The 57,671-nt window shown below is 65.2% G+C and carries 53 protein-coding genes and 2 pseudogenes; 37 read left to right on the top strand and 18 right to left on the bottom strand.

What is annotated here, in order from left to right; genetic code table 11:
* Positions 1 to 259: 259 nt before the first annotated feature.
* The 5 genes from ACFTWF_RS40235 (at position 260) to ACFTWF_RS40215 (ending at position 4,512) form a co-directional block, all read left to right on the top strand.
* A complete protein-coding gene (locus ACFTWF_RS40235) occupies positions 260 to 973 on the top strand; it encodes an SDR family NAD(P)-dependent oxidoreductase (RefSeq protein WP_378466659.1) in 714 nt (237 codons plus the stop codon).
* Positions 974 to 992: 19 nt separating this feature from the next.
* A complete protein-coding gene (locus tag ACFTWF_RS40230; protein ID WP_378466658.1) occupies positions 993 to 1,364 on the top strand; it encodes a YybH family protein in 372 nt (123 codons plus the stop codon).
* Positions 1,365 to 1,446: 82 nt separating this feature from the next.
* Positions 1,447 to 2,067 (top strand): muconolactone Delta-isomerase family protein, encoded by a 621-nt coding sequence (locus tag ACFTWF_RS40225; protein ID WP_378466657.1) that lies wholly within the window; start codon positions 1,447 to 1,449, stop codon positions 2,065 to 2,067.
* A 1,024-nt stretch (positions 2,068 to 3,091) separates the two neighbouring features.
* Positions 3,092 to 3,727 (top strand): VOC family protein, encoded by a 636-nt coding sequence (locus ACFTWF_RS40220; protein ID WP_378466656.1) that lies wholly within the window; start codon positions 3,092 to 3,094, stop codon positions 3,725 to 3,727.
* 65 nt (positions 3,728 to 3,792) lie between these two features.
* Complete coding sequence (locus ACFTWF_RS40215; protein WP_378466655.1) at positions 3,793 to 4,512, top strand: VOC family protein; 720 nt, start codon at positions 3,793 to 3,795, stop codon at positions 4,510 to 4,512.
* Between the two features lie 100 nt (positions 4,513 to 4,612).
* Here the strand turns inward: ACFTWF_RS40215 and ACFTWF_RS40210 are convergent, their stop codons facing one another.
* The 6 genes from ACFTWF_RS40210 to ACFTWF_RS40185 all read right to left on the bottom strand — a co-directional run bounded on the left by ACFTWF_RS40210 (position 4,613) and on the right by ACFTWF_RS40185 (position 11,085).
* Entirely contained in the window at positions 4,613 to 5,785 is a 1,173-nt protein-coding gene (locus ACFTWF_RS40210; protein WP_378466654.1) for a mandelate racemase/muconate lactonizing enzyme family protein, read from the bottom strand.
* Between the two features lie 5 nt (positions 5,786 to 5,790).
* On the bottom strand, positions 5,791 to 6,735 hold the full coding sequence (locus ACFTWF_RS40205) for an aldose 1-epimerase family protein (protein ID WP_378466653.1): 945 nt from the start codon (positions 6,733 to 6,735) through the stop codon (positions 5,791 to 5,793).
* The gene (locus tag ACFTWF_RS40200) at positions 6,735 to 8,249 is read right to left on the bottom strand and encodes an aldehyde dehydrogenase (NADP(+)) (RefSeq protein WP_378466652.1); all 1,515 of its coding nucleotides are present in this window, start codon (positions 8,247 to 8,249) and stop codon (positions 6,735 to 6,737) included. The genes ACFTWF_RS40205 and ACFTWF_RS40200 overlap by 1 nt, the downstream gene beginning before the upstream one ends.
* Positions 8,246 to 9,310, bottom strand: a complete 1,065-nt coding sequence (locus tag ACFTWF_RS40195) for a nuclear transport factor 2 family protein (protein ID WP_378466651.1) — start codon at positions 9,308 to 9,310, stop codon at positions 8,246 to 8,248. Before ACFTWF_RS40195 ends, ACFTWF_RS40200 begins: the two co-directional genes overlap by 4 nt.
* Positions 9,307 to 10,080, bottom strand: coding sequence for a hypothetical protein (locus tag ACFTWF_RS40190; RefSeq protein ID WP_378466650.1), 774 nt, complete (start codon positions 10,078 to 10,080; stop codon positions 9,307 to 9,309). Before ACFTWF_RS40190 ends, ACFTWF_RS40195 begins: the two co-directional genes overlap by 4 nt.
* Positions 10,081 to 10,176: 96 nt before the next feature.
* On the bottom strand, positions 10,177 to 11,085 hold the full coding sequence (locus ACFTWF_RS40185) for an SDR family NAD(P)-dependent oxidoreductase (protein WP_378466649.1): 909 nt from the start codon (positions 11,083 to 11,085) through the stop codon (positions 10,177 to 10,179).
* 291 nt (positions 11,086 to 11,376) lie between these two features.
* Between ACFTWF_RS40185 and ACFTWF_RS40180 the strand changes: the two genes are divergently transcribed.
* The 3 genes from ACFTWF_RS40180 to ACFTWF_RS40170 are packed head-to-tail and all read left to right on the top strand — an operon-like array spanning position 11,377 to position 14,440.
* Positions 11,377 to 12,732, top strand: a complete 1,356-nt coding sequence (locus ACFTWF_RS40180) for an MFS transporter (RefSeq protein ID WP_378466648.1) — start codon at positions 11,377 to 11,379, stop codon at positions 12,730 to 12,732.
* Entirely contained in the window at positions 12,729 to 13,592 is an 864-nt protein-coding gene (locus tag ACFTWF_RS40175; protein ID WP_378466647.1) for a fumarylacetoacetate hydrolase family protein, read from the top strand. Before ACFTWF_RS40180 ends, ACFTWF_RS40175 begins: the two co-directional genes overlap by 4 nt.
* Positions 13,593 to 13,630: 38 nt before the next feature.
* A complete protein-coding gene (locus tag ACFTWF_RS40170) occupies positions 13,631 to 14,440 on the top strand; it encodes an IclR family transcriptional regulator (RefSeq protein ID WP_378466646.1) in 810 nt (269 codons plus the stop codon).
* Between the two features lies 1 nt (position 14,441).
* Here ACFTWF_RS40170 and ACFTWF_RS40165 read toward each other — a convergent pair whose 3' ends face one another.
* Complete coding sequence (locus tag ACFTWF_RS40165) at positions 14,442 to 14,591, bottom strand: hypothetical protein (protein ID WP_378466645.1); 150 nt, start codon at positions 14,589 to 14,591, stop codon at positions 14,442 to 14,444.
* A gap of 31 nt (positions 14,592 to 14,622) precedes the next feature.
* Positions 14,623 to 15,528 carry a LysR family transcriptional regulator gene (locus ACFTWF_RS40160; protein WP_378466644.1) on the bottom strand — a complete coding sequence of 302 codons (906 nt, stop codon included), beginning with the start codon at positions 15,526 to 15,528 and terminating at the stop codon, positions 14,623 to 14,625.
* A gap of 183 nt (positions 15,529 to 15,711) precedes the next feature.
* On the opposite strand from ACFTWF_RS40160, the gene ACFTWF_RS40155 reads away from it, so the two are divergent.
* From ACFTWF_RS40155 to ACFTWF_RS40145, 3 genes are all read left to right on the top strand, one after another.
* Positions 15,712 to 16,815 (top strand): tartrate dehydrogenase, encoded by a 1,104-nt coding sequence (locus ACFTWF_RS40155; RefSeq protein WP_378466643.1) that lies wholly within the window; start codon positions 15,712 to 15,714, stop codon positions 16,813 to 16,815.
* 207 nt (positions 16,816 to 17,022) lie between these two features.
* Positions 17,023 to 18,351: a 2-hydroxycarboxylate transporter family protein gene (locus ACFTWF_RS40150; protein ID WP_378466642.1), complete on the top strand. Its 1,329-nt coding sequence runs from the start codon at positions 17,023 to 17,025 to the stop codon at positions 18,349 to 18,351.
* Positions 18,352 to 18,967: 616 nt separating this feature from the next.
* The gene (locus ACFTWF_RS40145; RefSeq protein WP_378466641.1) at positions 18,968 to 19,909 is read left to right on the top strand and encodes a phospholipase D family protein; all 942 of its coding nucleotides are present in this window, start codon (positions 18,968 to 18,970) and stop codon (positions 19,907 to 19,909) included.
* A gap of 117 nt (positions 19,910 to 20,026) precedes the next feature.
* On the opposite strand, the gene ACFTWF_RS40140 is transcribed toward ACFTWF_RS40145, so the two are convergent.
* The 4 genes from ACFTWF_RS40140 to ACFTWF_RS40125 all read right to left on the bottom strand — a co-directional run bounded on the left by ACFTWF_RS40140 (position 20,027) and on the right by ACFTWF_RS40125 (position 23,327).
* The gene (locus tag ACFTWF_RS40140; RefSeq protein ID WP_378466640.1) at positions 20,027 to 20,506 is read right to left on the bottom strand and encodes a hypothetical protein; all 480 of its coding nucleotides are present in this window, start codon (positions 20,504 to 20,506) and stop codon (positions 20,027 to 20,029) included.
* Positions 20,507 to 21,355: 849 nt separating this feature from the next.
* The gene (locus tag ACFTWF_RS40135) at positions 21,356 to 21,988 is read right to left on the bottom strand and encodes an ROK family protein (protein ID WP_378466639.1); all 633 of its coding nucleotides are present in this window, start codon (positions 21,986 to 21,988) and stop codon (positions 21,356 to 21,358) included.
* Positions 21,940 to 22,389, bottom strand: a complete 450-nt coding sequence (locus ACFTWF_RS40130; protein ID WP_378466638.1) for a hypothetical protein — start codon at positions 22,387 to 22,389, stop codon at positions 21,940 to 21,942. Before ACFTWF_RS40130 ends, ACFTWF_RS40135 begins: the two co-directional genes overlap by 49 nt.
* A 5-nt stretch (positions 22,390 to 22,394) precedes the next feature.
* Positions 22,395 to 23,327, bottom strand: a complete 933-nt coding sequence (locus tag ACFTWF_RS40125; RefSeq protein ID WP_378466637.1) for a LysR substrate-binding domain-containing protein — start codon at positions 23,325 to 23,327, stop codon at positions 22,395 to 22,397.
* Between the two features lie 437 nt (positions 23,328 to 23,764).
* Between ACFTWF_RS40125 and ACFTWF_RS40120 the strand changes: the two genes are divergently transcribed.
* The 10 genes and pseudogenes from ACFTWF_RS40120 to ACFTWF_RS40075 all read left to right on the top strand — a co-directional run bounded on the left by ACFTWF_RS40120 (position 23,765) and on the right by ACFTWF_RS40075 (position 35,373).
* Positions 23,765 to 25,195: an APC family permease gene (locus ACFTWF_RS40120; protein ID WP_378466636.1), complete on the top strand. Its 1,431-nt coding sequence runs from the start codon at positions 23,765 to 23,767 to the stop codon at positions 25,193 to 25,195.
* 548 nt (positions 25,196 to 25,743) lie between these two features.
* Entirely contained in the window at positions 25,744 to 26,550 is an 807-nt protein-coding gene (locus ACFTWF_RS40115; RefSeq protein WP_378466635.1) for an SDR family oxidoreductase, read from the top strand.
* Between the two features lie 134 nt (positions 26,551 to 26,684).
* Positions 26,685 to 27,806 (top strand): ATP-NAD kinase family protein, encoded by a 1,122-nt coding sequence (locus ACFTWF_RS40110; protein ID WP_378466634.1) that lies wholly within the window; start codon positions 26,685 to 26,687, stop codon positions 27,804 to 27,806.
* Positions 27,807 to 27,847: 41 nt separating this feature from the next.
* On the top strand, positions 27,848 to 29,251 hold the full coding sequence (gcvPA, locus tag ACFTWF_RS40105; protein ID WP_378466633.1) for an aminomethyl-transferring glycine dehydrogenase subunit GcvPA: 1,404 nt from the start codon (positions 27,848 to 27,850) through the stop codon (positions 29,249 to 29,251).
* On the top strand, positions 29,248 to 30,804 hold the full coding sequence (gene gcvPB / locus ACFTWF_RS40100) for an aminomethyl-transferring glycine dehydrogenase subunit GcvPB (RefSeq protein WP_378466632.1): 1,557 nt from the start codon (positions 29,248 to 29,250) through the stop codon (positions 30,802 to 30,804). The genes gcvPA and gcvPB overlap by 4 nt, the downstream gene beginning before the upstream one ends.
* Before the next feature lie 158 nt (positions 30,805 to 30,962).
* Positions 30,963 to 32,582, top strand: a complete 1,620-nt coding sequence (locus tag ACFTWF_RS40095) for an AMP-binding protein (RefSeq protein WP_378466631.1) — start codon at positions 30,963 to 30,965, stop codon at positions 32,580 to 32,582.
* A 126-nt stretch (positions 32,583 to 32,708) separates the two neighbouring features.
* Positions 32,709 to 34,016, top strand: a complete 1,308-nt coding sequence (locus ACFTWF_RS40090) for an ArgE/DapE family deacylase (protein ID WP_378466630.1) — start codon at positions 32,709 to 32,711, stop codon at positions 34,014 to 34,016.
* 323 nt (positions 34,017 to 34,339) lie between these two features.
* Positions 34,340 to 34,501, top strand: a pseudogene (locus ACFTWF_RS40085) (hypothetical protein); the annotation flags it as partial.
* A gap of 203 nt (positions 34,502 to 34,704) precedes the next feature.
* A pseudogene (locus tag ACFTWF_RS40080) lies at positions 34,705 to 35,062 on the top strand (type II toxin-antitoxin system RelE/ParE family toxin).
* Positions 35,063 to 35,067: 5 nt separating this feature from the next.
* Positions 35,068 to 35,373 (top strand): helix-turn-helix domain-containing protein, encoded by a 306-nt coding sequence (locus ACFTWF_RS40075; protein ID WP_378466671.1) that lies wholly within the window; start codon positions 35,068 to 35,070, stop codon positions 35,371 to 35,373.
* Between the two features lie 46 nt (positions 35,374 to 35,419).
* On the opposite strand, the gene ACFTWF_RS40070 is transcribed toward ACFTWF_RS40075, so the two are convergent.
* Positions 35,420 to 35,869 carry a hypothetical protein gene (locus ACFTWF_RS40070; RefSeq protein ID WP_378466629.1) on the bottom strand — a complete coding sequence of 150 codons (450 nt, stop codon included), beginning with the start codon at positions 35,867 to 35,869 and terminating at the stop codon, positions 35,420 to 35,422.
* A gap of 1,675 nt (positions 35,870 to 37,544) precedes the next feature.
* Between ACFTWF_RS40070 and ACFTWF_RS40065 the strand changes: the two genes are divergently transcribed.
* The 5 genes from ACFTWF_RS40065 (at position 37,545) to ACFTWF_RS40045 (ending at position 39,605) form a co-directional block, all read left to right on the top strand.
* Positions 37,545 to 37,919, top strand: coding sequence for a hypothetical protein (locus tag ACFTWF_RS40065; RefSeq protein ID WP_378466628.1), 375 nt, complete (start codon positions 37,545 to 37,547; stop codon positions 37,917 to 37,919).
* Complete coding sequence (locus ACFTWF_RS40060; protein WP_378466627.1) at positions 37,916 to 38,497, top strand: AAA family ATPase; 582 nt, start codon at positions 37,916 to 37,918, stop codon at positions 38,495 to 38,497. The genes ACFTWF_RS40065 and ACFTWF_RS40060 overlap by 4 nt, the downstream gene beginning before the upstream one ends.
* 72 nt (positions 38,498 to 38,569) lie before the next feature.
* Positions 38,570 to 38,779, top strand: coding sequence for an AAA family ATPase (locus tag ACFTWF_RS40055; protein WP_378466670.1), 210 nt, complete (start codon positions 38,570 to 38,572; stop codon positions 38,777 to 38,779).
* 20 nt (positions 38,780 to 38,799) lie between these two features.
* Positions 38,800 to 39,021, top strand: a complete 222-nt coding sequence (locus tag ACFTWF_RS40050; protein WP_378466626.1) for an ATP-binding protein — start codon at positions 38,800 to 38,802, stop codon at positions 39,019 to 39,021.
* A gap of 29 nt (positions 39,022 to 39,050) precedes the next feature.
* Positions 39,051 to 39,605 (top strand): recombinase family protein, encoded by a 555-nt coding sequence (locus tag ACFTWF_RS40045; RefSeq protein ID WP_378466625.1) that lies wholly within the window; start codon positions 39,051 to 39,053, stop codon positions 39,603 to 39,605.
* Positions 39,606 to 39,823: 218 nt separating this feature from the next.
* On the opposite strand, the gene ACFTWF_RS40040 is transcribed toward ACFTWF_RS40045, so the two are convergent.
* Positions 39,824 to 40,291, bottom strand: coding sequence for a MarR family winged helix-turn-helix transcriptional regulator (locus ACFTWF_RS40040; protein ID WP_378466624.1), 468 nt, complete (start codon positions 40,289 to 40,291; stop codon positions 39,824 to 39,826).
* Positions 40,292 to 40,409: 118 nt separating this feature from the next.
* Between ACFTWF_RS40040 and ACFTWF_RS40035 the strand changes: the two genes are divergently transcribed.
* From ACFTWF_RS40035 to ACFTWF_RS40005, 7 genes are all read left to right on the top strand, one after another.
* On the top strand, positions 40,410 to 41,261 hold the full coding sequence (locus ACFTWF_RS40035) for a p-hydroxycinnamoyl CoA hydratase/lyase (protein ID WP_378466623.1): 852 nt from the start codon (positions 40,410 to 40,412) through the stop codon (positions 41,259 to 41,261).
* Positions 41,262 to 41,265: 4 nt separating this feature from the next.
* Positions 41,266 to 42,741 carry an aldehyde dehydrogenase gene (locus tag ACFTWF_RS40030; protein ID WP_378466622.1) on the top strand — a complete coding sequence of 492 codons (1,476 nt, stop codon included), beginning with the start codon at positions 41,266 to 41,268 and terminating at the stop codon, positions 42,739 to 42,741.
* A gap of 14 nt (positions 42,742 to 42,755) precedes the next feature.
* Positions 42,756 to 44,306 (top strand): class I adenylate-forming enzyme family protein, encoded by a 1,551-nt coding sequence (locus ACFTWF_RS40025; RefSeq protein WP_378466621.1) that lies wholly within the window; start codon positions 42,756 to 42,758, stop codon positions 44,304 to 44,306.
* Between the two features lie 112 nt (positions 44,307 to 44,418).
* Positions 44,419 to 45,645: an FAD-dependent monooxygenase gene (locus tag ACFTWF_RS40020; protein ID WP_378466620.1), complete on the top strand. Its 1,227-nt coding sequence runs from the start codon at positions 44,419 to 44,421 to the stop codon at positions 45,643 to 45,645.
* Positions 45,639 to 46,712: a maleylacetate reductase gene (locus ACFTWF_RS40015; protein ID WP_378466619.1), complete on the top strand. Its 1,074-nt coding sequence runs from the start codon at positions 45,639 to 45,641 to the stop codon at positions 46,710 to 46,712. The genes ACFTWF_RS40020 and ACFTWF_RS40015 overlap by 7 nt, the downstream gene beginning before the upstream one ends.
* Positions 46,709 to 47,644 carry an intradiol ring-cleavage dioxygenase gene (locus ACFTWF_RS40010; protein ID WP_378466618.1) on the top strand — a complete coding sequence of 312 codons (936 nt, stop codon included), beginning with the start codon at positions 46,709 to 46,711 and terminating at the stop codon, positions 47,642 to 47,644. Before ACFTWF_RS40015 ends, ACFTWF_RS40010 begins: the two co-directional genes overlap by 4 nt.
* A gap of 83 nt (positions 47,645 to 47,727) precedes the next feature.
* Entirely contained in the window at positions 47,728 to 49,542 is a 1,815-nt protein-coding gene (locus tag ACFTWF_RS40005) for an acyl-CoA dehydrogenase (RefSeq protein ID WP_378466617.1), read from the top strand.
* Positions 49,543 to 49,779: 237 nt separating this feature from the next.
* Here ACFTWF_RS40005 and ACFTWF_RS40000 read toward each other — a convergent pair whose 3' ends face one another.
* Entirely contained in the window at positions 49,780 to 50,556 is a 777-nt protein-coding gene (locus ACFTWF_RS40000) for an IclR family transcriptional regulator (protein ID WP_378466616.1), read from the bottom strand.
* 169 nt (positions 50,557 to 50,725) lie between these two features.
* On the opposite strand from ACFTWF_RS40000, the gene ACFTWF_RS39995 reads away from it, so the two are divergent.
* From ACFTWF_RS39995 to ACFTWF_RS39980, 4 genes are all read left to right on the top strand, one after another.
* Positions 50,726 to 51,841 carry an alcohol dehydrogenase catalytic domain-containing protein gene (locus tag ACFTWF_RS39995; RefSeq protein ID WP_378466615.1) on the top strand — a complete coding sequence of 372 codons (1,116 nt, stop codon included), beginning with the start codon at positions 50,726 to 50,728 and terminating at the stop codon, positions 51,839 to 51,841.
* A gap of 5 nt (positions 51,842 to 51,846) precedes the next feature.
* A complete protein-coding gene (locus ACFTWF_RS39990; RefSeq protein ID WP_378466614.1) occupies positions 51,847 to 52,497 on the top strand; it encodes a cysteine hydrolase in 651 nt (216 codons plus the stop codon).
* A gap of 485 nt (positions 52,498 to 52,982) precedes the next feature.
* Complete coding sequence (locus ACFTWF_RS39985) at positions 52,983 to 53,144, top strand: hypothetical protein (RefSeq protein ID WP_378466613.1); 162 nt, start codon at positions 52,983 to 52,985, stop codon at positions 53,142 to 53,144.
* Between the two features lie 518 nt (positions 53,145 to 53,662).
* A complete protein-coding gene (locus tag ACFTWF_RS39980; RefSeq protein WP_378466612.1) occupies positions 53,663 to 54,775 on the top strand; it encodes an MBL fold metallo-hydrolase in 1,113 nt (370 codons plus the stop codon).
* A gap of 336 nt (positions 54,776 to 55,111) precedes the next feature.
* Here ACFTWF_RS39980 and ACFTWF_RS39975 read toward each other — a convergent pair whose 3' ends face one another.
* The 3 genes from ACFTWF_RS39975 to ACFTWF_RS39965 form a co-directional block, all read right to left on the bottom strand.
* The gene (locus tag ACFTWF_RS39975; protein ID WP_378466611.1) at positions 55,112 to 55,921 is read right to left on the bottom strand and encodes a GvpL/GvpF family gas vesicle protein; all 810 of its coding nucleotides are present in this window, start codon (positions 55,919 to 55,921) and stop codon (positions 55,112 to 55,114) included.
* Entirely contained in the window at positions 55,921 to 56,304 is a 384-nt protein-coding gene (gene gvpJ, locus ACFTWF_RS39970; RefSeq protein ID WP_378466610.1) for a gas vesicle protein GvpJ, read from the bottom strand. The genes ACFTWF_RS39975 and gvpJ overlap by 1 nt, the downstream gene beginning before the upstream one ends.
* A partial coding sequence (locus tag ACFTWF_RS39965; RefSeq protein WP_378466609.1) for an SRPBCC family protein occupies positions 56,301 to 57,671 on the bottom strand: 1,371 nt, incomplete at its 5' end. The genes ACFTWF_RS39965 and gvpJ, both read right to left, overlap by 4 nt.

The raw sequence follows: 57,671 nt of genomic DNA, 5'->3' as shown, positions 1-57,671 counted from the left end.
CGAATGTCTCCGTGGCCGGGTGGGAGTGGGGTTCTGTCCCGGCCTGGCACCGGGAACGCGCGGGTGACGACCGCACACCGTTAACTGGAGGCTCGGGAGGGCGCGTCCCGGGAGGGAGTGCCAGGTTGTGGCGTGAGGACCCACTTCGGCGCATCATCGATTCGGCAACAAAATCCGGTGCGTCGAATTCGTATGACCGGGATTTCGGTCATCGATCCTCGAGTGAACCCATCCCGATCTCGAAAGCGAGCGTTCGACCATGAGCATCACCAAGAAGGTCGTCATCGTCACCGGCGCGTCCCAGGGCATCGGCGCGGCCCTGGTCGTCGGCTATCGCACGCTCGGCTACGCCGTCGTCGCGACCTCCCGCTCCATCGGCGCATCCGAGGACCCCGAGATACTGACCGTGCCGGGCGATCTGTCCCAGCCGGGCACCGGCGCCGGCATCGTCGAGCAGGCACTGGCCAGGTTCGGCCGAATCGACACACTGGTCAACAACGCGGGAATCTTCGTGGGAAAGCCGTTCACCGATTACACCGACGACGATTACGACGCCATGACCGGGGTGAACCTGCGCGGCTTCTTCGACATCTCCCGCAGCGCCGTCGCCGCGATGCTCGCCCAGGGCGGCGGCGGCCATCTGGTGAACGTCTCCACCACCCTCGTCGAGCACGCCAACTCGCAGGTGCCCTCGGCGCTCGCATCGCTGACCAAGGGCGGACTGAACGCGGTCACCAAGTCGCTGGCAATCGAGTACGCGGCCCGGGGTATCCGGGTCAACGCGGTCGCGCTCGGTGTCATCCGCACCCCGATGCACCCGGACGACACTTACGAGTCGCTCGCCGCCCTGCACCCGGTCGGTCGGCTGGGCGAGATCGACGAGGTCGTCGACGCGATCCTCTACCTCGAGCGCGCCGGGTTCGTCACCGGCGAGATCCTGCACGTCGACGGCGGCCAGAGCGCCGGACACTGAGAGCGGAGGCGGACATCTCATGAACAGCAGAGTTGCCGACGACGAGATCCTGCGCGGGGTGCTCGACCGGTGGAAGGACGCTGTCGACGCCCACGATCCCCAGCGCGTCGCCGCGCAGTTCACCGCGGACGCAATTTTCCAGGGCCTGCATCCCTACACCGTCGGACGCCAAGGTGTCGTCGACTACTACGACTCCCAGCCGGCGGGGATGACCGCCGCGTACCGGATCCTCGAAACCCGTCGACACGCCGACGACCTGGTACTCGGCTACCTGAGCGTCGATTTCTCCTTCGTAGACCGGCCGACACTGACCGTATTTCTCAGCGTGCTGGTGAGGCATTCGCCCGGCGGCGATCGGATCCTCCACTACCAGGTATCCCGGCTTCCCTGACCACTGCAGCCGACAGTGACTGACCAACCGCAATCGGCGCATCGCGGCATTGGCAACCGCGTTCGCTGGGAGGAGAGCGCCCATGGACTACCTCGTCACCATGACCACCCATGTCCCTGATGGAACTTCGGAAGAAGCCGTTCAGGACATCCGCAACCGTGAGGCCGCACATTCCCGTGAACTCGCCGCACAGGGGCACCTACTACGCCTGTGGCGTCCGCCGCTGAAAGCAGGCGAATGGCGCACACTGGGCCTGTTCGCCGCCGACGACGGAAACGGGCTCGAGGAAGTTCTCGCCTCGATGCCGCTGCGGGTGTGGCGCACCGACGACGTCACGCCGCTCTCGCCGCATCCGAACGACCCCGCCGGACACGTCGACAAGCCCGGTCCGTTCGCGCCGGATGCCGCAGGCAGCGAATTCCTGATCACGTTCACGGTCACCGTACCGGTTGGCACAGCCGGCGAGACCGTCGACGACGCGACCGCGCGCGAAGCCGACCGTGCGCGCGAGCTGGCCGCGCAGGGTCACTTGCTGCGGCTCTGGATGCTGCCCGGCCAGGGCCACGCGCTGGGTCTGTGGTGGGCCCACGACGGCGACGAGATGCACGCGCTCCTCGCGTCGTTGCCGATGGCTCCGTGGATGAGCGTGCAGACGACGCCGCTCACCCGGCACCCCAGCGACCCAGCGTTCACCAGCAGTTGACGAGACCGCAGAGGTCAACGAGCGGTCGGTCACACGGTCTGCCGCACCGGATGGTTGACAGCATGTAGAGAGGTGAGGACAACGTCGGGTGAGCAGCCTCCCGTCTGTGCACTGTTCATCGACGCCATCTCGAGGTGGAGGGCCGGTATCGAAATAGTCTCTGCTGTCCTCGGCAGCGATGCCGGAGGTCTGGTCGCGGCCACCGCAATGTGACTGTCGGACCATTAAACAGCATCGCCGAACGGCCGGATGGACGCGCCGCTCGGGGAGATTGTGCGGTGATGGACGAGGATGCCGAGGTCCATCGAGGCCTTGTGCTGTCGTGTCTGGTGCTGCGTCCACCCTTGCCTGTCCGCGGCGACTGTAGAAACATTTCCGTAGGCGGACGCGGCCGGCAAATTGCCCTCGCGTCGGTGCCAGGACAGTGAGGTGCCCTTCCTGACCGTGCCGGCGACAGGGCCGGTTCGTATCCGACGCTGCGGCGTCGGTCAGGGCTGAAACGGTGCAGCACGCGACGCTGCTCTCTGGGGTCGCCCCCTTCCTGCCGGCGACCCGCGAGGACCGAGGAGGACGGCGTGAGAACTCTGCTCGCAGAGCATCCCGGCGGTCCGCGGCCCGATTTTGCCAATCGGAAGACTCATGACCAGCGAAACCACCCCAATTTCATCCAACGCGAACCGGAGCTCGCCGGACACCATCGTCCGGCGGCCGCGCCGGTATCGGACGAAAAACAGCTCGACGCGCCCGCGCCGAAGGCGACGAGGTCACCCTCACCAGTCGCAATCCCGACCGGCTCGCGCAAGCTGCGACAGAAATCAGCACCCCACACACCGCGCACCTCGCCGCCAACGACACGGCCTTCCGCGGCCAGGTCTTCCAGGACCTGCCCACCTATCGACCGCGCGTTGGAAACAGCCGACATCGACAGTAGCCAGCAATTCGTCTCCTGATGACGCGCGACAAACGTGAAGTGGCTCGAAGGTCCCACCCGACCGATTCCGAAACACAACCCGAGAGGTAAGCCATGAGCGCCAACGAAGTTCATACCGACGAGGCGACCGGAAGCACGCACGTCGCGTCGGTCGACATGAAGCTGGAGGTGGTGGTCCTTCCCGTCGCGGATGTCGACCGCGCCACCAAGTTCTACACCAGCCTCGGTTGGCGACAAGACGTCACACCACCCGGCTCCGGTGTCGTCCAGTTCACCCCGCCAGGCGCTGCCGCCTCGATCCACTTCGGCGCCGACCTCACGACGGCCGCAACCGGTTCCGCCAAGGGATACCTCATCGTCTCCGACATCGAAGCCGCCCGCGACCAATTGGCCGCGGTCGGCATCGAGGTGACCGTTTTCCACCGAGGTCCGAACGGCCCGGTCGCCGGACCGGACCCGGACCGAGGCAGCTACAACTCCCTCGCCTCGTTCAGCGACCCCGACGGCAACACCTGGCTACTGCAAGAGGTCACCACCCGACTCCCCGGGCGCGTCGACACCACCATCACTTCGTTCGGTTCTGCCCGCGACCTGGCGACCGCGCTGCGGCGCGCGGCGGCCGCCCACGGCAAACACGAAGAACGCACCGGCGAAGAAGACCCCAACTGGCCGCAGTGGTACGCCGAATACATGGTCGCCGAGCAGTCCGGGGCACAGCCGCCTACGTAAGGCGAGTGTGCCGTGAAACGATATGAAATCCCCGAACATCGCAACATCAGCGTCGTAAGCGGAATATGAGTCCCAGCCGGGGAAGGTGCCAAATGGCCGAAATCACGCCGCCCGCCGAAGGAATTGTGCTGGCCCACTTAGCGCTCTCGTCGCTTCTACACCGAAGTACTCGGCGGCAGGGTGGTGTTCTCCGGAGAGCCGATCTATGTCGCACTAGCCAACAGCTGAATCGTCATCAATGTCGGCGGAGGCCCGACCGACGACAAGCCCACGTCACCCTGGAGACGCCACGCGATCCCGAGCGGGTCAGCAGCTTCCTCAACATCCGGGTCGCAGACATCCAGGCCGTGTACGCCGAATGGAGCGCCCGGGGTGCTCAATTCCTGACGCCGCCGAAGCAGCACGAGTACGAGATCCGATGCTATATACGCGATCCCGACGGGTACCTGATCGAGGTGGGGCAAACCACCGACCCTGAGGGGGACTGGTCGCCGTGCCACTTCCGGGCGGCGGCGCACCCTCCGACGCGGACTGGCAGAACGCGATCGCCGAGCACGAGAACGCACGAGCAACCCGGCGTCATCCCAAACTGCCTGGCACGTAGGAGACCACGGCGACCACGGACGGAATCGAGAGCCACCAACTTGCCCGGCCACCGGGTACGCGGCGTCGATCGGCAGCGCTCCGATATGAGCAGGCGGCAACCGATCGGCACGAGATCTGCGCCGCGTCGCCGCCACTGGACAGGTTTGCCCCGTCAGCATCCTGAGATGATGTGGAAGTAACGGCTTTCCCGTGCGGCCACCGCTGACTGTGCGCGGCCGCGGTGGGGTGCCAGGCCGCGCCGGCGGCGGTCGGCGCGGCACGGGTGAGCCGACTTCTCGGTCAGCGCATGTCGATGGACAGGGGTTCGATGGCGAGGCGGCGGACGGCGGATTCGTCGACGGTGATACCCAGGCCGGGACCGTCGGGCACCGCGACCACACCATCCTGCAGTCTGATCGGTTCGGTGAGAACGGCTTCCCGAAGTGGGTTGAACCCTCGGTCGAATTCGAGGTATTGGGGTGTGCCGGTGCCTTCGCCGAACGGCGAGTCGGGCAGGGTCGACAGCAACTGCAGGCACGCGGCCTCGGCGACGCCGGTGCCCCAGCAGTGCGGGGAGACGCGCCGGTTCCAGGCGAACGCCATCTGGGTGATCAGTTTCGCCTCGGTGAATCCGCCGCACTTGGTGACGTCGGGTTGGACGATGTCCATGCGTCCCTCGGCGATCGGGTCGCGGAACCCGTAGCGGGTGTAGAGCGATTCGCCGGCCGCGATGGGGATTCCGATCGCCTGGAGGCGGTCCCAGCCGTCGCGCTGGTAGGGCGGCAGCGGCTCTTCGGCCCAGCCGGGCTCGAGGTCGACCAGCGCCCGCAATGATCGGAGCACGACGTCGGTGGTGGCGTTGGCGTTGTAGTCGACCATCAGCTGCCCATCGGGGCCGAGGACGTCGAGGGTGATCTCGCTGCGTTTCCGGTCTGCGCGGACACCGGTGCCGATCTTGATCTTCGCGGCGGTGAATCCCTCGTCGGCAGCGCCCTGGATCTGGGTACGGAATTCGTCGAGGTCACCGTCGGCGGTGACGTACCCGATGGACGCGTAGGCGGGGACCGCGGTGCGGGCGACGCCCCCGAGCAGGTGGCCGACACCGACGCCGAAGCCTCGCGCCTGCGCGTCCCACAGGGCGATGTCGATGCCGGACAGGGCGGCGACGTGCAATCCGCCCGTCGACAGGTGGTACGAGTGCGCGATGACTCGCTGCGCGAAGAGTTCCTTCGCGTCGATCGGCATACCGAGGAGGGCGCGGCCGAACTGTCGCAGGTACGGGGAGAGAAGTTCGGGGACGCCGTAGCATTCTCCCCAGCCTTCGATGCCGTCGGAGGTTGTGATCTTCACCAGGGTGCAGACCCGGGAGGACACCAGCCCTTTCGCGGTGCCGTATCCCCCGCCGGGCAGTGTGTGCTCGAGTGCGAAGGATTCGACCCGGGTGACGACGGGCCGGTCCGTGGCAGGTCTCATAACTCTTATCGCTTTCCGTCGTGAGCAGCCGTGGTGAACGGTGCGTTCTGATGTGTGGCCGGTGCGCCGGATCCGCTGCGGGTGAGCGAGATCCGCATTCCGAACTGGCGTTCCCGGCCGGGCGGCAGGACGAGTTGGGCGGGTTTTTCGGAGTAGTCGGCGGCGAAGCCCGCCGGTGACGGCAGCCCGAACCACGGTTCGATGCAGATCAGGTCGGTGTCCTCGGGCGGTGACCAGATCGCCAGTTGCTCGAATCCGTGCCAGCCGACGGTGACACCGACGCCGTCGCCGGATTCGTAGCGCAACGAGGTGCTCGACAACCGGTCCAGGATCACTGCACCATCGTCGAACAGCTCGTGCCGGAGCGGCAGGGTCGCTTCCTCGACGGGGGTGGGCTGCGCGTCGACGCGGAGTAGCACGTTCTCGACCCGGCGGATCGGTGCGACTTCGTTGGCGCTGAACCGAATGTGGTAGTCCTCCTTGGTCGCTCCGGGACGGAGCGGCCACCGGAATGCCGGGTGCACCCCGATCGAAGCCGGCAGGGCGGTGTCGCGGCTCGGGTTGCCGAGACGATAGGTCACCGCGAGGTCGTCGCCGGCCAGGTCGTAGCCGATATCGAGCACGAACTCGAACGGGAAGTGGTGTGCGGTGCGGATCGAGTCGGTGAGCCTAAAATGCGCTGAGGTCGGGGTGACCGCGACCCTGGTGAACTCTTCGTCCCGCGCGAAGCCGTGCTGCGGCATCGGGTACCGCATCCCGTGGTGGATGAGGGTGTCGTCCACCATCCGGCCGATCACCGGAAACAGCACCGGCGCGTGGCGAGGCCACTGGGGCCCGGCCTGCCAGAGCGTTTCGCGGTGTTCGGCGTCCTCGAGGGAGCACAGCTCCGCCCCGCGGGAGGTCACGACCGCCGTGATGCGGCCGTTGTCGAGCAGGGTGCGGTCGGCCATCAGGACACCGGAACGACCAGGCGGCCGTCGACTCGCCTGGGGATCGTCCCGTGGGACTCGGTCAGCTCTGCGGGCAGTACGTGTTCGGGGGCGTTCTGCCAGGTGACCGGGCGCAGGAAGCGGCGGATGGCGGTGGTGCCGACCGAGGTGTGCAGGGTGTTCGTCGCCGGCCACGGGCCGCCGTGCGTCTGCGCCCACGACACCAGGACACCCGTCGGGTAGCCGTTGTAGACCACCCTGCCGGCCTTCGCGCGCAGGATGGCGGTCAGCTCGGACAGCCGACCGGTCTCGTCGTCCTCGGCGTGCACGGTGCCGGTCAGTGACGAGGGCAGCGCGGCGAGGGCGGTGTGGAGTTCGGCGTCGCTGTCGTATCGGGCGATGATCGTCAGCGGTCCGAAGCATTCCTCGGTGACCTGGGCGGTCAGATCCCGCGCGTCGACCCCGAGCAGCAGAGGCGTGACCGCGAAGCCTTCACCGGCGGGCTCGCCGCCGCGGGCCAGTACCGCCACCGCACCCGAACCTTCGGCGCGGCTGCTGATTTCGCCGAAGGAGGTGAAGATTCGTTCGTTGAGCAGGACCGGCGCACCGGTGCCGCCGACCGTCTCGGCCGCGGCCGCCACGACCCGGTCACCGGCGGCGCCGGTGGGGACGAACACCAGGCCGGGTTTGGTGCAGAGCTGGCCGGCGGAGACGGTGAACGACTCGGCCAGACCGGCGCCGATGGTCTCACCTCGGGCCGCTGCGGCGCCGGGAGTGACGATGACCGGGTTGAGGCTGGACAGCTCGCCGTAGAACGGGATCGGCTCGTCGCGCCGTCCGATGATGTCGAGCAGGGCCTGCCCACCGGTCAGGGATCCGGTGAATCCGACGGCCTTGATGTGCGGGTCGGCGACCAGGGCGGCGCCGGCCGCTTGGCCGAAGACGATGCCCAGCACCCCGTCGGGGGCGCCGAGTCGGCGGGCGGCGGCCGTCATCGCCTCGAACGCGGCGAGGGAGGTGGCGGGATGTGAGCTGTGTGCCTTGACGACGACGGGGTTTCCCGCGGCCAGGGCGGACACGGCGTCGCCGCCGGGTACCGAGAACGCGAGCGGGAAATTGCTGGCGCCGAAGACGGCCACCGGTCCGATGGGCACGAGCATCCGGCGCAGGTCCGGTCCCGGCCCCATCGGGGTGTCGGTGGCGTGGTCGATGGTGGCTTCGAGATAGCTGCCCTCGTCGAGGACGTCGGCGAACAGCCGCGCCTGATACCCGGTGCGGGTGAGTTCGCCGTTGAGCCGGGTGGGCCCGATGGCGGTCTCGCGGTCCGCGGTCTCCACGATTACCTCGCGGCGGGCCTCGAGCTCGTCGGCGATCGCGCGCAGCAGTTCGGCCCGGAAGCCGCGACCTGCCTGCTCGAATTGTGGTGCGGCGTCGGCGGCGGCGGCGGTGATCTCGGCGACCTCGGCGGTCGTCGTTTCCTGGGCGACGGCCGTGGACTGCCCGGTTCGGGGGTCGATTCCGGCGATGGTGGTCACAGGCTCTCCTTGTTGCCGGCGCGGGCGGCGGTAGAGGCAGGGTCGGCGTCGGGATGCGGTCGTGCGACCGGGCACTCGAGGTGGTAGCCCTCTCCCCGGTAGTCGTACCCCTCGAGTTCGATCTTCTCGCGCCCGTCCACTGCGGACGCGTAGAAGGCGCGGATCTCGGTGATCAACCCGGTTTCCGGGTCGAACCTGTACCATTCGCTGCCGCGGAGGAATCCGCCCAGACCCGTTTTGTAGTGGGTGAATTCGATGACGGCCTGCAGGGATTCGGGTTCGGCGATCAGCCGGTCGATCGACCAGCCCGATCCGATGGTGTGCACCAGGTTCGTCCAGTTCTCGGCGATGGTGCGGCTGCTCACCCACGGGCCGTTCAGTCCCGGGGGGAAGTAGTGCACCGCCTCGGGGTCGAACTGGGCGGTCATCTTCTCGATGTCTGCTTCGTTGCAGCCGTCGAAGTAGGTGCGGATCTGCGACTCCATCTGCTTGCGCTGGGTCTGCGGGTCGAGGTCGGAGAACCCGGTCCGCGGGCCGCTCGCCGGTGCACCGGAGCGGGTGGTTTCTGCCGGGGTGTGTTCTTGCAGGGGCCGGGCGACCGGGCACTCGAGGTGGTAGCCCTCACCTCGGTAGTCGTAGCCCTGGAGTTCGACCTTGTCCCGCCCGTCGGATGCGGCGGCGTAGCAGGCGCGGATCTCGGTGATCAGACCGGTGTCGGGGTCGAACTTGTACCATTCGTCGCCGCGGACGAATCCACCGAGTCCGGGCTTGTAGTGGGTGAATTCGATGACGGCCTGCAGGGATTCGGGTTCGGCGATCAGTCGGTCGATGGACCAGGCCGACCCGATGGTCATCGTCAATCGGCGCCAGTTCTCGGCGATGGTGCGGCTGCCCACCCACGGGCCGTCGAGGCCCGGCGGGAAGTAGTGCACCGCCCCGGGGTCGAACTGGGCGGTCATCTTCTCGATGTCTGCTTCGTTGCAGCCGTCGAAGTAGGTGCGGATCTGCGACTCCATCTGCTTGCGCTGGGTCTGCGGGTCGAGGTCGGCGAAGGTGCTCATCGGGCGGCTCCGTTTCCGCTCGCGAGAACGGCCGATTCCTGCTGGGCAGCTTTCCACTGGCGGTAGTCGCTCTTGGTCTCCTCGCTCGGCGGGTACAGGCCGCCGATCAGCGGCTCACCGGCGAGGGCGCGGGTGTGCAGGTACGCCTCGAGTTCTTCCTGTTCGACGGCCTCGTCGACGATCTGGGCGGCGAGGTGGCGGGGGATGACGATCACCCCGTCGCGGTCACCGACCAGGAGGTCGCCCGGGTAGACGGCCACGCCGGCGCAGCCGATCGGGACCTGGAGGTCGGCGACGTGGAACTGGGACAGGCGGGAGGTGGAGGTGACGGCTCGGCTGTAGGTGGGCAGTGCGATGTCCTTGATGACGTAGCCGTCCCGGAATGCGCCGTCGGTGATGACGGCTGCGGCTTTCTTGTGCATGGCGCGGGTGACGAGCATGTCGCCGGCGGAGGCGGCGCTGATGTCGCTGCGGCTGTCGATCACGAGAACCTCACCCTCGCCGAGGGATTCGACGCCGATCCATTGCAGGTTGTCGGCGCCGTAGAGGCCTTCGAGGGTGTCGATGTCCTCGCGGGCGGGAATGAAGCGCATGGTGAAGGCTTCGCCGACGAAGCCGTCCAGGGTGGGGTTGAGCGGTGTCACGCCGACCAGGTACTGGTTGCGCAGGCCCTCGGCGAACAACCGGGTGGCGAGGGTGGCGGTGCTGGTTTTGCGGTACTTGTCGAGCAGGGCCGAGTCGAGGCGGGGGTGGGGGCGTTCGATGGTCACTGGGGTGCCTTCCTGTGGGCGTTCGGGGGGGATGCATTCCGGCAGGAGATGTGCCGGAGTCGGCGATGTGCGTGTCCGGAGGTGTCGGGGCGGATGTCAGAGTTTGTGGGTGAGGTTCTGCTGTAGGCGCGGGGGAAAGCCGGTCAGGGTGGCGGGCGAGGCGACGATCCCGGGCTCGACCTGGGGGGCGCGTGCCTGGACCGACATGCCGCCGTCGATGTTGAAGACCTGCCCGGTCACGTAGGCGGATTCGTTCGAGGTCAGGTACAGCACGGCGCCGGCGACGTCGTTCACCGTTCCGGGCCGGCCCATCGGGATCTGGGCGCTGCGCACGTCGTCGGCGTCCTCGTCGGTCCAGTTCTCGCCGTCGACGACGATGGAACCGGGCCGCACGCAGTTGGAACGGATGCCCCACGGTGCCAAGTCCACCGCGACGGCCCGTGTGAAGGCCTCCATCGCACCTTTGACCGAGTCGTACGGGATGTGCTGACGGTGGGCGCGGGCTGCGCCGTGTGAGCTGATGTTGACGATCGTTCCCGGGCGTTGTTGTGACGCCAGGGTCCGTGCCGTTCGCTGTGCGCAGGCGAAGAACATGGTGGTGTTCGCGGCGATGAACCGCTGCCAATCAGCCGGCTCGACCGAGAGGAACGGTTCGAAGCAGCTTTCCCCGATCCGGGCGTAGGCGTTGTTGACGAGCGCGTCGACCACCCCCAGATGCCGTTCGACCTCGTCGAACACCTGGTCCACCCCGTCGACGGTCGCCAGATCTCCGACCGCCGGACAGGCGCGACCACCGGCGGCGACGATGAGATCGGCCACCCGGGTCGCGGCCGCCTCGTCGATGTCGGCCACCGCGACTGCGGCACCTTCGGAGGCGAATCGTCGGGCGATGGCTTCCCCGATGTTGTGGCCGGCGCCCGAGACCAGTGCGATGCGGCCGGCAAGTTGCCCCGATCCGGTGTCCGGACCGGGGGCTCGCCGTCCGGGTTGAGTCCTTGCAGTCACGTTGTCCTCGATTCCCAACACCGCGGGTTCGGTTCCCGAAACAGCCATCGGTGTCTTACTGGTTGATAACCCATCCTGCCGAATGAGGTGCTGATTGTGGTGTGGGCCACGATCGGCTACTGTTGCCGTCATCACAATCCCAATCAGTACGATAGCTTCTCATTCATTGGGACGCAAGAGCAGAGGTTACCCCGGCCGCAACCGCACCGCTTCCCCACCGGGCAGCACAGGGCGACAACAGCGAGAAGAGCCGGTTGCCGCGCACCAGTCGTTACGCTGAAAGGCAGCACCATGACCACACATTCGACCGACGCGCCCGCGCAGGGGCGACCACGACAGAGGAACTTCCGGCAGACGATCCTCGTCATGCTCACCGCTGCGATGGTGATCAACTACATGGACCGCTCGGCGCTCGCCGTCGCCATGCCCTTCATCACCGAGGACTTCCACCTCACCGACGTCGAGAAGGGCATCATCTTCAGCAGCTTCTCGGTCGGATACGCCCTGTTCAACTTCCTCGGCGGCGTCCTGTCCGACCGATTCGGCGGCAAGAAGGTCTTCGTCTGGGCCATGATCTTCTGGTCCACCATGTGCGGCCTGACCGCCGGCGCCTTCAGCTTCTGGTCTCTGCTGATCGCCCGCGCCCTCTTCGGGATCGGCGAAGGGCCGATCTCGACGACCGCCAACAAGGTGGTCAACAACTGGTTCCCGCTGCGGGAGCGGGCCCGGTCGGTGGGCATCAACCAGGCCGGCGGGCCGCTCGGCGGCGCCTTGTCCGGCCCTGTCGTCGGATTCCTCGCCCTGACCTTCGGGTGGCGCGTCGCGTTCGTCCTCATCGCCCTGATCGGACTCACCTGGGCACTGATCTGGCGGATCGTCGCCACCGACGACCCGCGCGACAACAAGCACGTCAGCGACCGTGAGATCGCCGAGATCGAGGCCGACGACGCGGCCGAGGAAGCCGCGATCGAGGACGTCGCCACCGGCGAGAAGCCGTCGATGTGGAAAGCGATTCTGCAGCCGGCAATCCTGGCGACCGCCCTGTCGCTGTTCTGCTACAACTACATCCTGTTCTTCTTCCTGACCTGGTTTCCGGTCTACCTGGTCGACGCCCAGGGCGTGAGCCTGCGCGACATGTCCATCGTCACCGCGATCCCGTGGATCGTCGGCGCCGCCGGCTACCTCGGTGGCGGATTCCTCATCGACTACATCTTCAAGCGCACCGGCAAGCAGTTCTTCTCCCGCAAGGTCGTCCTCGTCAGCTGCCTGATCACCAGCGCCGTCTGTGTCGGACTGACCAGCACCGCCGCCACGGCGACCTCCGCGGTCATCCTCATGACCATCGCGGTCGGATTCCTCATGCTCGCCGCACCGGCCTACTGGACCCTCATCCAGGACGCCGCTCCGAAGGAATACGTCGGCAGCGCAGGCGGACTCATGCACGGCCTGGCGAACATCTCCGGCATCGTCGCGCCCGCGGTCACCGGTTTCATCGTCGCCACCAGCCACTACAGCGGCGCGTTCGTCCTGGCCGGCGCGCTCGGGGTCCTCGGCGCGATCATCGTGTGGATCTTCGTCCGGCATCACAAGGCCCACGGGATCGACGTCCCCACGACACCGGCCGACACCACGGAGGTGGTGTCGTGAAGTTCGCAACGATCGCACACCAGAGTCGGCACCTGCTCACCCGACAAGACGACCAGTTCTGGCACACCGCCCCCGGCGCGACCATGCTGGACCTGATCAGCGACGCGACGAGCATCGACTTCGACGGTCCCGTGATCAGCGGCGACCAGGCCACCGTCGTGCTGCCCTACCGCCCGCCGACGATCTTCGGAATCGGGCTGAACTACCACGACACCGTGCGGGAGATGAACTGGGACATCCCCGCCGTCCCCTATCTGTTTCCGAAACTCTCGTCGAGTGTGACGGGTCCGGCCGATCCGATCGAGATCGACGAGACCGTGACCACCCGAGCGGACTGGGAGGGGGAACTCGCCGTCGTCATCGGCGCCCCCTGCCGCAACGTCGCCCCGGAGGACGCCCTCGATGCGGTGTTCGGATACACCGCCGCCAACGACGTCTCGGCCCGCGATCTGCAGGCCGCTGACGGGCAGTGGGTGCGAGGGAAGGGCTTGGACACCTTCTGCCCGCTGGGCCCGGTGGTGGTCACCGCGGACGAAATCGAGGACCCCCAGGACGTGCGGATTCGAACCCGGCTCAACGACCGCACCGTCCAGGACGGCACCACCGCGGACATGATCTTCCCGGTCGCCGAGTTGATCGCCTACTGCTCCAGGTTCTTCACGCTGAGCCCGGGAGATGTCATCCTGTCCGGAACACCGGCCGGCTGCGGCGACTTCCGGACACCGAGAATCGCGCTGCACCCCGGTGACCGCATCGAAGTCGAGGTCGACGGGATCGGCACCCTCGTCAACGATGTGATCGCGCCGGCCGCCCGACAGCACGCCGCACACCGACCCCAAGAGGCCATGTATTCTCGTTGAGTGGGATTACATCCTTTCCACTGGGTCTAAGGAGCGTCATGGGTCTCGACGTGGTCACTACACCGGCACAGACGTCGCCCGCCCCGGTCCTCGGACCGGGCTCGGGCGCTCTCGATCGCGGCCTCGCCATCCTCACCCACCTGACTCGGGTGCGGTCGTGCACCACCCCCGAACTCGCCGACGCCCTGGGACTCAGCCGCAGCACCACCTACCGACTCGTCGAACGCCTCCGCGACAGCGGCTGGCTCGTCGACGAGCCGTCCGGGCACGTGCGCCTCGGACCGGCCGCAGCCCGCCTGGCATCAGCCGCGGTCGCGTCCACCAGCCTCAAAGACGCCGCCATTCCGGCCCTCCGCGCACTGCTCACCGCCACCCAAGAAACCGTCAGCCTCGCCGTGCCGAACGAACTGAGCATGGTGTTCGTCCACCGCGAACGCGGTCCCCGGCCCGTGGGAGTGTCCGCCGAACTCGGCACCTCCCGGCCCCTGCACTGCACCTCCGTCGGCCGGGCCTACCTCGCGGCCTTGCCGCCGGTGCAGTGCGAGAACGTCCTCGACGCCCTGATCCAGTCGCCCCAATCCCCCGTCGACGAATCCAGCATCGACGCCCTGCGAGATGAGATCGAACGCACCCGGCAGCGCGGATGGTCCCAGGACGCACGGGAATTCGATCCATCCAGCTCCTGCTGCGGTGCCGCCGTCTTCGACCACACCGGACAACCCATCGCCGCGATCAGCGTCGCCGGCGTCGCCGAGAGGATGGAAAACATCCTCGACGAAATCGGACCGATGGTCCGCGCCACCGCCGCCGAAATCTCGGCCACGCTCGGCTACGTCGACGCTCACTGAATCAGCCAGACACACCTCCGCCCACCACCCGGTCGAGGTTGGTGTAGCGATCCGGCACTTCCCCCGCCAGCTTCGCCGTCCGTTCTTCCCGAGACTGATGGCGGAGGTCGCGCAACTGCGTCAGCATCGACGACGGGATGGGGATGCTCACCGCACTCGGCTTACCATCATCGGCGCTGGACTCACCCCTCGATTCTGCCGCTGAGACCGGTAGCGAGGTGGTCGACGAGTTCGCGAATGCGGCGAGGGACCTGGGCGGTAGCCGAGTACAGCGCATGAACGTCCGCGGCCGGAGTGGGAATGTGGGGCAGCACCTGCACGAGGGTGCCGTCCCGAAGCAGTGGGGCGACGTGCCAGATCGAGCGCATGATCACACCGTGTCCCTCCACGCACCACTGGGTCACCGCGTCGCCGTCGTTGCACAGCAGATTCCCGGACACCCGGATCGCGGTCTCGTCGTGATCTGCGCCGAACCGCCACAGCGCGTAATCACCTTCGTTCTCCCGGATCACGATGCAGTTGTGATGTTCGAGATCCTTTGGTTCAAGCGGAATTCCGCAGCGTTCAAGGTATTCGGGTGCCGCGCAGACGACGCGCCGGTTCCGGCACAGCCGTTTGGCGGTCAACCTCGAATCCTGCAGCGACCCGACCCGGATACCGATGTCGAAGGTGGTGCCGGCGATGTTGAGCGGGAGAGGAGAGAGGTCGAGCTCGATGTTCAGGCGAGGATGCTTGTCGAGGAACTGGGCAACCAGCGGCGCGATGTGCGCCCTGCCCAGTCCCAGCGTCGCGTGGATACGCACCCGGCCGACGAGCTCGGCGTGCGCCTCGGAGATCGACTCCTCGAGTTCGGTCAGCTCCGCCGCAATGACCGCCGCCCCGGCCGCGTACCGCTCACCTTCCGAGGTCAGCGTCAGCCGGCGGGTGGTCCGCTGGATGAGGCGGACCCCGAGACGGCCTTCGATCCGACTGAGCCGCTTGCTGACGGAGGAGACCGACACACCGAATTCGCGGGCGGCCTCGGTCAGACTCGACGCTCTCGCGACGACGTCGAAGAACAGGGCATCGTCTGCCGATGCATCACTCATGGGCTGCTGATTCTTTCGTTTCAGGAAAAACTGTCTTGCGTCTTCCCGGCTTTCTGGGTCGATTGTTGCTAGATACGCTGTGTTCAGGCCCACAGTAGTCGGCGAATCGGTGCTCCAGTCACCGATTTCCTCACCCCTTCGGGGAGAGCCAGCGTTCACAGCTTTGTAGAGAGTAGGTACACCATGGGTGCAACACATCGGATCGCGGTCATCCCCGGCGACGGCATCGGCACGGAGGTGGTGCCCGAAGGCCTGCAGGTCCTCGAGGCCGCGGCGGCGGCATTCGACTTCCGGCTCGACTACGAGCAATTCGACTACGCCAGCGCCGACTACTACACCAAGACCGGCCAGATGCTGCCCGACGGCTGGTTCGACCAGCTCAACCGCTTCGACTCCATATTCTTCGGCGCGGTCGGCTGGCCCGAGGTGGTCCCCGACCACATCTCCCTGTGGGGCAGCCTGCTGCGGTTCCGCCGCCACTTCGACCAGTACGTGAGCCTGCGCCCGGTCAAACTCATGCCCGGCATCACCAGTCCGCTCGCCGGCCGTGAACCCGGTGACGTCGACTTCTACGTCGTGCGGGAAAACACCGAGGGCGAGTACTCGAGCATCGGCGGCAAGATCTTCGAGGGCACCGACCGCGAAACCGTCATCCAGGAAACGGTCATGACCCGCACCGGAGTGGACCGGATCCTCAAGTACGCCTTCGACCTCGCCCAGTCCCGGCCGAAGAAGCACCTGACGTCGGCGACGAAGAGCAACGGCATCTCGATTTCGATGCCGTACTGGGACCAGCGCGTCGAGGCGATGGCCGAGAACTTCGCGGACGTCGCGGTGGACAAGTACCACATCGACATTCTGACCGCGAACTTCGTGCTGCACCCGGACTGGTTCGACGTCGTCGTCGCCAGCAACCTGTTCGGCGACATCCTCTCCGACCTCGGCCCGGCCTGCACCGGCACCATCGGCATCGCGCCGAGCGGAAACATCAACCCCGAGCGCACGTTTCCGAGCCTGTTCGAACCGGTGCACGGTTCGGCCCCCGACATCGCCGGCAAGGGCATCGCCAACCCGATCGGCCAGATCTGGAGTGCGAGCATGATGCTCGAGCACCTCGGCGAACCCGAATCGGCCGCCGCGATCATGACCGCCGTCGAGGACGTCTTGGCCGCCGGTGGGGACGCGCTCACCCCCGACATGGGTGGTACCGCCACCACCAAGACTCTCGGCGACGCGATCTGCCGACAATTCGAGACCAACACCAGCCTCGCGCTGGTTCGTTCCTGACCAGCGCCCCCGCCGGGTACCGACCCGGCCGACCTGTTCCGGTCGGCATCCGGCTCCGATTCAGCATCGCTGTACCACGTCAGCATTCTCCCGACCTCGTCGCCGATACCTCCGGCGGTGCACTCCCGGGAGCGGGTCGCCGAGCGTGACGACTCCGCTCCCCCACTTGCGGCTAGCGAGGCCGCCACACCCCCGAAGGGGAATCCCATGAGCGTCACGACTCCACCCGACAAGACTTCGACGAAACTCACCGCGCCCCTGCGCCGCGCCAGTCTCGACGGCGTGCCACTGATCATTCCCATCGCACTGACCGCCATCGTGATGGTGGCGGGCCTGTTCGACTCCATCCCGAAGAACATGATCGGCGGCCTCGCCGTCATCGTCGGATTGGGAATGCTGCTCGGACCGTTGGGGAATCGGCTGCCGATCGTCACCAAAATCGGCGGCGGCGCACTCGTGTGCCTGATGACCCCCTCGATCCTGGTCTACTTCGGAATCTTCAACGACAACACCCTCGACGCGGTGCACTCGCTGATGAAGGAAGCGAACTTCCTGTATTTCGTCATCTGCACGCTGGTGGTCGGCAGCATCCTGGGCATGAGCCGCAAGGTCATGATCGGCGGCCTGATCAAGATCTTCCCGCCGCTGGTCGTCGGCACCGCTGTGGCCGTCTCGGTCGGCATCGGTGTCGCCATGGCCTTTGGCTACGACTTTCACCGGGCCCTGTTCTTCATCGTCGTGCCCATCCTCGGCGGCGGCATCGGCGAGGGCGTCATCCCGCTCTCCTCGGCATACGCCTCCGCGCTGGGCGGCGAATCCGGCGACTATATCGCCCAACTGATTCCCGCCGCGATCATCGGCAACATCGCGGCCATCATCAGCGCCGGCGTCCTGCGCCGGATCGGCGACCGCAAACCGCACCTCGACGGCGGTGGACAGCTCGTCAAGACCGGCGACACCGACGACCTGCTGACGGCTGAGGACGACGCGGACGTTCGGGAGTCGAGCACCTCACCCAACTACGCGATGGGCGTGCTGACGATCTGCAGCCTGTTCGTGCTGGGCACCCTCCTCGAGCACGTGGTCCACCTGCCGGCACCGGTCCTGGTCATCCTCATCTCGGTGATCTGCAAGCTGTTCAACGTCTTCCCGCAGAGTGTCGAAGACAGCGCCCGCGGCGTCTACAAGATCATCTCCGGATACTTCATCTACCCGGTCATGATCGGACTCGGCATGCTCTACGTGCCGCTGAACAACGTCATCGACGTCATCTCCCTCGGATACGTGATCACCTGCACCGCCGTGGTGCTCTCGATGGTGCTGGTCGGGTTCTTCGTCGGCAAGGCGATCGGCATGTACCCGGTGGACGCCTCGCTGGTGACCGTCTGCCACAGCGGCCTCGGCGGAACCGGCGACGTCGCGATCCTCTCCGCATCGAACCGCATGAACCTCATGCCCTTCGCACAGATCTCGACCCGGCTCGGCGGTGTCACCACAGTCATCTCCGCCGCCTCCCTCATCCGTGTCCTCGGATAACACCGGGCATCGTTCACTCCAAGCAGGAAGACGTCGGCCGTGCGGGTTCTGGGTACTCCCCACAAGTTCAAGGGAATCCTGTCAGTCGCCGACCGTCTCGCCGAGGGCGTCGATGCCCTGGCCGCGAGGTGACGCGGGTTCTTCCTCTCCTAGATCTGTTGCACCGCGGTGCAGCATGAGAAAGAGAAAGCGGACCCCGAATGAGTGTTAGTCATCATTCGGGTCTCCGACGTCATCGAGAATCGCCAACAGTGCAGCAAGCAGTGTGGCCGCCTCGATTCAATGCCATGAAGATGTCCCTCACGCGTTCGAGCTGGGCAAAGCGTGGCGGCGGGCAATGATGCAGCGGTCGTAGTACCCGAAGTCGAGCTCGACTTTCGCGATCTCGACCGACGTCTCCGACGGCGTATTCGCCGTGTCGGGTCGTGACTGCTGCCGCTGCGCACCGGCGCCTGTCCGCTCAGTTGGGCTCGGACCAGCGCCGCGACCAAGCACGTGCACACCCGTATGCACGCGCGAGTGCACACGGGTCACTCACACCTCCCCGCCCACCAGAACCCGCAATGCGCGCGCGATCGGCCCAACCCGGCGCTGCGACCCGCTACCGTTTTCGGGTATGGGGACCGCCTTCCACGGGCCGAGTCCGTGGCCGCACATCACCCGCGCCATCCGCACGCGCGGACCCCGCCGCGCCGCGATCGCCCATCTCGGCCAGGACGCACCCACCCTGCTGCCTTTGCGGGCCGGGGACGTTCTCGTCGTCAACGCCTCCCGCGCCGCCGTCCGGGCGCACGCCACCTCCCCGGTCGCGCTCGCACACTATCTGGACGCCGGGGTGCGGGTGCTGTCGTCACCGAACCTGCACGCGAACGTCATCGTCACCGACCGGCGGGCGGTCATCGGCTCCGCAAACGCCTCGCACAGTTCCACCCTGGCCGAGGAAGCCGTGGTCATCACCGACGACCCCGACATCGTCGCCGCCGCGGGGGCGTTCATCGACGGGCTCGAGGTGATCACCGAGGTCGATCAGACGTTCCTCGACAACGCCACCGCGCAGTGGCAGATCGGTCGGGCGGTACCCCTACCCGGGGTCACCAGCCGCGGGCGCGGCGACCCCGGGTTCCTGCCCGCGACGATCCCCCGGATGTTTGTGCGGCACATCGTCGATTACGATCCCGGGCCTGCCGAATACCATGCCTGGGCCAGCGAGGCCCGCCGCGGCCCGGCCGGGCCGGCGACGAAGTATCAGCTCGAATGGTTCCGACACGACAGATCCGACAGCCGGCTCGAACGGGGTGACGTTCTGCTGTTCGTCACCGCCGACAATCAGTGGCTCTACGCGCCGGCGGTCGTGGATTCCGAGGCGATCGCGATCCTCCACGCCCACGGCGCCGTCGGTCACCTGCTGCGCTCCCGAGTCGACCTTGCGCCGATCCCGGTGCCGGACGCCGAACACACTCTCGCCGGCCTCGGTCACCCCCATCCCCGGCTCCGGGTCGATCACCGCATCGCCTCCCCCAGCCTGCGGACAGCGTTGCTCGGGCTCTGGAACCTCTGAACCACCGCGGCCGCTACCGGCGTCTACCAGCGGTAACGACACGTCCCCTCGGGATCAGAGCGCGCCGACATCGCCGGTCGCGCCGCCCGGCACCCACTCCGGCTCACTGTCGGCGGGTTACGTCAGGCCCAGGACGCGGGACCGTGCCTCCACGTAGCGGGCCAGCAGATCGAGCATCTCCGGGTCCGGGTGCGCGAGCTCGGGCAGGTCCTTCGCGCCGATGATCGACCGGTCGACGGCGGCGACCTGCCGGCGGCACTCGCCGACCGCCTCCGCTGTCATGGTGTCGGTGTCGAGTCGGTCGGTGAGGTACCGAATCGACTTCTCCAGGCCCAGACCCGGATTGCGGGTGCCGCTGTCTGCCCTACGGGCTTCGGCCATCGTCCACCACCCGTCCAGCTCGGTCAGCACCGTGGGATCGGCGACCGCGATCCACAAGGCCCGGTCGATCGACTGCGGATCGGTGATGTCGATCTCGTCCACACCTGCTGTACGGGTGAGGAACTGACCCAGCTGATGGATGGCGAGATCGTCGCCGCGGCTCCACCCGTACAACACCATCACATGCGCCTTGCTCGCCGTGGCCAGCTCCCCCATCACACCTGTTCCCTCCCTGCAGACCGACAGTTCTTCCGGTACATCCTCACAGCCCGGCAACCGTCCCGGTGTTCCGCGTCGGATCCCGCGGATCCGCGAGTCAGGCTGTGCGGCTTCAGGTGTGGGTGACCGCGCACATCGGGCACCACGTACGCTCCCCGACGATCCACCCGTTCGTCTCCGCTACGGCCACCGCCCGCGCACGACTGTCGACGGCCGCGACGGTGAAGGTGTGCTCGCACAGATCGCACCGCACCGTCCACCCACGCCTGGCTGTGGATCGCATCAACGTATGAACAGTCATGTTGTCCCCCGACTTCGACTCTGTGTCCCCAAGCATGGCACAACCCCTCCGGGAGTGGTGGCCCACGCAGGCCAGGTCCCCGGTCGCCACACCCAAGTGGGCGTGTCATCTACGCAGGTCAAGACATATTTTTGGTGTGTCAGGACTCGACCGGGACCAGGCGGTCCAGCTGGGCGTGGAAAGGGTAAGTCCCTGGGGCGCCGAGAACCGACTCGATCAGAGCTTCGTCGCCGTCGATGCTCGTGGGTCGTGAACACCGAGGTGCCCTCGGCGTGAACCTTGACCTTGTCGCCGATCTCCACAAGCGTGCGAGTTCCGGGATTCTCGGTCATATGCAACCCATGACTTATACGGGGTTCGGTGTACAAGCTGCCGATATCCGTCGGGTTCTCGCGATGCCCGACTCTCGCCATGGTGTCGAAGTCGGTGGGCTTTGTAGATGGGTGCGCGTCCCGAGCAGTAATCCCTGTCGATGGAATTTCGACAGTTCCGAGGATGCCGAGCGACGTCTGACCCTGGGTTGTGTGCGAGGCGGACGATCTGTTCTACACCGCAGCGTCCGCGACGGTGCTTCCCGTGTTTGCGCGGTGGTGGTGTGCCAGCTCGAGTGCGCCGATCGCGGCGCCTTCGAGTGGTGCGGTCCGGCCGAGCGGGCTCATGGTCACCTGAACGTCGGTGAGTGCGGTGTCCTCGATGCGGCGGCGAAGCCCCTCGGTGATGCGGGCCATTTCCGACAGGGGGCCGCCGATGACGATGCGGCCGGGTTCGATGGCGGTGGTGACGTTGACGATGGTGTGCGCGAGGTCGTCGAGGATCGCATCGGAGGCGTGGTCGGGTGCCTCGGAGTCGAGCAGGGCTCGCGCGCGGTCGAGGTCGATCGATCGCCCGTCGGGGGTGCCGATGGGCGAATGGCCGAGTCGACTCATCAGGGTCTCTCCGGACGACATTCGCAGGAAGGCGATTTCGCCTGCGGTTCCCCCGGCGCCGCGGTGCAGGCCACCGGAGAGGAAGAGCCCGGCACCGACACCGGCGCCGGCGCCGAGGTAGACGTAGAGGAAGTTGTCCGCGTTCGCCATCGAACCGGTTCGGCTTTCGGCGATGGTCGCCCAGTTGACGTCGTTGTCGATGATCAGCGGTTCGGTGGTGCCGATCTGTAGTGCCGGGGCGAAGTCGGGCACCGTCCCGGTGAACGGGCGTCGGGTAGTTGCCGGACGGTGTGGGTGCGGGGGTCGATGGGGGCGGCGACCGAGAGCGCGGTGGCCAGGCGGGGGGTGCCGACGTCGGCGGTGCACTGGGCGATGAGAGCGCGGGCGTCGGCGATGGCGGCCGGCAGGTTTTCGTCGTCGGCGTCGATCTGCCGTTCGCACACCGCCTGCCCTTTGTGGTCGAGGGCCTTGATCGCGACGTGGCCGCGTTCGAGAACGATTCCCAGGGTGTGACCGTGGTGCGGGTTGACGTCGTAGAGCACCGCGGCGCGGCCCCGCGTGCCGGTGGCGGTCTGCCCGACCTCGACGATCAGATGCCGACCACGAGAATGCGCTTTGCTGCTATGAAATTGGCTCGCTGTTTCGTAGTGCAATCCAGTTACTCGGCGTCACCGTTCTCTATCCGGGTAATCAGTTCACGCTGCTCTTCACGGATCATCGTCGACACAGCAAGGAACGCACGGACTATCGGCGTGGGTTGCCCGCGCCATCCCACGCAGAGCGTAGATCCGGGTACTCGATCGATCTTCCGATACACCAGCGACGCTCGGTGCGCGAAGCGGTCCGTGCTGGGAACAGACACCGACAACGTCAGACCCGCCGCTACGTTGTCCAACTCCTCGTCCATTGTCGCGGTTTCCCTACTGATGCGCGGTAGTTGTTCCTCGTCCAAACCGAGATCTCGTAGCGTCCAGAATGCGCGCCAACGCGCGTCATCTGTACGGGGCGCTGAAATTACCTGATCCTGTAGATCAGACACGGCTATGTAGTCCCGGGCCGCAAGGGGGTGCGAACCGGTCATCCCGATTGCGAGCGGTTCGGTGAATAAGACCTCGGTGCCCAAATCTGTCAGATCGATAGGAAGCCGCAAGAACGCCACATCTGTCTCTCCAGACCGGAGACCACATGAAGGATCTGTGAGGTCGTAGCTTCTGATCTGCGGGCTGACGGAGGGGTGCCGCGTTCTAAATTCAGAGATGATCAACGGTGTCAGCTCCAGTGCTGACGCAGCGAAAAATCCGATGCGCAACACGCCGGACATTCTGGAGTGCGCTCGGTGGGCGTCCGCAACACCGGCGTCCAGAACCACCAGCGCTTCACGCGCCGAACGAAGGAAGGCCCTTCCGGCGTCCGTCAGCTCAACTGCCCTAGTCGTTCGAGTGAGTAACGGTACACCCACATCATGCTCGAGTTCGGTGATGCTGCGACTCAAGCCTTGCTGTGAGACATAAAGACTTTCCGCCGCACGGGTGAAGTGAAGGGTCTCGGCGACTGCCACGAAATGACGCAAACGGCGTGTATGAAGGTCCACTAAACTCGCTCTCGCTACTCACTGGTTAACGCTACCCATCATGAACCGCCGTCGCCTCATTCACAACAGAACAGCGTTAAAACTACCTAAACTGTTGTTTCCCTCATCATGAACCCCTACGGCACACTCGCAAACGAATGTGATGCGCGTCTCTGCACATCCACCGTTGCGACTGTGAAGGAGCGAGTGTCCATTGAGCGCGTTTGCTGCAGTTCGGGGTTGACCGAGTAGCTACACCTCTCATCGATCCGGTATGTCGATGCAGGCCGACGGTGCGGCTCACGAATTTACTGTGACTCATCTTCCAGTCCGCCTGAGTTATTCGCAAAGCGGCGGAGCACATCTTCGTCTGGCCGACTGCCACAACCAACTCGAACAACTACATCCAACTCTCGCATCGGACCAATCGGCGAGATCGACCACGTCAGGTAGGTATCATGTCTCAACAATCATCCTCCAGCTCAGCCGTCGGTGTCCCTGATGGCACCACACCGGCATCAATTGGTCAGGGCATCGGGGTCCGAGGCGTCGTATTTCTAGTAGCCGCCGGCGCTGCACCGCTGGCCGCCGCCGTAGCAGTGTTTCCTGTTGTCGTCAGTGCCAGCGAAAGTCCAGTGCCACCGCTGTTCTTCGTTGTTGCGGCGCTGGCTCTGGCCCTGTTTGCCATCGGTTTCACGCGAATGGCCCATGAAGTCACCAACGCCAACGCGTTCTACGACTTTATCCGCGCGGGCTTGGGCCACGTCTTCGGGCGCGGGGCAGCCACACTTGCACTGGTGTCGTACGCACTCTTGTTCGTCGCGCTAGTCGGATACCTGGGCGCTTCCACCGCGAGCGCAGTCCAGTACTTCACCGGTGCCGCAATCCCATGGTGGGTGTGGAGCACCGCCTGGCTGCTTGTCACGGGTGCATTGGCCTATCGTGACATCGCTTTGAGTGCCAGAGTTCTCGGCGTATCTCTGGTGCTGGAAGTCGCGATCATGCTTCTACTTGACTTCCTCATGGTCATCCGTGGCGGACCTGATGGGACGACTGCATCACCCTTGAACCCGCTGCACTTCACCGACGGAACGCCCTCGCTCGGTCTGATGTTCGCCTTCTTCGGATTCGTCGGTTTCGAGGCCACTGTCATCTTCCGAAGCGAGGCACACGATCCACAACGAACAGTCCCCCGGGCGACATACGTATCCATCTCCGCGATCGGACTGTTCTATGCGTTCAGCCTCTTTGCAGTCGCAGTCGGTGCCGGGCCCAACAATCTCGTCGCGAAGGCAACCGAATCCCCGCAGACCCTGGTCACTGAACTCGCTGGGACATTCTTGGGGGTTCTCGGACAGGACGCTGTTCAGATACTTGTGCTGGTGAGCCTGTTCGGATGCTTCTTGACCTTCCACAACGTGCTCGCCCGATTTACATTCAATTTCGGTGCGGCGGGCCTATTTCCTACAACATTGGGTCAGGCTCACCACCGGCACCACGCACCGTCGCGTGCATCGCTGGTCGTCACCGCCTACGGCCTGCTCGCAATAACAGGATCCGTTGCGCTCGGATTGGATCCTGTGCTGGACGTCTACACGTGGTTTTCCGGCGTAGCCACGTTGGGAATCATCGTACTGATGGCTTTGACCTCGTTGGCCGTCATTGTCTTCTTCCGCGGACACCAACGAGGATCCTGGCTCACCACGTTCGTGGCACCAATCGTTTCGCTGGTGGCATTTGGAGGACTGGTGTTTCTGGTGGGGAAAAACTTCCCGCTTCTGGTCGGCGGCGACGGAGTAGCCGTGGCCCTGATCGCCGTCCTGGCCGTTGCCCTGGCGGCTGGCGTATCGAGTGCGTTAATCGATAGGAGACCGGTGAACGATCTCTGAAGAACGTGGTTCCGAGATGCTGAGCTCTCACCCGCGCAGGTGTCAGGACGGCCAAGAACTATACCCGTTCGCTGAACATCAAGGCCGATACTGAGGACGCGAAGTGAGTAGCCCACATCGATTGACTAACTACTTATGGCTTAGCGCTTGCAGCTTATATGTACTGACGCAGCGCATTTGCGCGTCTCGGCAACCTGCCTCACCCTCCGACGCTGACTCGACCATTTTCCGGAGTGTCTGCGATCAAACGGAACCGCATACCCGGCAGACTTTCGCGAATGTCAGCGGACACGGATACCGTCACACGGACACGTCATCGAGTGCGGTGTCGACTCACAACTATAATGAGTGAATCCGAAAGGACTAGTTGTTTCTCTACTCGCCGATAATTCGGCAGAATCTCAGAGAACAAGCGGTTGTGATGCGGGCCCTACGAGATGACATTGCGTCCGGTGGAGCATTTCGCCACATCAAGGGCCGATTCCGCACGCCCACGCATCGAGGCCGCGCACCGATGAGCCTCCCATTTCTACAGAAAGCAAAACATCATGTCCGGACAATTGTTCAATAGGAATGTCGTCCTCACCGGGGTTGCCGATCCCCAGGGTATCGGCTTCGGAACCGCCCGAGTGTTGGCCCAGAAGGGTGCTGCGCTGACCCTTGTCGATATCTCCGAACAGGTTCACGAGCGACGCGATGATCTCGAACGGGAGGGTTTCGACGTCCGCTCCAACACCGTGGATCTGACGAACCACCAGAGTGTAGTTGCCCTGTTCGACCAGGTCGTCGAGAACGTCGGTGCCATCGACGGATTGGTGAACCTTGCTGGAATCGCAGCCCGCGCCAAGGCGGGTGACGAAGTCGACTTCGACATGCCGCTACTTGCTACGACGACGATCGAATCGTGGGAGCGCACGATTGCTGTGAATCTCAACACTCAGTTCAACTGTGTGCGTGCGGTTTTGCCGCACATGATCGAGAAGAGGTACGGCCGAATTGTCAACTTCTCCTCCGTGACCGGTCCAATCGGCGCTCTCGCGGGGTTGGGAGCTTATGCAGCGGCCAAAGCAGGTGTTGTCGGTCTCACCAAGTCAATCGCCCTGGAGAACGGCCAATTCGGAATCACGGCAAACGCGATAGCGCCTGGCTACGTCGACACTGCAGCGTTGACGCCTGAGATGCAGATCGGTGGAGAGAACACACCGCTCCGGCGTAGCGGTGAACCTCGTGAAATTGGTGCACTCGTAGGGTTTCTCGCATCGGAAGAGTCCTCGTACGTGACCGCGCAACTCATCACGATCGACGGCGGAAACATGATTCAGGAATACAAGGGCCCCGGGGAACCGGTCCTGTAGAACGTCGGCTGCCATCTAACGCGTGACACCTATCGCCGCCTCCCTGCCAACGCACCAGTTCGCGCCATAGAAGTCGCGTTCACCGCTTCCGATTGGAGATAGACGTGCATAAGTTCTCTGCAGAGGTTGGGGACATGTCGACGCCCACGCTGGGACTGATAATCAATCCCGTGGCGGGGATGGGCGGCAGAGTGGGCCTGAAGGGCACCGACGGAGCCGACATACTCCGCGAGGCTCTCTCGCGTGGCGCCCAGCCCGCAGCGCAGGACCGAGCCCGACTCGCGTTGATCGAAATCACCGCTGCAATAACAGGTTTCCGGATTCTTACCGGACCTGGAGAAATGGGTGAAAGGGCCGCACGCGCAGCCGGTCTGACGCCGCACGTCGTGTACGAATTGTTGACTGATCGCTCGACTGCTGTCGACACTCACGTGGTTGCATCCATCATGGCAGCGTATCCGGTCGACATGATCTTGTTCGTGGGGGGCGATGGCACTGCGCGGGACATTCTGTTGGCCGTTGGCGATCGCGTCCCTTTAGTCGGAGTGCCCGCCGGCGTGAAGATGCATTCGGCAGTGTTCGGCACCAATCCAGCCAATGCTGGCCGCCTCACCGGCCTGTACCTGTCCCGCAGTTCACATGTCAGATTGCGCGAGGCAGAAATCATAGATCTCGACGAGGCGGCGATTCGCACCGACACGATGTCAGCGAGACTCTACGGGTATGCATGTAGCCCCTTCGAGCGTCATCTCGTCCAGAACGCCAAATCCGGTACTCGACCGGGCAGCGAACAGGACCTGGATGCCGCAGCGCACCAGCTTGCGCGCGAGATGCAGCCTGATTGCCTGTACATACTGGGGCCGGGGACGACCACCCAGCGTATAGCCCGCGCCTTGAAGCTGCCCTCCACGCTCTTGGGCGTGGATGCTGTACTGGACGGAACAGTGATAGGTAGCGATGTAGACGAAGAGACTTTGCTTCGACTGATGAGCGGTCGACAGGCGCGGATAGTGGTCGGCGTTCTGGGTGGGCAGGGCAGTCTCTTCGGGCGCGGCAACCAGCAAATCAGTGCGCAGGTGATTCGCGCAGCAGGAATCGATAACCTCATTGTGCTTTCGTCCATCGACAAACTCATCGCACTAGGCAGTGCGCCGCTTCGTGTCGACACCGGCGATGCTCAGCTGGACGAAATGCTGGCGGGACATATCCGTATTCGAACAGGTCATGATCACAGCGTGGTCCACAAAGTCGCTTGACGAGAAATCAAACCGGCCAGGTAGAGCAAAAGGACATATCAATGAGCAATAAAACAGCGCATCCGTACATGGCGAATTCAGTCGACGAGCTACAGCAGGAAATGCTCGATGAGATAGGCGTTGGCACGATCGCGGAGCTCTTCGAGCAGATCCCCTCCGACCATCGAACGACCCGCCCGCTCGAGCTGCCCCCGGTCTTGAGCGAGGCCGAACTGCGACGGCATCTTGTAAAGACTCTCGCGAAGAACCGTACAACCGAGCAGAACCTAAGTTTTCTCGGAGCCGGTATGTGGCAGCATCATGTCCCAGCTGCGTGCGACGAGGTGGTACGCCGCAACGAGTGGCTCACCTCGGTTTTCGGCGAGCCGAGCTCCGATCACGGTCGCAACCAGACCTGGTTCGAGTTCTGCAGCCAATTGGCTGAGTTGTTGAAGCTCGATCTGGTGGGACTTCCGGTCCGAAGTTGGGGTTCGGCAGCGGGCCATGCCTTGAGGATGGCCGCCCGCATCACCGATCGCACGGAAGTCGCAGTCGTGCGCGCGATCGACCCCGAGCGGTTGTCGGTTATCCGAAACTATCTCGAACCAACCGAGATGGAAAGCCACATCACGGTCCGTTTGGTCGACTACGACCCCATCAGTGGATTGATCGATTTGGACGACCTTCGAGCGGCGGTAGGTCCGCACACAGCGGCGGTGTACTTCGAAACCCCCTCGTACTTAGGGGTAGTCGAGCAACAAGGGGCCGAGATTGCGGCGATTGCACGTGCCGCAGGTGCTGAAACGGTCGTCGGAATCGACCCCATTTCGTTGGGCGTACTATCGTCGCCCGTCGATTTCGGCGCGGACATCGTGGTGGGAACAATTCAGCCGCTGGGCATTCATATGCATACAGGCGGGGGAGTGGGAGGTTTCATAGCATCTCGCGACGAGGACCGCTACGCCCATCAGTACCCCACGCTGTTCATCAGCATTGCTGAAACGATCAAGCCTGGGGAATATGGCTTCGGACTGAGCTTGTTCGAGCAGTCCTCGTATGGGTTGCGCGACAAAGGAAACGACTGGACCGGTCATTCGGTCTACATGTGGGCCATCGCTGCAACGACATACATGGCGCTGATGGGGCCTCAGGGGTTCGAGGATGTCGGAGGGGCGATTCTCCAGCGCGCGCACTACGCGGCACAGTTGTTGTCGGACATCGACGGAGTCCGGGTCACTTTCCCGTCGGGTTTCTTCAAAGAATTCGTCGTCAACTTTGAAGGAACCGGACGATCCGTCGGTGAGATCAACGCAGCATTGTTGGATGTAGGAATCTTCGGTGGGAAAGACCTGACCGAAGACTTTCCCGAATTAGGGACCAGCGCACTCTACTGCGTCACCGAAGTACACACACAAGCTGACATCCACCGCCTGGTGGACGCTCTCAGAAAGGTGACCGCGAAATGAACACCAGCGTGAACGAAATTCAGGCCCCAGTCTGGAACGAACCGATCATCATGGAGATGGGCTACCCAGGCCGTCGAGGCGCGATAGTCCCCCGCACCGAAGACGACATCCAAGCACGGGTCGGTGCGCCGGCCGATCTGATCCCGCCGGCGATGCGTCGACGCGACCGTCCCGCGCTACCCGAGATGTCCGAGCCCGAGGTGCTCTACCACTACTTACGTTTGTCACAACAAACTCTGGGAATGATGGGAGTCAGCCTCTTCGGCACCTGCACGATGAAATACAATCCGCAGGTCAACGAGGCACTGGCCTGGCGGCCCGAGATCACCGAAGTGCACCCGCTACAGCACGAGGACACGCTGCAAGGAACCCTGGAGATCGTGCATGGAATGGATCTCATCCTGCGTGAACTCTCCGGAATGGACCAGTTCGTATTCCAGGCCGGCGGTGGCGCGGAAGCGGCGTTCGTCAACGCAACGGTCACCCGTGCGTACCATGCTTCCCGCGGCGAACTGGAACAACGGAACGAAGTCATCACAACCATTCAAACCCATCCTTGCAATGCTGCGACAGCTGCCGCCGCGGGGTTCAAAGTGATCACGTTGATGCTCGACGAGAACGGCTATCCATCTCTCGACGCGCTCAAAGCGGTTGTGTCCAACCGAACCGCCGCCTTGATGGTAGGCAATCCCGATGACATGGGCGTGTACAACCCAGAAATGAAGGAATGGGTGCGAATAGTCCACGAAGCTGGGGGGCTTTGTTTCTACGACAGCGCCAACTTCAACGGAACAATGTCAAAAATTCGACCCCGTGAAATCGGATTCGATGCATGTATGTTCATGCTTCACAAAACCTTTGGCGCACCGAAGAGTGGCGTGGGAGGACCTGCTACCGGCGCTTACGGTTGCTCGGCCGAGCTCGCACCGTTCCTACCTGCCCCACTCGTAAGTTTCGATGGTGAGCGATATCACCTCGACCATGACCGCCCGAACAGTGTCGGCAAGGTACGCGAATTCTGGGGCAACGTGCCAGTGATCTTAAAAGCCTACGCATGGGTACGGGCAATGGGAGCTGCAGGTATTGCTCAGGCGTCCGACATCTCCGTGCTGGCAAACAACTACATGGAAAAGGGCCTGCTGGCAATTCGGGGTGTGACTCGATCGCACCCCGACAGCACAAGCCCCCGCCTGGAGATGACCCGCTACAGCATGCAGACCCTGAAAGAAGAGACCGGAGTCGACGTGCACGATGTGCAGAACCGCATGACCGACTTTGGAATCGATGCAATGTGGACCAGTCATGAACCGTGGCTGATTCCCGAGCCCTTCACACCTGAAGCCGGCGAAATGTACGGCAAGGAATCCTTGGATCGATGGATCGCGGTACTCGCGCAGATTTCCGATGAGGCGTACTCCAACCCTGAGATTGTGAAGTCCGCGCCACACCGCCAAGCAATCCATCGGCTCAAGCCGGGCGTGACCGACGACCCCGGCACTCGCGCCATGACCTGGCGCGCTTACCAGCGATCGCGCGCACAGTCCCGTTCCTAGGCGCGATCCGAAAAGGTCCGACTATCGAGCGGTAGCAACGAATAGTGCGTCGCACGTCGAACACAAGATTGCCGTAGACGCCGTTCCAACCGATGTAGTCGACCGAAAACTCATGTGTTTTTGAAATCATAAAGACCGTATAAATAGAAGGAGCCGTTGTGACTGGACTGGACACGCCGTTAACGCCGTTGCAATTCCTCGAGCGTTCGGCTCAGGTTCACCCGAACAAGACCGCGATCGTGGATGGACAACGGCGCTTGTCTTACTCTGAATTGGCCTCTACGGTAACGCGACTTGCACACGGTCTCCGACGGTCAGGAGTCGGTTCCGGTGACCGCGTCGCCTACCTGGCAACCAACTCGGCCGAGTTGTTGGCGGCCCATTATGCGGTCCCACTCATAGGCGCAGCGCTGGTGGCAATCAATACACGCTTGTCGGCCCCGGAAATCGAGTACATATGCAACCACTCCGAGGCAGTTCTCCTTCTGGGCGAACCGGAGCTGCTTACACAGCTGCACGATGTATCGCTGACCACAGTTCGCGAATTGATACAACTGCCCCAGCAGGACGGTAGCTACACAGTCATCGAGCAGGCGCATGCCACATACGACGAACTCATGGCGCGCGGCACGGACGAGCCTTTGCCCTGGGGCGTGGATGACGAGACCCGGACGATCTCCATCAACTACACGTCCGGAACCACCGGCCGCCCGAAGGGGGTGATGTACACCCATCGCGGCGCGTACCTAAACTCGCTCAGTCAGATTCACCATCAACACTTCGACCTCGAGACCAAGTACCTGTGGACTTTGCCGATGTTCCACTGCAACGGCTGGTGCGGCCCCTGGGCTGTCACGGCTGCATGCGGAACGCATGTATGCATCCGCGCAGTTCGCGGCGACGCGATGTGGTCACTGATCGACAACGAGCAGATCGATCATATGAGCGGTGCTCCGACGGTGCTCACGACGCTCGCCACCGCCGACGCCGCGCATCCACTCGACCGCCGTATCACGATCACCACGGCAGGAGCTCCACCGAGCCCGACCACGATCCGGGCAGTCAGAGCCCTCGGTGCAGAGATCGTCCATGTCTACGGCCTCACAGAGACCTATGGCCCGTGTGCAGTATGTGAACCGCAGGCAGACTGGGCTGGGCTCGGCGAGGACATGCTGGCGACGCGGCTGGCACGGCAGGGGGTGGGAATGCTCGCCTCCGGCCCGGTCCGGGTGGTCCGCGCTCAACGCGGTGCACGCGGCGAACTGCTCGACGTCGCCAACGACGGTACCGAGATGGGTGAGATCGTCATGCGCGGAAACATCGTGATGAAAGGCTATTTCGGTGACGAAGCGGGCACAGCAGAAGCATTCTCGGGTGGCTGGTTCCACTCCGGTGACCTCGGAGTCATGCACCCCGACAGTTACGTACAGCTCATGGACCGCGCAAAGGACATCGTCATATCTGGTGGCGAAAACATCTCGACGATCGAGGTCGAGCAAGTCCTCATGTCGCATCCATCGGTGTTGGACGTAGCAGTGATCGGCGTCCCGGACGCGAAATGGGGAGAACGGCCCAAGGCATTCGTTGTCCTCAAGAGAGACGCCGGTATCTCCGACTCTGAACTCATGCAATTCGTACGAGATCGCATCGCCGCGTTCAAGGCGCCCCGGGAGTTCATGTTCCTGTCGGACCTACCCAAGACCTCGACCGGGAAGATCCGCAAGAACGAATTGCGTGACCGAGAATGGCACGGCGAACGCGAGCGCATCCGCGGCTAACCGGTCTGTCTGCATTCTGTACGGCCACCACCCCGACGGCTGCATTTCGATGTGGTCGTCGGCCAATCGGGTCCGGATCTACTCTGCCGCCGACCCCCAACCATCACATCGATTTGAGGAAGCGATATGACAGAGGATGCGGTTCGGCGGGTGCTCGCCACGATCGAACAGTCACGTGAACGAATTATCGACGACGTCATACGTTTGGTCGAGGTGCCCAGTGTGAATCCGAATTATCCAGGGGTTCGGTCCGATGACTATCTCGGTCAGGAATCCGCGGCAAATCTGTTGCTTCGGGACAGATTCGGCCATCTTTTCGACACATCTCAACTGGTCAAGAGCGAGGACAAGCGCGAGAATTTCGCCGGTGTCGTCAAGGGCGGTGGCACCGGTCGGTCCTTGTTGCTCAACGGACATATCGACGTAGTTCCGGCTGGGAATCTTGACACGTGGTCCGCTGACCCCTTCGCCGCACGTGAAGTTTCCGGCCGCATCCACGGTCGAGGGTCGAGCGACATGAAAAGTGGAGTCGTCGCTGCCTTCAGTGCGATCGAAGCTATCCGCACGTCGGGTATCGACCTCGCCGGCGACCTGGTTGTCCATTCGGTGGCGGGTGAAGAACTGGGTGAGCACGAAGTCGGGACAGGGTGCGTACTACAGCACGGATACACCGCGGACGCAGCGATCGTCGTCGAGCCATCTGCCAGCTTCGATACGCCACTGACTATCAACCCCACCGCTGCAAGCCTGTTGTGGGGTCGAGTTCGAGTCGATGGGCTCGCCGGGCATCCCGGACTTCGCCGCGAACTGGTACGCGCAGGCGGGGCCGGTGCACGTGCCGGCGTGAACGCGATCGACAAAGGTTACTTGGTCTTGCAAGCGCTGTACGGAATCGAAGAACAATGGGGTCTCAGCAAGCAACGCCCACTGTTCAAGCCGGGCCACTTCGTCGTCATGCCCGGTACGATTCACGGACGCGGAAAAGACATAGATATTCCGTTTGTATTCGCCGAATACTGCGAGATCGATTTCATCGTGTGGTTTCCGCCGGAGGAGGACTCGGACACTGTGAAACGCGAAATCGAGAACTTCGTCAATCACTGGGTCTCCCGGGACCCGTGGCTGGCTGAACACGCACCCACCTACGAATGGCCGGTCGAGTTTCCTGGGTTCAGCACCAGAGGTGACCACGAAATCGTGCACGCTCTTGGTAACGCTCACGAAGAGGGAACAGGCAACGTAGCGGTGATCGAAGCATTCCCCGCGGCCTGCGATGCGACATGGATAGCGCGAACGGACATACCTGTTGTCAACTACGGGCCGGGCCACTTGGCTAATGCTCACAAGCCGAACGAATACTGCGATCTCAACGAAATTATTTCTGCGACAGAAAGTTTGGCTCTCACTGCGCTCGACTGGTGCGGAGTGATGTGACAGCAGCGTTCAACCTTCCTTTGGCCAAGGAGGCATCAACTCGGCAAGTTGCGAACGCCGCACTGCCAATTTCTGCGATTGTTTCGAACGGAGCGTGACCAGAGCCTGCAGTTCGAGTGTCCTGGTAGCACAACCTCACCCTTCGACCAAGGGTCACGATGCCAACCCGCCGGGTACCCCCGAGCACACGCTGGCCAGCTCAAGCAAAGATGCGCCGAACAACACTCTCCAGTTGGGACCTCATACGCGGGGCCACCCTTTCTCATTGCACACGTTACGCAACGCACGTTCGCGTTCGACCGCAGAAGAGGACCGATAAAACCATGACCGATCGTGTTTCTGTTGGCGGTCTTCAGGTTCCCCGGGTTCTGTACGATTTCGTGCAGAACGAAGCGCTTCCGGGCACTGGCGTGGATCCGGAGAAGTTCTGGAGGGGCACTGAGGCCGTGATTACGGATCTGGCGCCGAAGAACAAGGCCCTGCTGGGCAGCATCGTCCGATGCGTTGCGCGGTGGGGAGCGGACCGTCCTTGACCGCGGCACCGACCTGACGCGCCGAAGCTCAGCAGCGATCAGATCGCACTCGCGCAACGCCTCTACGACGCCGGGGACCACCCCGTCGCACCTCGACCGCCGAAAGTCCATTATCACTCAAGAGTGATATCATCTAGGAATGATATTCTCCCGCGGTGGGGACGTGGACCGCAGAGGTGGGGCTGGTCGAACAGTGGCTGTTGGCACTGGATCAGTCGTCGTACGAGCAGGTGGTGGCCGCGCTCGAGTTACTTGCCGAGCGCGGACCGCAGCTCGGCCGACCTCAGGTCGACACGGTGAAGGCGTCGCGTCACAAGAACATGAAGGAGCTGCGGCCGGGGTTGAGTGGCCGCTCGGAGTTGCGGGTGCTGTTCGCGTTCGACCCCGGAACGGAAGGCGATCCTGCTGGTGGCCGGCAACAAGGCCGGACAGTGGAAGCGCTGGTACAAGGTCAACATCCCGATCGCCGACGACCGCTTCGCGGCCCATTTGGACGAGCTGGAAGGTAGGTGAACATGATGGTAAAGAGTCTCGAGCAGACGCTTGCCGGGCGCCCTGTCGATCGCGGCGCGGTCGACGCACACAAGGCTCGCATGATCGACGAGGTGCGTGCGTACCGGCTTCAGGAGCTGCGCGAATCGGTGGCGATGACGCAGAAGCAGCTGGCCGAGCGTCTCGGAGTCGGGCAGAACCGGGTGTCCAACATCGAGCACGGCGACCTCGAGCGCGTGCAGATCGACACGTTGCGCCGGTATGTCGAAGCCGTCGGCGGAGCACTGCGCGTCGAGGTCGAACTCGGCGACGAGCGCTTCCAGATCGCCTGATACCGCGCTCTACGGGGCAACCGCGATGGCGGCTGGCCCGGAAAGCTCAGGGTTCTTCCTCGATATCGCAGGTTCCGGTCATGGGGTCGTGCGCGCCGGTGAAGGCGGCCTTGGCGGTGCCCAGGTGGCGCTCGGCTTCCGTGCGGCTGCGGGCCTGGATGTCGTAGCCGAGGCGGGTGACGATCTCCGCGGGTGTGGTGGCGAACCTGTTTATCGCGTCGTGATCGTCCAGAATCCAGGCGGCGGCTTCCCGCTCGCCGGGCGACCAGGGTTCGGCGGCCGACCACCCGCACCGGTGCACGGCGCGGGCGCGGGCAACCCAGTCCGCGAGGCGATTGTCGCGGCGCAGGGCGTCGACGCCTCCGTTCGCCTCCGCGTCCATGGCCCAGATCGTTTCGACGAGGCGGCCGACCGGCCAGTCGTCCTCCGCGGCAGGCGCGGGCTGCGCATCCACCGAGTCGGTCGGATCGTCTGCGTTGGTTGCGGAATTTTCCACCGCGCGGAGCGCCTCGGAGAAGTCCGCTCCCGGGTGGGTGGCCTGATAGGTGTGGGCGGCCTTCCGGCGACCTCGCGGCCGCGGACCCCTACTTCCCCCGCCCGGACCTGCAAGCCGCCGGCACTGGGATCTGCTCCTACCGCAGCGAACCGCTGTACTGCTGCCCACCTCACCCGCGCAGGCTCTCACCCTGACCACCGGATGGCCGCAGATCGGGCTACCCACCGCCGTGACCACCATGCACCTGGACCCGATCACACCACCGCCATCCCGCCGCGCCTGATCCGCGCTGTTACCGCGGCCTGTCGGATCGCGCCCAGCGCAGCCCGGGACGGCCGTTTCCGTCCTTCACCTGCGCTAAACCACTGATCGAGACACTGCGATAGCGTTCTGCAGCGCAAAAAGCTTGCTGAGCAGGCGTTTTTACAAAGATGCTGCGGAAATGTCTTTTACCGCAGCCACCCCACAGACCGGGAGACCTTCCCTCTTCCCCAACACGACGACGACCTGGGGATACACGGGTGCTTCGGCGTCCGACCCAAGGAGTAGCCCGTTTTGGTGGGGTAACTATCGCTAATCGCAGTAAGCGCCAGCACCGGTCCGCTGACCACGGGGCACCGGGAACCGGAGTGCGGGCACCCGTAGGACCTGGTCCACTCTGATCCGACATCGTCGCACCGCGGGCGCGCCGGGTGCAATCGTCAGATGACGCGACGCGACCTCACATTCGAGAAGAACCGATGGCGGGGACATCGCAGCCGGACGCGCCGACACAGCAACATCCTGGACGATGTCCTCGCCCACGCCGAGCCCGCGGCGTCCGACGAGATACCTGGGTGCGCCGATACCATCGCCCGGTGACCGATCCGACAGATCTCACCGCCGAAGCCGCCAGGCCCTGGTCCGCGAGCAGCGATCAGAGAACTCAACCTTTCCGGGGACCGGCCTCACAGAAGAGAGCTGTACGACTAGGACGTCCCCGACGCGCAGCGGGAGCCGCTCGGAGCGGATAGCATCGCGGAGTTCGACTTCCGCGGACTCAACACCCCAAGGCGTCCGGCGAACTGACGGGGTGCGTTACGGGTGTGACGGCGCCCCGGGTCGACGGTGAGGACGCGGGCGTGTGGTTCGACCTCGCGGCCCATGAGAGCCACCGCGTCGGGGCGCCGGTATGACCCGTCTCCGGCTTTAGCCCGCCAGACGGCGCCGGTCGACGACCGTGATCCGGCGCTGGCATCCCTCGATCGTGTCCGCGGATCAGTTCGGCGCGTCGCCGGGTCCAGTCGGTGTGTCCTTCGACCCCGATTCTGCGACTATTTGTCCTCATACTCCACCATCGAGCTGACGACTTTTACCCCATCAACCTGCTATTTTGTTCCCACTCCCCTACTCCCCACCTTGCAGCCGCTCATAATCGATCGAGTGTGGGGAACCGACCCGAGAGACGGCAGGAGCGGCGCCGACTCATCCCGATCCTGGCAGGGACCTTCTCGACGGGTACCGCGGAGCAACCGGGGGACTCAGGCTTGGCTACCATCGGCGATCCGCTTCGCCTATCGACCTTCCGCGCACGACGCCGACGAATCAACCCTGTCCTTGAGTTGCGGATGCGACATGGGATCTCGCTGAGCTGTTGCAGACTGCTACACTGGATGTCGAGAAGGAGGTTCACGACATGGCAACTACGTCTCCGACTCGGATCGACGACGAGCTGTACGCATCGGCGAAACTGGTCGGTGGACGAATGAGTCGCAGCGCAGCACAGCAGATTGCGCACTGGGCGCGGATCGGCCGCGAGCTGGAAGCCTCACACAGCGTCTCCTACCGCGATATCGCCGACGTGCTGGACGGTCGACGCGACTACGACGAGTTGGCCGACCGGCAACAGGCTGTCGTCCGCGCGGAATGGACCGAGCGAATCACCGAGCGCCGAGAAGGACTCAACTTGGCAGAACAGTTCGCCCGCTCCGGCCGTTCCTACGTCGAGCTGGACACAGACGGCAACATCGTTCGGCACGCCGCACACGATGGCGAGTCGGCCGGCTCTTGAGCCCTGATCCCGTCCTGCACGCCATCGCTGGACCAAACGGTGCCGGGAAGACCACGTTCTACGAGCTCGTACTCCGCCCTGTCACACACATGGACTTCGTCAACGCCGACGTCATCGCCGCCGCACGGTGGCCGAACGAGGCGGCAACCCACGCGTACGAAGCAGCGGCCCTGGCAGCCGAGGAACGAGCACAGCGGATTTCCCAACGCCGCTCGTTCGTAGCCGAGACCGTGTTCTCCCACGAGTCGAAACTCGACCTGCTGCGCGACGCCGAACGGGCAGGATTCCACGTGACGTTGCACGTGATACTGATCCCGGAGGAGTTGGCCGTCGCTCGTGTGCTCGACCGCGTGGCGAACGGGGGCCACCACGTGCCCGAGGAGAAGATCCGGGCACGGTTTGGGCGGTTGTGGGACCTGCTGCACGCTGCGATCGCGACCGCCGATCATGCATATGTGTACGACAACACCACCGCAGCCACCCCGTTTCGGCTGGTCGCCAGCTTCACCAACGGCCATCCGATCGACGACCCGAGGTGGCCGTCCTGGACCCCGCCGGCACTCCGCCCGGACTCCTAGTTCCTCCGCACACCAACCGGAGCATGCCATTAAGCTCGGGGCCCGGCTGTGTAAGTTTGGCTTAGTGCCGACATCGACGGCCGCGGCTGCAGTTACACCGAACTGCTCATCGTCGACGAGGCCGACCGCCTCAAAGCCACCGGCCTCGAACAGCTTCGAGACTTCTTCGACCGCCACCACCTGGGCCTGATCCTGATCGGCATGCCCGGACTGGAACGCCGGCTCGAACGGGGCCACAGCTCTACAGTCGCATCGGCTTCGCCCACCAATACCGGCCGCTGAGCGATGACGAACTCGCCTTCGTGCTCGAGAAGCACTGGAACCGACTCGGCCTCGCACTCAACGCCGACGACTTCACCGACGCCGAGGCGATCGCCGCGGTCGCCCGCATCACCGGCGGCAACTTCCGGCTCATCCACCGCCTGTTCGGCCAGGTCCAACGCGTCCTCGAACTCAACGACCTGCACACCATCACCCGTGAGGTCGTCGACACCGCCCGCGACACCCTCGTCATCGGCACCTGACCACCGACAATCACCCCGAGGACGATCTGATGACCAGGAAGCTCGGATACGCCCGCATCACCTTGTCCGACCGGAGCCGCCTCGCGCTCCAACACGACACGCTCACCGCGGCCGGCTGCGAACGCATCTTCACCGACACCACCCCCGCGGCGGGCACCCCGCAACCACAGCTCGAGATCGCCCTCGCCGCGCTCGAACACCAAGACCTGCGCGTCGTGTGGTCCCTCGACCGGCTCGCCCACTCGCTGACCCACCTGCTCCGCACCGCCACCCGGGTCACCGACGCCGACGCCGGCCTCTGGTCGATCACCGAGGACCTCAACACCGCCGACCCGGACACCGGCAATCAGATCGTCGAGCTGTTCAACGAACTCAGGCTCTGTCAACACGCCCTCACCCGGGAGAACACTCTCGCCGGGCGCGCCGAGGCCCGCAGACGCGGCCGCGTCGCAGGCCGACCGCCCGCCCTGACCGACACCGCCGTCGCGCAGGCCCGCACCATGAAGGCCCACGGTGCCACCGTCACACAGATCGCCGAGGTGCTCGGCATCGCACGCTCGACCGTCTACTGCAGCCTCGCCTGATCGGCACCGCGCCACATCGCTTCGGCAACAACGTGCCAGATAGCGCTGGGAGTCACATTCAGGATGGGTGTCGGGTAAGGATCGATACTCGTCGGGATTTGAGGACTGCGGTGGCGGCCCCATCCGCCAGTCTCCACTCGCATCCAATCAGGTTTGTGGGGCTGATTCGGTCAGGTCGGCGTGGACTGGTCGACGGGCGGCCTCATCGGATGGGGTGGTCAGGGTTGGGCGAGGTTGCGTACGCATACCTCGAGGGCGTCCCGCAACGCGGTCACGCTGGGACCATCGAGTCCGTCGAGCATCTTTTTCTCGACGTTGCCGGCGGCGTGCTCGCACCGTGCCAGAACGGCGCGGCCGTCGCCGGTCAGGTAGGTGCACAGGATGCGCTGGTTGTCTTCCTGCGGACGGCGTTCGACGTATCCGGCCCGTAGGAACGCCGAGACCATCACCTGCATGGACTGGGCGGTCACGAAGGCCCTCCGGGCGAGCTGGGCGGAGGAGATCCCGGGATGGCGGCGCAAGATGCTCAACGCGGCGTACTGCGGGGTGGTGAGTCCGTGTTCCTGCATGACCGCGTCGAGGTCGCGGCGCACCGCCGACTCGAGGCGCTTGACGAGGTAGGTCACGCGCGGGCCGTCGGCAGCGTCGTCAGCATCGGGTTGCTCCTCGCGGGGATCTGCGTTCACGGTTGACAGCGTATCAGAGTCACTGATAAACCTTTATCAGAAGCTCTGACATGTACGCAGTCCTTCCATCACGCCTCGGCCAGTTCGGCCGAACCTTTCCGAGCAGACGGAGATCCGCATGACCACACACACCACGTCCGAGCCCTGGGGCACCACGGTCGACGTCGAATTCGACGACAATCGCATCGCGTGGGTGAGCTTGAATCGCCCCGACAAGCGCAACGCGATGAACCCCACCCTGAACCGGGAAATGTTCGCCACCCTGGACCGTCTCGAAGACGATGACCGCTGCGCGGTGGTCGTGTTGACCGGTGCGGGTGAGGCGTTTTCGGCTGGTATGGATTTGAAGGAGTACTTCCGCGAGACGGACGGTAAGCCGCGGTCGGTGCAGCACCGGGTGCGAGGTGAAGGGACCAATTGGCAGTTCCGCAAGTTGTACAACTACAGCAAACCGACCATCGCGATGGTCAACGGCTGGTGCTTCGGCGGCGCGTTTGTGCCGCTGGTCTCCTGCGATCTGGCGATCGCCGCCGAGGACGCCACTTTCGGTCTGTCGGAAGTCAATTGGGGTGTCACTCCCGGAAACCTGGTAACGCGTGCGCTCGCCGAGACCATCCCCACCCGGGACGCGATGTATCACATCATGACCGGTGAACCGTTCGACGGGCGCCGCGCCGCCGAGATGCGGTTGGTGAACGAGGCGGTCCCGGCCGAGCGGCTGCGGGAGCGGACCATCGAGGTGGCCAACAAGGTGAGCTCACTGAGTCAGTGGGTGGTGCGCTGCACCAAGATCGGGTTCCGGCACTCGCGTCTGATGCCCTGGGAGGCTGCCGAGGACTTCCTGTACGCCAAGCACGACCAGGCCATCCTCTTCGACTCCGACGCCCGCACCGAGGGCATGAGCGAGTTCCTCGACACCAAGGCTTACCGCCCGGGACTGGGTACCTACGCCGGCGCCGGACAGGAGTAGGACCGTGACCAGTATCGACGACATCGACGTCGCCGCCGTGGGCCTGCACATCGGGGGCGCGGTGAGCGACCCGGTCGACGGCCGCTACATCGTCAAGACCCAGCGTCTGACCGGCGAGGAGATCGCCCGGGTCGCCGCCGCCGGCCCAGCCGACGCCACCCGGGCGGCGGCCGCGGCGGCCGCGGCCGCCCCGGTGTGGGCCGGGATTAGCCCCGCCGGGCGGCGTGTGGTGCTCAACCGGGCCGCCGACCTGCTCGACGAACGCGGCGCGGAAATTTCGGCGACGATGGGCCGGGAGATGGGTGCGGCCGCGGCCTGGTGCGGCTTCAACGTCATGCTCGGAGCCAACATGCTGCGCGAAGCCGCAGCCCAGGTCTATGCCACGGTCGGGCAGGTGATTCCGTCCGACGTGCCGGGACTGACCGCGCTCGCCGAACGACGACCACTCGGGGTCGTGGTGGGTATCGCCCCCTGGAATGCCCCGATCATCCTCGGTGTCCGCGCGATCGCGATGCCACTGGCCTTCGGTAACACGGTCGTGCTGAAGGCGTCCGAGGAAACCCCTGTCACCCATGCGGCGATCGTGCAGTGCCTCGTCGACGCCGGGGCGCCGGCCGGCGCGGTCAATCTGATCACCAACGCTGCCGACGATGCCGCCGAGGTCGTCGACGCGCTGATCGCGCATCCGGCCGTCCGGTGTGTGAACTTCACCGGCTCGACCCGGGTTGGACGCATCATCGGTGAGACCGCCGGGCGGCACCTGACCCGCTCGGTGCTCGAGCTGGGAGGAAAGGCCCCGTTCGTCGTCCTCGCCGACGCCGACCTCGACGAGGCGGCCGCCGCCGCGTCGTTCGGTGCCTTCATGAATCAGGGCCAGATTTGCATGTCCACCGAGCGGCTCATCGTCGATAAGGCGGTGGCCGACCGGTTCGCGGACAAGCTCACCGAGCGTGCCCGCGCTCTGGTGGTCGGTGACCCGCAGGATCCGGGAACCCATCTCGGTCCGCTGGTGCACGAGGCCGCGGTCGCGCACGTCGACGCCCTGGTCACAGACGCGGTCGCACATGGTGCGACGGTGCTCACCGGCGGCACGGCGGACGGATTGTTCTACCCCCCGACGGTGCTCACCGGTGTCGGCCCCGATGCGCGGATCTACACCGAGGAGTCCTTCGGCCCGGTGGCGCCGATCATCGTCGTCGACGGCGTCGACGATGCCGTGCGGGTGGCCAACGATTCCGAGTACGGGCTGTCCGCGGCGGTGTTCACCGCCGACGTCGACCACGGCCTGCGGGTGGCACACCGGATCGAATCCGGGATCTGCCACGTCAACGGCGCGACCGTGCACGACGAGGCCCATATGCCGTTCGGTGGTGTCAAGGCCAGCGGCTACGGGCGGTTCGGGTCGGCGGCATCGCTCGAGGAGTTCACCGAGTTGCGGTGGGTCACCGTCTCCTCCGAGCACCGTCACTACCCGATCTGAGCGGAGAAACTGCCATGACGAGCACCATTGAGCCGGACACTATGCACATGCTGACAGGCCTGCGGTACGGAGAACTGGTCGAACGCCGCGCCGAACGCCAACCCCACCGGGTGGCGCTCGTATACGGCGATCAGGAATGGACCTACGGTGAGTTCCTGCAGCGGATCCGGGCCGCCGCCACCTTCCTCGCCGAGCGCGGCATCGGACCGGGTGACCGGGTGGTGTGCTTTTCGGAGAACCGGCCCGAGCTGCTCGTGGCGGTCTACGCCTGCGCCCGGGTGGGTGCGGTGTTCGCCCCGGTCGGTGTGGCGTCCACCGTCGAGGAACTCGTGCATGTGATCGACGATCTGGCGGCCCGGGCGCTGCTGGTGTCCCCGTCGACGGTCGAGCGGATCACGGGGAACCCGCGGTGCGGGCAGATACCGCGGTATCTGCTCGCACCGGCCGCCGGTGTGCCGTTGAAGGTGTTTCCCACCCGCGCGGTGGCGGTGCCCACAGCGCACTGCCCCGCCCCGGAGGATGCGGCGCTGATCGTCTACACCTCCGGAACCTCGGGACGACCGAAGGGGGTGGTCCTGAGCCATCGCGCGCTGCTGTTCAACGCCGTCAACACGGTGCTCGGCCTGGACATCGTTTCCGACGACGTCACCCTGGTGAACACTCCGTTCTCGCACACCGCAGCACTGAACACCCTCGCGATCAACACCTTGCACAAGGGCGGGGCGGTGGTGATCGACCGCGGTTTCGACGCCCGCCGCTGCCTCGAACAGATCCGCCGGCACCGCATCACCACCCTGTTCGCGGTGCCGTCGATGTTGGCGCTGATGACCCAGGCCGACGGGTTCGACGACGCCGATCTGTCGAGCCTGCGCTGGATCCTCGGTGGTGGGGCACCGATGCCCTCCGCCCTGGTCACCGTGTGGGCCAAGCGCGGGATCCCGGTGCTGGCCAGCTTCGGGATGACCGAGGCCGGACCCTCGGTCAGCTTCCGCCGCCGAACCGATGCCGCGGACAAGTCCGCCTCCTCCGGGCCGCCGGCGCTGCTGACCGATGTGCGGATCGTCGCCGCCGAGGGCACCGACTGCGCCCCGGGCGCCGTCGGTGAGGTGTGGGTGCGGGGACCGCATCTGGCGTCGGGATACTGGCGCAACCCCGAGGCCACCGACGCGGCGTTCCACCAGGGCTGGCTGGTCACCGGCGATCGCGGGTTCGTCGACGAGGACGGCGATCTGTGTATCAGCGGACGGTCCAAGGACACCATCATCACCGGCGGCGAGAACGTCGACCCGGCCGAGGTCGAGCACCTGATCGCCCAGTACCCCGGCATCAAGGACGCGGCGGTGATCGGCCGGCCCCACCCGGTGTGGGGTGAGGTGGTGACCGCGGTGATCGTCTCCGACACCGCGGTCACCCTCGAGGACCTGCAGCAGTTCCTGCGGCCGCATCTGGCCAAGTTCAAGATCCCGCGGACCCTCGAGGTCCGCCCCTCGCTGCCGCGCAGTTCGGTAGGCAAACTCCTGCGCCGCGACCTGACCGATCCCGGTGCTCCGGCCACCGACTCCTGACCGACGTCCTCTCCGGCAGATCCTGACGATCCGGTATCGCTCCCTCTCCACATGAGCTGCGCGCGAACATCTTCCGGCTCCGGCGTTCCCTCCCCAGAAAGCAGACAAACCGATGACCAGTTCCGCATCCGCCGGCACGTCCGGCACCTCTCCCCGCATCGTCGTGGTCGGCGGTGGTATCGGCGGCCTCGCCGCCGCCGCCTTCCTCCACAAGGCCGGGATGAATGTCCGCGTCTACGAACAGGCACCCCAGCTGGGCGAGGTGGGTGCCGGACTGGTGATCTCCCCGAACGCGGTCAGGCTGCTGCGGCGGCTCGGCCACCTGGACCGCTTCCTCGAGTCCGCCGTCGAACTCGAGGTCGGCTGGGAGTTCCGGCGCTGGGAGAACGGTGTGGTCCTGTCGGCCGAACAGATGGCCGGCCGCTGCGAGGACCTCTACGGCGAAAGCTCGTACGTCAGTCACCGCGCCGACCTGCTCGAGGCCATCCGCGCAGCGGTGCCGCCGAAACTGGTGGAGCTGGGTAAACGCTGCACCGGTATCGATCACCATGATGGCGGGGCGCGGGTGCACTTCGACGACGGCACCGTCGTCGACGCCGACGTGGTCGTCGGCGCCGACGGGGTCCATTCGGTGATCCGCGGCGCGATCACCACCCCGTCCCCGGCGGAGTATTCCGGCATGTGCGCCTTCCGGGCACTCGTTCCGGCCGAGAAGGCTCCCGATTTCGCGCGCCGCCCGGTGCAGACGCTGTGGATCGGCCCAGATCACCACCTGGTCCACTACCCGGTCTCGGCCGGTCGCAAGATCAACATCGTGGCGTTCGCGCCCGCCGGGGACTTCACCGACGAATCCTGGAGCAGCCGCAGCACGGTCGCCGAACTGCTTGCCGAGTTCGACGGCTGGGACCCCCGCCTGATCGAGTTGATCGAGCGCGCGGGAACTCCGGGACGGTGGGCCCTGCTCGATCGCGCCCCGCTGTCGCAGTGGAGCAAGGGCCGGGTCACCCTGCTCGGCGACGCCGCACACGCAATGTTCCCGTTCTTCGCGCAGGGCGCAGTCCAGGCCATCGAGGACGCCGCCGCGCTGGCCCAGTGCCTGGCCGCCCAACCCGGCGATCCCGAGTCCGCGCTGGCCGTCTACGAACAGGTCCGGCGACCACGAGCATGCCGGCTGCAGGAACTCAGCCGCGACCGTAAACACATCAACCACCTGCCCGACGGCCCCGAACAGCAACAACGCGACACCGCACTCGGCGACGGTGACGCCCTCACCCGCAGCGGGTGGATCTACGGCTACGACGCCGAAGCCGCGGCCCAGGAGGCACTGACCCGATGCTGACCTTCACCCACCGCACCCTCGGACAGCGGGTGCTGTTCGGGGCCGGCCGCGCTGCCGAAAACCTGCTCTCCGAGGCGGACCGGCTCGCCGCCCGGTCGGTCATGCTCATCGCCGACACCCCCGCACGCCAGCGCGCACAAGACCTCGCCGCCCAGCTGCCCGCGGCGATCGTCTACGACGACGTCGTGCCCCACGTACCGATCGAGACCGCCGACCACGCGCGCCGCACCGCCGCCGAACACGACGTCGATCTGCTGATCAGCATCGGCGGCGGCTCCGCCACCGGCCTCGCCAAGGCGGTCGCCCTGACCACTGCGATTCCCATCGTCGCCGTGCCCACCACCTACGCCGGCTCCGAGGCCACCAACGTGTGGGGCATCACCGAGAAGTCCCGCAAAACCACCGGCATGGATGATCGGGTACTGCCGGCGGCGGTGATCTACGACGTCGAACTGACCTACTCGATGCCGGTGCCGTTGTCGGTCGCCTCCGGGCTCAACGCGCTCGCGCACTGCATCGACTCGATGTGGGCCCCGCGCACCGACCCGATCGATCAAGCCCTCGCAACCGAGGGCATCCGCGCACTCAGCGCGGGACTGCCGGCGGTCACCGCGGACCCACGCGACCGCGACGGCCGGGAACAGACGCTCTACGGCGCCTACCTGTCGGCGGTGGCCTTTTCCTCCGCCGGCTCGGGTATGCACCACAAGATCTGTCACGTGCTCGGCGGTGCCTACAACCTGCCGCACGCCCAGACCCACGCGGTGATCCTGCCCTACGTCCTGGCCTTCCTGGCCCCGGCCGCGCCCACCGCGGCGGCGCGCATCGCGGACGCATTCGGCACCAGCGACGCCGTGTCCGGGCTGGCGGCGCTGCGCGCACAACTCGACGCCCCCACCGCCCTGCGCGACTACGGCTTCACCGAAGAGGCGATCGACGAGGCCGCCCACCTGATCCTGCCGGCGATCCCCGACAGCACGCCGCGCCGTGTCACCGAACGCGATCTCGCCCGGTTGCTGCGGGCGGCGTGGGCCGGCGCCCCCCTGACCGAGGAAGCGATGACATGACCAATTCCGACACCGAACAGCACCGACGCGAACGCGAACTCACCGAACGGGTGACGGCGAGTTTCGACGGCTGCGACAACCCACGCCTGCGGCAGTTGATGCAGTCGCTCGTGCAGCACCTGCACGCGTTCATCCGCGAGGTGCGCCTGACCGAGCAGGAGTGGCAGAGCGCCATCGACTTCCTCACCGCCGTCGGACACATCACCGACGACCGGCGGCAGGAATTCATTCTCCTCTCGGATGTTCTCGGTGCCTCGATGCAGACGGTCACCGTCAACAACGAGGCGCACGGGAGTGCCACCGAGGCAACGGTATTCGGACCTTTCTTCGTCGACGACGCCCCCGAGGTGCCGATCGGCGGCGACATCGCAGGCGGCGCGGCGGGTGAGCCGTGCTGGGTCGAGGGCACGGTCACCGACACCGACGGCACCCCGATTCCCGGGGCCCGCATCGAGGTCTGGGAGGCCGACGACGACGGGTACTACGACGTCCAGTACGACGACGACCGCGTCGCCGGCCGCGCCCACCTGTACGCCGACGCCGACGGACGCTACGCGTTCTGGGGTCTGCGCCCGACGCCGTACCCCATCCCCCACGACGGTCCGGTCGGAAAGATGCTCGACGCGGTCGGCCGCTCACCCATGCGCGCAAGCCACCTGCATTTCATGGTGTCCGCCGAAGGCCACCGCACCCTGGTCACGCACATCTTCGTCCGCGGCGACGAGTTGCTCGATGCGGACACCGTCTTCGGTGTCCGCGACTCGCTGATCAAGGACTTCGTGCCACAGCCCGCCGGCACCCGCACCCCCGACGGCCGCGACCTCGCGACCTCGCCGTGGTCGCGGGTCCACTTCGACATCCGGCTGGCCCCGTCCGCGGCCGCTGACGGGGACGGTGAGCGCGACAGAGACGACATGATTGACGCCATATAAGAGAAACTGATACGTTGTCAGTAATCCTTACATCCTTTGGGGTTGTGGACAGACCCCAGGCCCGAGAATAGAGAACCAGGCCGATGAGTCACTACCGCAGCAACATCCGAGACATGCAGTTCGTGCTGTTCGAACTGCTCGGCAGCCACACCGTCTACGGGAAGGCGCCGTTCGCGGACGTCGACCCCGACGCCGCCCGCACCATCCTCGCCGAGGGGGCGCGCTACGCCACCGACCGACTCGCTGAGACCTTCGCCGACACCGACCGCGCCCCGGTCTTCGACCCGGCCGACCACAGCGTCCGGCTGCCCGTCGCCTACCGCGACGCCGCGGCCGACTACCTCGACTCCGGATGGCTCGACCTCGACCTGCCGGAAGAGATCTCCGGGCAGAACGTGCCCCCATCCCTGCGGTGGTGCATCACCGAGATGATGCTCGGAGCCAACCCGGCAATCCCCCAGGGCCTCAACGTCATTCCTCAAGTAGTTCGGTTGCTGCGGCAGCAGGGCACCGAGGACCAACGCCGGATCGCCGAGCTGATCGTGCAGCGTCGCTGGATGGTCACCATGATGTTGACCGAACCGGACGCCGGATCCGATGTGGGGGCAGGCCGCACCCGGGCGTTACCCCAACCGGACGGGAGCTGGCATCTCGAGGGCACCAAGCGGTTCATCACCTACGGTGACCACGACCTCACCGACAACATCATCCACCTGGTCCTCGCTCGCCCGGTGGGCGTCGACGGTGCCGGCGGACCCGGCACCCGGGGGCTGTCGCTGTTCGTCGTCCCGAAGTTCCATGTCGACTCGGCCACCGGCGACCTCGGCGAACGCAACGGGGTGCTGGTCACCGGGATGGAACACAAAATGGGCCTGACCGGCAGTCCCACCTGCGAGGTGACCCTCGGCGGGGATCGCCCGGCGGTCGGCTGGCTGCTCGGGGACACCCACGCCGGCCTGCGGCAGATGTTCGAGCTGATCAAACATCTGCGGATGCTGGTCGGGGTCAAGTCGACGGCGGCGTTGTCGACCGGTTACCTCAACGCCCGCGAGTACGCCACGACCAGGGTGCAGGGCCGCCGGCTCGTCGGCGGCAACGACCGGCCGGTCGCGATCATCGAACATCCCGACGTGCGCCGGTCGCTGATGACACAGAAGGCCTACGCCGAGGGGATGCGGGCGCTGATCCTCTACACCGGCACCCAGCAGGACCGGGTCGAGGCCTCCCGCGCCGCCGGCGACCTCGACCGGGACGCCGACGCCTGCCACCAGATGTTGCTGCCGGTGATCAAGGGCTACTGCGCCGAAACGGCGTGGCGCGTCCTGGGGCAGGAAAGTCTGCAGATCTTCGGCGGCTCCGGATTTCTCACCGACTATCCCCTCGAGCAGTACGTCCGCGACACCAAGGTCGACGCCCTGTACGAGGGCACCACCGGCATCCAGGGCCAGGACCTGTTCTCCCGCAAGATTCTGCGCGACAACGGTGCCGCCCTCGAACGACTGCTCGCCGAGATGGAGAAAACCGTCGGTGATACCGCCGCGTCGCGACTGGCCGGTGACGGCGAGATCCTCGGCTCGGCGATCGAGGCGGTCCGGGGCATGGTCGAAGTGCTCACCGCCCGATGGGGAAGCGCCGGTGCGCGGCCGGTGGCAGCGCTGGACACCACACGGTTCCTGCTGCGACTGGGTGATCTGGTGTGCGGGTGGCTGCTACTACGCAGTGCCCTGCTCGCGCAGTCACGCCTCGACGACAGCGGCGCCGACCGATCGTTCTACCTCGGCAAGGTCGAGGCCGGATCCTGGTTTACACGCCAGGTCCTCACCGGTCTGCCCGCCGCACTCGACACGATGCGGCGCACCACCGGGCAACTTCTCGAGCTGCCCGTCGACGCGTTCTGACCCCACAACCGCACCGCCGCCCCGCACCTCGCTCACCCGGGGCGGGTGACGCCGCCGATCACCCCATCCACTCGTGCGGCGTCGCGTACGCCGCAGAAAAGGACACTCCCTCATGGACGTTCGCGAGTTGATCCGAACCCACACCTTCGCCGCCGGCCAATCGACACCGAGCGACCGCGCGTTCACCAACGCGTCCTGACCTCACCCGACCCACTGGCCACCCTCACCCCACCCTGTCTAGCCGCTCGACGCCGAGCGGGGCAGGCGTGGGGTGATCGGGTTCGCCGGCCGGGTGTTGCTCAGCGCATGTGCCAGTCCGCGCGCCGCCGACTGCACCAGCATCGTCATCTCCCGCATGTCCCGGGCCCCGGGCGTTCCCAGGATCGACACCGCCACCGATCCGACCTCCGGTGGGCCGGCCGCGAGCGCCGCGCACGACGCCGATCCGGGGGTGAGCTCGTCGATGGAGGTGGCCGCCCCTGTGCGACGCACCCTTGCCAACTCACTGCGCAGTGCGCTCGGATCGGTGATCGTCGCCGGGGTGTACCCGATGAGCTCGCCCTCCAGCACCTGGCTTTGGAACTGCGGATCCGAGTGTGCCAGAAGAACTTTACCGACCGCGCTGGCATGGAGTGGTAGGCGCCCGCCCGCCCGCCCGACCGGTGGCACATCGCGTGTTCCACTGATCTTCTCCACCAGTAACGCCTCGGTCCCGTCGAGGACCGCGAGCAGAATGTGGGCATGGGTCATCTCCCACAGCCCCTGCAGAAACGGCAGTGCCCGCTCCCGTAACCCGTAGGTCCGCGTCGCCCGCGCGGCCACCTCCCACAGCCGCACCCCGATGACGTAATTCCCCTGCGGCGTGCGTTCGAGTCCGCCCCATTCGACGAGGTCCCGCAGCAATCGGTGCACCGTACTGCTGGGCAGGCCGGTCGCCCGCGCGATCTGTGACATCGACATCTCGGTGCGCTCACCGGTGAATGCTTCCAAGATCGTCAGCACCTTGCTGGTCACCGACCGTCCCGGCATCGAATTGCGGCCCGACACAACGTCCTCTCTCCCGCTCACGCGCAGACCGGTTGCCCACTGGACGGGAAACCTGTGGCTGGCATCACATAAGAGAGTCTTACATAGACCGGACGGCGGAAACCTGCCGGATCGGAAATTTTCAGGAGTGAAGACAATGACGGAAACGATGCTCGCTGCCCGTATGCACCATGTGGGTGAGCCGATGACCCTCGATCGGGTCCCACTGCCCGAACCCGGCCCGCACGATGTCCGGGTCACGGTCCGGGCCTGCAACATCGTGCCCAATCTGGCCAACATCCTGAAGAACTGGACCACCTGGTTCCCGCAGAACCCTCTGCCCGCGCTGCCCGCGATCTTCGGCCTCGACCCCGCCGGCATCGTCGACGCCGTCGGCGCCGATGTGCACGGCTTCGCCCCCGGCGACCGGGTCTACGTCAACCCCGGAAGGCACTGCGGCGACTGCCTGGCGTGCCGGCGCGGCGAGCACATCAACTGCACCAGTTACGCCTTCTCGGGGTACTTCGGTTTCACCGCCTCCGCGCCCCGGATGCTGGACAGGTACCCGTACGGTGGTCTCGCCGAACACATGATCGCACCCCAGTACTCGCTGGTGAAGTTGCCCGACAACGTCTCGTTCGAACAAGCCGCCCGCTTCGGATATCTCGGGACCGGCTACGCGGCCCTCCGCAAGGCCAGAGTCGGCACCGACACCACCGTGCTCATCAACGGCATCAGCGGCACCCTCGGCCTCGGAGTCGCCCTGTTCGCGCTCGCCATGGGCGCAACCACCATCCTCGGCACCGGACGCGACCGCGACCTGCTCACCCGCGTCGAAGCACTCTCACCCAACCGCATCCGCACGTTCTCGACGCTCGACGGAGCCATCGACACCTGGGTCCGCCAGACCATCGAGGGCGGTGTCGACGTGTACATCGACGCACTCGGTCCCGGAGCCCCGCACGAACCGTTCCAGCAGGGGATGAAGTCACTTCGCCGCGGGGGACGCGCCGTCAACATCGGCGCCACCGCCGGCGAGGTGCCCATCGAGGTCCACCACATCATGGATCAACAACTGCAATTGCTGGGCTCGTGCTGGTTCACCGCCGGCGAGGGACAAGACATGGCCGCCATGGCCGCCGCCGGCCTGGTCGATCTGTCCATCTTCGAACACATCACCTACCCGTTGGCGAAGGTGAACGACGCCATCAACGGCGTGGCATCGCGCCACGGCGGATTCAGCAACTTCATCATCACCCCGGACGAAAAGTGACCACCATGACCGAACGACGATTCCCGTACCCCCTCGACCCGTCACGGACCGCCCTGATCAACGTGCACTGGCAGGAAGACATCGTGACGCCGACCGGCGCCTTCGCACCCTTCTTCGCCGAATCAGTGGCCCGCCACCACATCATCGACACCACCCGCATCCTGCTCGACGGCGTCCGATCCGCCGGGGCCCACGTGATCTGGACCCGCGCGGCCTTCGCACCCGGCTACCCCGAACTGATCCTCAACACCGCACTCAATCGCGCCATCGCAGACATGGGAGCCCTCGTCGAGGGCTCCCATGGCGCTCGCATCATCCCCGACCTGGAACCTCTGCCGACCGAGGCAATCATCAGTCATCCCGGCACATCCGCGTTCTCGACCTCGCCCCTGGATTCGATCCTGCGTCGCCACCGCATCGACACAGTCCTCTTCACCGGGGTGGCCACGAACGTGACCGTCGAAGGAACCGCTCGCGATGCGGTCAACCTCGGCTACAACACCATCATCGTCACCGATGCGTGCGCCGCCGCGACCGACGCCGCACACCAGGCAACCCTGGACACCTTCGAGCTGCTCGGCCACTGCGCCACCACCGACGAAGTTCTACACAACCTGACCGAATCAGAGCCACAGACAGTCGGGGCACCCGCATAGCCGACTGCGCCCGCAAACCTGTCCGCAGGCGCAGTCGGGTCGAGGAGGAGGTCCCGGAATGGGACGAGGAGCCGCTGACATCCGGGAAGGTGCCGGCGGCTCTCCTCCGGACCGCCTCCAAGTCCTCCGCCCGGGACTGGCGGTAGGGAGCAATTCGAAACCTGCAGTATTTAGATACCGTCATCGCGTTCGCACCTCGTGACGCCTCATGCGTGGTCCGGGCAGAGAGGAGATCGGGCGTGATGGTCCATCCGGCGCCTGCGAGTCGTTGTCGAACCGGGCTGGCCAGCTCACCCGCTTTCGGCCAACTCGGCGAAATGCTTGGCAAGGATGGGTCCGCTCGTCGCAGGGCCAGGGCACGACCCGGTGCTCAGCGGCTACGGGGTGTGGCGCGAGACCATGCCGCGCGACCCGTCGGTCTCCAACACCCTTCTCTTCCAAGGTGATCGGACGAGACCGGAGTCATTCTGCTGTCCGAGGACTCGATGTATCTGTTCCTGGTCACTCCCGACCCGGGCACCCCCCCCCGCCACGACCGGGCCGACTTCGGAACCCCGCTCACCGGGCGCCTCGCCGGCTCCAAGGGACTCATCGGCGATCTCCAGGATGCCACCGACGGACCCGATGGCATCGTCTACAGCCGCTGAGCGAGGTCCTGCTCCCCGCACCCTGGAACCGCGGCCACCTCATCGTTCTCGGCGACGCCGCGCACATGTGCGCACACCCCACCTGACCCAAGGCACCGGCATGACCCTCGAAGACGCAGTCGTACTGGCCGAGGAAAGCGAGCGCGGCACGACGATGCCATGACCATCCACCGCCCGATCCCAGCGCGTCAAACTCGTCCACGACGCCCCGCATGCCATCCTCGCCGTCGAAATGCCTTTCGACGTCGCGTCGATCCCGGCTGTGTGCGAGCACATGCGCGAAGCACCTCCCCCTCAGACCGCCGCAGGCGAGACGTCCTCAATCAGCCCTTCTCCTCAGTATGAACGCAGGAATTGCGGACACCAGGACTGCCGTCTGCAGAGCCTGCCGAACGTGAACACCACGCGGGCTCCCCCCACGACACTCGTTCCGCCACCCACCAGGACTGAAAACCCATGAACATGAAGGAGCACACCTCACGATGTGCCTGAACTGCAACGCTCACGATGCAACGTCAATGCCTTCGATCAACCGGAGGTCCCTCTTGATCGGGCTTGGCGCACTGACCGCCACGGCGGGATTGACTGCGTGTTCAACATCGACCACCGCTGCATCGGATACCGGAGTCGCGTCCGAAACCGCAGGCAACGGCACAGCCGCCGAACCAAATCTCGAGCTGATCCTGCTCGGTACCCAGGCCGGCCCGCCAATCCAACCCGACAGAGCGGGCATCAGCACCGCGCTGACAGTTGCAGGACGCACCTACCTGGTCGACTGCGGCCGGAAGTCAACTACACAGTACGTCAACTCAGGCCTGACTCTGAGATCACTCGACTCGATTTTCATCACACACCTCCACGCCGACCACGTGTCTGACTACTACAACTACTTTCTTCTGGGAGGCATGGTCCCGAATTCGCTCGGAGACAATCTCTCCGGGCCGGTGAAAATCTACGGTCCGGGCCCGGCCGGAGGTCTTCCCGAACGATACGGCGGAGGAGTCGCCCCTGTCGTGTCACCGAATGACCCCACCCCCGGCATCGGTGCGATGACGTCGAGCCTCCACGATGCGTATGCATACTCGTCGAACGTCTTCCTACGCGACACTGGTATACGTGACATTCGTACGTTGACCGATGTACGCGAGATCGCCCTACCCGAGGTCGGTTCAAGCTATACATCACCTCATCCCGACATGGACCCATTCGTCGTGATGACCGACGACCGTGTCACCGTGTCAGCCACCCTGGTACCTCACGGCCCGGTATACCCTGCGTTCGCGTTCCGCTTCGATACCGAGTTCGGATCGGTCACCTTCTCCGGTGACACGACGTACAGCGAGAATCTCATCAAATTGGCGACTGGGACCGACGTGCTCGTCCACGAAGCAATCAATGTCGAAGGAGCTGACCTCGACGAGACACTCAAAGCCCATCTGCTCGAGGGTCATGTCGAAGTGCAGCAAGTCGGTTCGATTGCCGAGCGCTGCGGTGCGAGCCAGCTCGTCCTGTCTCACATCGGGGACATGGCAGGACTACTCGATGATGGCCAGTGGAAATCCTGGGCCTCCCAAGGCTATTCCGGATCAGTCACGGTCGGCCACGACCTGCAGCGGATTCGACTGGCGTAAATCACGGCGACATCGACGGTAGTCGACGAACGCGCCCCGGATCCCCTCCCCTACCCTGCGTTGCTGGTCGAGCCGCCAGTGGCGAATGGGCGGCGAGACGTGTGGGCCCGTCCGGGAAGCCGCACGGGCGAGCCCCCGTCAGGGGACCTGACATGTGCGGCTGGCGGGGGCCACTGCACCGGTGACTTCGAGGGGATGCGAAGGATCGGTGCCTATCCCAGGATATTCATGAGAGGCGGGGCTGCGGCAGACCTGTCGGGCAGACCCACTGTGGCAGCACACTCTTCCGGGCGGCCGCAGCGTGTGGGCCACCGCGGACCGCGGATACCGGAATCGTCAACCTTGCCCCTCCGGCTTCTGCGTCACCACGAAGTCATACGCGGCGAGCGGTCCGAGCAGCTTCATCTCCACCCGGCCGTCCCAGTTCTCGGCGAGTTGCCCCACGGCCTTTTCGAGCTCTTCCTGACGCTCGACGTCGGCGAGCACCGCCACCTGCACAGCCTCCTCCTCGTGCGTGGGTTCGCGCATATTGACCGACTCGACGAGATCCTCGAGCGCCTCGAGTGTCTTGCGGGTGTCCTCGTCGCGTTTGGCGACAATCGCGTTGCTCACCAGCTCACCCAGGGCCATCCGCGCGTCCCGGCCGGCGTCCTCCGACTTGTCGCGGATCGCGTCCCGCAGTTGCGCGGCCTGGTCGCTCTCGTCGATGATCTCCTGCAAAATCGCCTTCTCCACGTACCGACCCTTGACGACGTACTGGGCCTTACCCTCCAATTGCTCGAGGGCGGACGCGAACTCGTCCGCATGCGCCGACAGCAGTTCCTCCTTCACAGCGTCGGCGTCGCTGAGCACCGCACCGAACCGCAGGGGCAACACCGGCGCCACCCGGGCCGTCCCGTCCAGCACGTCCGCATGGGCCCGCAGGTCCTCGGGTGTGCCGAGCGCGCGGTCGACGGACAGTTCACTCACCAGCGCCGCGATCTCACCCTGCGCGACCACGCTCACCGTGCCGTCCGCGACGCCGGTCGCGCCCTCTTCGGGTTCGACGTCCGACGGCACGATCCCGTAGACATACACCCCGATCGTCGGCTTCTTCTCGTCCTTGCCTGCCGTCTCCGATTCCGCGGCCTTCTCCGATGCGGCCATCACCTGTCACCTCGAGTCGATCTGCGCGACACTCGTTCCCGCTCCGGTTCTTCCTCTTCTTCCCTGCCACCCAGCAGGCCGCCAAGTTTCTCACCGGCCGCCCCGAGTGCGCCCTGGGTTTTCGATTCGGTGTCGCTCTCGCCGCCGCCCCCGGCCAGGTCCGTCAGGCCCTTGGGTTCGCTGCCGATCTCGAGCCGGTTCACCGCCTCCGCGAACCGGAGGTAGGTGTCGACACTCGCGACCACGATGCGGGCGTCGATGGTCAGCAGTTCAATACCGACCAGCGAGACCCGCACGTACGCGTCGATGACCAGGCCCTTGTCGAGGATGGTGTCGATGACGTCGGCGAGGCTGCTCGAGCTGGGTCCACCTGCCGTGGTCATGCTCGTGCTCCTCTCCTGCGCCGCGCAGGTGCCTTCTTCGCCGCGGCCCCGGTCGACTTCGTCCCGCTGCGCGTCGACTTCGCCGCGGTCCGGGTGGACTTCGCGGCCCCGGTCGACTTCGCCGCGGTTCGGGTCGACTTCGCGGCCCCGGTGGACTTCGACGCGGCCCGGGTGCGCTTCGCTGGGGTTCGGGTCGACTTCGTCCCGCTGCGCGTCGACTTCGCCGCGGTCCGGGTCGACTTCGCGGCGGCCTTACGGGGACGGCGCCGAGGTGGTTCGGGCTCCTCCTCCGCCTCGTCGGGTTCCTCGCCGCTTTCGCCCTCGTCGGTTTCGTCGTCGGGTCCTTCGACCTCGCCCTCGTCCTCCGGTTCTTCGTCCTCGGGCTGTTCGTCCTCGTACTCGGCGGTGTCTTCGTCGGCCTCGTCCTCGGGCTGTTCGTCCTCGTACTCGGCGGTGTCGTCGCCCTCGCCCTCGTCGGTCTCGTCCTCGGGTTCCTCACCCTCGTCGGTCTCGTCCTCGGGTTCATCGTCCGCGTCCAGCTGCGCTTCGTCCTGCTCGTCCTCGTCGGGCTGCGCTTCGTCCTCGGCCGGCCCCTCGTCGTAGTCCTCGGACTCCTCGGGTTCGACTACCTTGCCGTCCCGGATTTCTCCGCGCCAGCCCTCGATTTCGTCGGGATGGAGGATCGACTGCGTCATCACGTGGCGTCCGAAGTGCTTCAGTTCCAGGCGCGCTCGTCGTCCCTGCGCCCGCCACAGGTTTCCCGTCTTCTCGAACAACCCCTTCGGGTGATATTCGAGGATCAGAACGATGCGGGTGAGATCGGGGGTCACCTCGTGGAACGTCACCGCACCGTCGATGAAACCCTTGGCACCCTTCGACCGCCACACGATCCGCTCGTCGGGAACCTGCTCGAGAATCGACGCTTCCCAAGTTCGGTGCGAGAGGAAGATCTGAGCCTTCCACTCGAGCTTCTCATCCGCCTCCTGCTCCACCCGCTCGACCTTCTTCATGAACGACGGGAAGTCGGCGAACTGGGTCCATTGGTTGTAGGCCAGCTGGACCGGGACCCCGACATCGATCGTTTCGACGATATTGGTGAGCTTGAGTTTCTTGCCCTTGCCACCGCCACCGCCACCGGTGATCTTGTCCTTGAGGCCGGACGCCTTCTCCTTCACGGTGTCGGTCAGCCCGGAGAGGAACGACTTGCCGTCACCGTTGCCGTCGTCGTTCCCGTCCCCGTCCCCGTTGCCGTTGCCGTTGCCGTTGCCGTTGCCGTTGCCGTTGCCGTTGCCGGTGATCGCGGACAGCAGGCTTCCGCCGCCGCCCTCGGCGTAGTCGTTGAGCCGACCGGTGGCGCCCGCCACCTT

The organism is Rhodococcus sp. NPDC056960 (genome assembly GCF_042674125.1).
GTDB lineage: Bacteria > Actinomycetota > Actinomycetes > Mycobacteriales > Mycobacteriaceae > Rhodococcus_F.
This window is presented reverse-complemented; position numbering and strand designations above follow the sequence as displayed.

Excerpts from the sequence above, each read along its gene's own strand:
- ACFTWF_RS40235 (WP_378466659.1), top strand. The coding sequence starts at position 260 with ATGAGCATCACCAAGAAGGTCGTCATCGTCACCGGCGCGTCCCAGGGC.
- ACFTWF_RS40230 (WP_378466658.1), top strand. The coding sequence starts at position 993 with ATGAACAGCAGAGTTGCCGACGACGAGATCCTGCGCGGGGTGCTCGAC.
- ACFTWF_RS40225 (WP_378466657.1), top strand. The coding sequence starts at position 1,447 with ATGGACTACCTCGTCACCATGACCACCCATGTCCCTGATGGAACTTCG.
- ACFTWF_RS40220 (WP_378466656.1), top strand. The coding sequence starts at position 3,092 with ATGAGCGCCAACGAAGTTCATACCGACGAGGCGACCGGAAGCACGCAC.
- ACFTWF_RS40215 (WP_378466655.1), top strand. The coding sequence starts at position 3,793 with ATGAGTCCCAGCCGGGGAAGGTGCCAAATGGCCGAAATCACGCCGCCC.
- ACFTWF_RS40210 (WP_378466654.1), bottom strand. The coding sequence starts at position 5,785 with ATGAGACCTGCCACGGACCGGCCCGTCGTCACCCGGGTCGAATCCTTC.
- ACFTWF_RS40205 (WP_378466653.1), bottom strand. The coding sequence starts at position 6,735 with ATGGCCGACCGCACCCTGCTCGACAACGGCCGCATCACGGCGGTCGTG.
- ACFTWF_RS40195 (WP_378466651.1), bottom strand. The coding sequence starts at position 9,310 with ATGAGCACCTTCGCCGACCTCGACCCGCAGACCCAGCGCAAGCAGATG.
- ACFTWF_RS40180 (WP_378466648.1), top strand. The coding sequence starts at position 11,377 with ATGACCACACATTCGACCGACGCGCCCGCGCAGGGGCGACCACGACAG.
- ACFTWF_RS40170 (WP_378466646.1), top strand. The coding sequence starts at position 13,631 with ATGGGTCTCGACGTGGTCACTACACCGGCACAGACGTCGCCCGCCCCG.
- ACFTWF_RS40160 (WP_378466644.1), bottom strand. The coding sequence starts at position 15,528 with ATGAGTGATGCATCGGCAGACGATGCCCTGTTCTTCGACGTCGTCGCG.
- ACFTWF_RS40155 (WP_378466643.1), top strand. The coding sequence starts at position 15,712 with ATGGGTGCAACACATCGGATCGCGGTCATCCCCGGCGACGGCATCGGC.
- ACFTWF_RS40150 (WP_378466642.1), top strand. The coding sequence starts at position 17,023 with ATGAGCGTCACGACTCCACCCGACAAGACTTCGACGAAACTCACCGCG.
- ACFTWF_RS40145 (WP_378466641.1), top strand. The coding sequence starts at position 18,968 with ATGGGGACCGCCTTCCACGGGCCGAGTCCGTGGCCGCACATCACCCGC.
- ACFTWF_RS40140 (WP_378466640.1), bottom strand. The coding sequence starts at position 20,506 with ATGGGGGAGCTGGCCACGGCGAGCAAGGCGCATGTGATGGTGTTGTAC.
- ACFTWF_RS40120 (WP_378466636.1), top strand. The coding sequence starts at position 23,765 with ATGTCTCAACAATCATCCTCCAGCTCAGCCGTCGGTGTCCCTGATGGC.
- ACFTWF_RS40115 (WP_378466635.1), top strand. The coding sequence starts at position 25,744 with ATGTCCGGACAATTGTTCAATAGGAATGTCGTCCTCACCGGGGTTGCC.
- ACFTWF_RS40110 (WP_378466634.1), top strand. The coding sequence starts at position 26,685 with ATGTCGACGCCCACGCTGGGACTGATAATCAATCCCGTGGCGGGGATG.
- gcvPA (WP_378466633.1), top strand. The coding sequence starts at position 27,848 with ATGAGCAATAAAACAGCGCATCCGTACATGGCGAATTCAGTCGACGAG.
- gcvPB (WP_378466632.1), top strand. The coding sequence starts at position 29,248 with ATGAACACCAGCGTGAACGAAATTCAGGCCCCAGTCTGGAACGAACCG.
- ACFTWF_RS40090 (WP_378466630.1), top strand. The coding sequence starts at position 32,709 with ATGACAGAGGATGCGGTTCGGCGGGTGCTCGCCACGATCGAACAGTCA.
- ACFTWF_RS40075 (WP_378466671.1), top strand. The coding sequence starts at position 35,068 with ATGGTAAAGAGTCTCGAGCAGACGCTTGCCGGGCGCCCTGTCGATCGC.
- ACFTWF_RS40065 (WP_378466628.1), top strand. The coding sequence starts at position 37,545 with ATGGCAACTACGTCTCCGACTCGGATCGACGACGAGCTGTACGCATCG.
- ACFTWF_RS40045 (WP_378466625.1), top strand. The coding sequence starts at position 39,051 with ATGACCAGGAAGCTCGGATACGCCCGCATCACCTTGTCCGACCGGAGC.
- ACFTWF_RS40035 (WP_378466623.1), top strand. The coding sequence starts at position 40,410 with ATGACCACACACACCACGTCCGAGCCCTGGGGCACCACGGTCGACGTC.
- ACFTWF_RS40025 (WP_378466621.1), top strand. The coding sequence starts at position 42,756 with ATGACGAGCACCATTGAGCCGGACACTATGCACATGCTGACAGGCCTG.
- ACFTWF_RS40020 (WP_378466620.1), top strand. The coding sequence starts at position 44,419 with ATGACCAGTTCCGCATCCGCCGGCACGTCCGGCACCTCTCCCCGCATC.
- ACFTWF_RS40015 (WP_378466619.1), top strand. The coding sequence starts at position 45,639 with ATGCTGACCTTCACCCACCGCACCCTCGGACAGCGGGTGCTGTTCGGG.
- ACFTWF_RS40010 (WP_378466618.1), top strand. The coding sequence starts at position 46,709 with ATGACCAATTCCGACACCGAACAGCACCGACGCGAACGCGAACTCACC.
- ACFTWF_RS40005 (WP_378466617.1), top strand. The coding sequence starts at position 47,728 with ATGAGTCACTACCGCAGCAACATCCGAGACATGCAGTTCGTGCTGTTC.
- ACFTWF_RS39995 (WP_378466615.1), top strand. The coding sequence starts at position 50,726 with ATGACGGAAACGATGCTCGCTGCCCGTATGCACCATGTGGGTGAGCCG.
- ACFTWF_RS39990 (WP_378466614.1), top strand. The coding sequence starts at position 51,847 with ATGACCGAACGACGATTCCCGTACCCCCTCGACCCGTCACGGACCGCC.
- ACFTWF_RS39985 (WP_378466613.1), top strand. The coding sequence starts at position 52,983 with ATGTATCTGTTCCTGGTCACTCCCGACCCGGGCACCCCCCCCCGCCAC.
- ACFTWF_RS39980 (WP_378466612.1), top strand. The coding sequence starts at position 53,663 with ATGCCTTCGATCAACCGGAGGTCCCTCTTGATCGGGCTTGGCGCACTG.
- ACFTWF_RS39975 (WP_378466611.1), bottom strand. The coding sequence starts at position 55,921 with ATGGCCGCATCGGAGAAGGCCGCGGAATCGGAGACGGCAGGCAAGGAC.
- gvpJ (WP_378466610.1), bottom strand. The coding sequence starts at position 56,304 with ATGACCACGGCAGGTGGACCCAGCTCGAGCAGCCTCGCCGACGTCATC.